At 66.3% G+C, this 55235-nt stretch carries 52 protein-coding genes (1 of these 52 only partly in view); 23 read left to right on the top strand and 29 right to left on the bottom strand.

The features are described from left to right. From ACFFJ6_RS16270 to mutL, 3 genes are all read left to right on the top strand, one after another. Positions 1-1374: a M16 family metallopeptidase gene (locus tag ACFFJ6_RS16270; RefSeq protein WP_378389728.1), complete on the top strand. Its 1374-nt coding sequence runs from the start codon at positions 1-3 to the stop codon at positions 1372-1374. Positions 1375-1513: 139 nt separating this feature from the next. Further along, positions 1514-1933, top strand: coding sequence for an alternative ribosome rescue aminoacyl-tRNA hydrolase ArfB (gene arfB, locus ACFFJ6_RS16265; protein ID WP_378389521.1), 420 nt, complete (start codon positions 1514-1516; stop codon positions 1931-1933). 187 nt (positions 1934-2120) lie between these two features. Next, positions 2121-3917 carry a DNA mismatch repair endonuclease MutL gene (gene mutL / locus ACFFJ6_RS16260; RefSeq protein WP_378389519.1) on the top strand — a complete coding sequence of 599 codons (1797 nt, stop codon included), beginning with the start codon at positions 2121-2123 and terminating at the stop codon, positions 3915-3917. 315 nt (positions 3918-4232) lie between these two features. Here the strand turns inward: mutL and ACFFJ6_RS16255 are convergent, their stop codons facing one another. Then, positions 4233-5348 (bottom strand): branched-chain amino acid aminotransferase, encoded by a 1116-nt coding sequence (locus ACFFJ6_RS16255; RefSeq protein WP_378389517.1) that lies wholly within the window; start codon positions 5346-5348, stop codon positions 4233-4235. Between the two features lie 278 nt (positions 5349-5626). On the opposite strand from ACFFJ6_RS16255, the gene ACFFJ6_RS16250 reads away from it, so the two are divergent. Genes ACFFJ6_RS16250 through ACFFJ6_RS16240 form a run of 3 tightly spaced genes read left to right on the top strand, consistent with a single transcriptional unit; the run spans position 5627 to position 8315 of the window. Further along, positions 5627-6199 (top strand): MarR family winged helix-turn-helix transcriptional regulator, encoded by a 573-nt coding sequence (locus ACFFJ6_RS16250; RefSeq protein WP_378389726.1) that lies wholly within the window; start codon positions 5627-5629, stop codon positions 6197-6199. Beyond that, complete coding sequence (locus ACFFJ6_RS16245; RefSeq protein WP_378389515.1) at positions 6196-6921, top strand: response regulator; 726 nt, start codon at positions 6196-6198, stop codon at positions 6919-6921. Before ACFFJ6_RS16250 ends, ACFFJ6_RS16245 begins: the two co-directional genes overlap by 4 nt. A 5-nt stretch (positions 6922-6926) precedes the next feature. Then, the gene (locus ACFFJ6_RS16240) at positions 6927-8315 is read left to right on the top strand and encodes an ATP-binding protein (RefSeq protein ID WP_378389513.1); all 1389 of its coding nucleotides are present in this window, start codon (positions 6927-6929) and stop codon (positions 8313-8315) included. 177 nt (positions 8316-8492) lie between these two features. Here ACFFJ6_RS16240 and proC read toward each other — a convergent pair whose 3' ends face one another. From proC to ACFFJ6_RS16225, 3 genes are all read right to left on the bottom strand, one after another. Then, positions 8493-9293 (bottom strand): pyrroline-5-carboxylate reductase, encoded by an 801-nt coding sequence (gene proC / locus ACFFJ6_RS16235; RefSeq protein WP_378389724.1) that lies wholly within the window; start codon positions 9291-9293, stop codon positions 8493-8495. Between the two features lie 136 nt (positions 9294-9429). After that, positions 9430-9858: a GNAT family N-acetyltransferase gene (locus ACFFJ6_RS16230; RefSeq protein ID WP_378389511.1), complete on the bottom strand. Its 429-nt coding sequence runs from the start codon at positions 9856-9858 to the stop codon at positions 9430-9432. Continuing rightward, entirely contained in the window at positions 9855-10358 is a 504-nt protein-coding gene (locus ACFFJ6_RS16225; RefSeq protein ID WP_378389509.1) for a type III secretion system chaperone family protein, read from the bottom strand. The genes ACFFJ6_RS16230 and ACFFJ6_RS16225 overlap by 4 nt, the downstream gene beginning before the upstream one ends. Positions 10359-10735: 377 nt before the next feature. Here ACFFJ6_RS16225 and ACFFJ6_RS16220 point away from each other — a divergent pair, with 377 nt between their 5' ends. Continuing rightward, entirely contained in the window at positions 10736-11263 is a 528-nt protein-coding gene (locus tag ACFFJ6_RS16220) for a 6,7-dimethyl-8-ribityllumazine synthase (RefSeq protein WP_378389507.1), read from the top strand. Between the two features lie 209 nt (positions 11264-11472). Here the strand turns inward: ACFFJ6_RS16220 and ACFFJ6_RS16215 are convergent, their stop codons facing one another. The 5 genes from ACFFJ6_RS16215 to lgt form a co-directional block, all read right to left on the bottom strand. Next, the gene (locus tag ACFFJ6_RS16215; protein WP_378389505.1) at positions 11473-12426 is read right to left on the bottom strand and encodes a ribose-phosphate pyrophosphokinase; all 954 of its coding nucleotides are present in this window, start codon (positions 12424-12426) and stop codon (positions 11473-11475) included. Positions 12427-12581: 155 nt separating this feature from the next. Further along, positions 12582-13211 carry a hypothetical protein gene (locus ACFFJ6_RS16210; protein ID WP_378389503.1) on the bottom strand — a complete coding sequence of 210 codons (630 nt, stop codon included), beginning with the start codon at positions 13209-13211 and terminating at the stop codon, positions 12582-12584. A 240-nt stretch (positions 13212-13451) separates the two neighbouring features. Beyond that, a complete protein-coding gene (gene pgeF, locus ACFFJ6_RS16205; protein WP_378389501.1) occupies positions 13452-14219 on the bottom strand; it encodes a peptidoglycan editing factor PgeF in 768 nt (255 codons plus the stop codon). After that, on the bottom strand, positions 14216-15346 hold the full coding sequence (locus tag ACFFJ6_RS16200) for a class I SAM-dependent methyltransferase (RefSeq protein WP_378389499.1): 1131 nt from the start codon (positions 15344-15346) through the stop codon (positions 14216-14218). Before ACFFJ6_RS16200 ends, pgeF begins: the two co-directional genes overlap by 4 nt. Beyond that, positions 15343-16209 (bottom strand): prolipoprotein diacylglyceryl transferase, encoded by an 867-nt coding sequence (gene lgt, locus ACFFJ6_RS16195; RefSeq protein ID WP_378389497.1) that lies wholly within the window; start codon positions 16207-16209, stop codon positions 15343-15345. The genes ACFFJ6_RS16200 and lgt overlap by 4 nt, the downstream gene beginning before the upstream one ends. Before the next feature lie 240 nt (positions 16210-16449). On the opposite strand from lgt, the gene ACFFJ6_RS16190 reads away from it, so the two are divergent. The 4 genes from ACFFJ6_RS16190 to ychF all read left to right on the top strand — a co-directional run bounded on the left by ACFFJ6_RS16190 (position 16450) and on the right by ychF (position 19615). Continuing rightward, a complete protein-coding gene (locus tag ACFFJ6_RS16190) occupies positions 16450-16728 on the top strand; it encodes an accessory factor UbiK family protein (RefSeq protein ID WP_378389495.1) in 279 nt (92 codons plus the stop codon). A gap of 291 nt (positions 16729-17019) precedes the next feature. Further along, on the top strand, positions 17020-17730 hold the full coding sequence (locus ACFFJ6_RS16185; protein WP_378389493.1) for a 50S ribosomal protein L25/general stress protein Ctc: 711 nt from the start codon (positions 17020-17022) through the stop codon (positions 17728-17730). 21 nt (positions 17731-17751) lie between these two features. Beyond that, entirely contained in the window at positions 17752-18369 is a 618-nt protein-coding gene (gene pth / locus ACFFJ6_RS16180; RefSeq protein ID WP_378389491.1) for an aminoacyl-tRNA hydrolase, read from the top strand. A gap of 148 nt (positions 18370-18517) precedes the next feature. After that, positions 18518-19615 carry a redox-regulated ATPase YchF gene (ychF, locus tag ACFFJ6_RS16175; protein WP_378389488.1) on the top strand — a complete coding sequence of 366 codons (1098 nt, stop codon included), beginning with the start codon at positions 18518-18520 and terminating at the stop codon, positions 19613-19615. A gap of 231 nt (positions 19616-19846) precedes the next feature. On the opposite strand, the gene ACFFJ6_RS16170 is transcribed toward ychF, so the two are convergent. Next, complete coding sequence (locus tag ACFFJ6_RS16170; RefSeq protein ID WP_378389486.1) at positions 19847-20140, bottom strand: DUF4282 domain-containing protein; 294 nt, start codon at positions 20138-20140, stop codon at positions 19847-19849. An 81-nt stretch (positions 20141-20221) separates the two neighbouring features. Here ACFFJ6_RS16170 and ACFFJ6_RS16165 point away from each other — a divergent pair, with 81 nt between their 5' ends. Beyond that, positions 20222-20692, top strand: a complete 471-nt coding sequence (locus tag ACFFJ6_RS16165; RefSeq protein WP_378389484.1) for a MaoC family dehydratase — start codon at positions 20222-20224, stop codon at positions 20690-20692. 20 nt (positions 20693-20712) lie between these two features. Further along, entirely contained in the window at positions 20713-21195 is a 483-nt protein-coding gene (locus ACFFJ6_RS16160) for a MaoC family dehydratase (protein WP_378389482.1), read from the top strand. Between the two features lie 491 nt (positions 21196-21686). On the opposite strand, the gene ACFFJ6_RS16155 is transcribed toward ACFFJ6_RS16160, so the two are convergent. The 3 genes from ACFFJ6_RS16155 to ACFFJ6_RS16145 all read right to left on the bottom strand — a co-directional run bounded on the left by ACFFJ6_RS16155 (position 21687) and on the right by ACFFJ6_RS16145 (position 23589). Continuing rightward, positions 21687-22124 (bottom strand): hypothetical protein, encoded by a 438-nt coding sequence (locus ACFFJ6_RS16155; protein ID WP_378389480.1) that lies wholly within the window; start codon positions 22122-22124, stop codon positions 21687-21689. A 175-nt stretch (positions 22125-22299) separates the two neighbouring features. Next, entirely contained in the window at positions 22300-22731 is a 432-nt protein-coding gene (locus ACFFJ6_RS16150; RefSeq protein ID WP_378389478.1) for a nuclear transport factor 2 family protein, read from the bottom strand. A 447-nt stretch (positions 22732-23178) separates the two neighbouring features. Next, positions 23179-23589, bottom strand: coding sequence for a hypothetical protein (locus ACFFJ6_RS16145; protein ID WP_378389476.1), 411 nt, complete (start codon positions 23587-23589; stop codon positions 23179-23181). Between the two features lie 179 nt (positions 23590-23768). Between ACFFJ6_RS16145 and ACFFJ6_RS16140 the strand changes: the two genes are divergently transcribed. Further along, complete coding sequence (locus ACFFJ6_RS16140; RefSeq protein WP_378389474.1) at positions 23769-25022, top strand: acetyl-CoA C-acetyltransferase; 1254 nt, start codon at positions 23769-23771, stop codon at positions 25020-25022. Between the two features lie 588 nt (positions 25023-25610). Here ACFFJ6_RS16140 and ACFFJ6_RS16135 read toward each other — a convergent pair. Beyond that, positions 25611-26378, bottom strand: a complete 768-nt coding sequence (locus ACFFJ6_RS16135) for a DpnI domain-containing protein (protein ID WP_378389472.1) — start codon at positions 26376-26378, stop codon at positions 25611-25613. A 67-nt stretch (positions 26379-26445) separates the two neighbouring features. Here ACFFJ6_RS16135 and ACFFJ6_RS16130 point away from each other — a divergent pair, with 67 nt between their 5' ends. Next, positions 26446-26769: a (2Fe-2S) ferredoxin domain-containing protein gene (locus tag ACFFJ6_RS16130; protein WP_378389470.1), complete on the top strand. Its 324-nt coding sequence runs from the start codon at positions 26446-26448 to the stop codon at positions 26767-26769. A 2-nt stretch (positions 26770-26771) separates the two neighbouring features. Here ACFFJ6_RS16130 and uvrB read toward each other — a convergent pair whose 3' ends face one another. Further along, positions 26772-29783: an excinuclease ABC subunit UvrB gene (gene uvrB / locus ACFFJ6_RS16125; RefSeq protein ID WP_378389468.1), complete on the bottom strand. Its 3012-nt coding sequence runs from the start codon at positions 29781-29783 to the stop codon at positions 26772-26774. 200 nt (positions 29784-29983) lie between these two features. Between uvrB and ACFFJ6_RS16120 the strand changes: the two genes are divergently transcribed. After that, positions 29984-31963, top strand: coding sequence for an alkyl/aryl-sulfatase (locus ACFFJ6_RS16120; RefSeq protein ID WP_378389466.1), 1980 nt, complete (start codon positions 29984-29986; stop codon positions 31961-31963). 27 nt (positions 31964-31990) lie between these two features. Here the strand turns inward: ACFFJ6_RS16120 and prmB are convergent, their stop codons facing one another. The 5 genes from prmB to uvrC form a co-directional block, all read right to left on the bottom strand. Then, positions 31991-32995, bottom strand: a complete 1005-nt coding sequence (gene prmB / locus ACFFJ6_RS16115; RefSeq protein WP_378389464.1) for a 50S ribosomal protein L3 N(5)-glutamine methyltransferase — start codon at positions 32993-32995, stop codon at positions 31991-31993. Then, positions 32995-33462 carry a molybdenum cofactor biosynthesis protein MoaE gene (locus ACFFJ6_RS16110; protein ID WP_378389462.1) on the bottom strand — a complete coding sequence of 156 codons (468 nt, stop codon included), beginning with the start codon at positions 33460-33462 and terminating at the stop codon, positions 32995-32997. The genes prmB and ACFFJ6_RS16110 overlap by 1 nt, the downstream gene beginning before the upstream one ends. A 24-nt stretch (positions 33463-33486) precedes the next feature. Next, positions 33487-33738, bottom strand: a complete 252-nt coding sequence (moaD, locus tag ACFFJ6_RS16105) for a molybdopterin converting factor subunit 1 (protein ID WP_054162295.1) — start codon at positions 33736-33738, stop codon at positions 33487-33489. Beyond that, complete coding sequence (gene pgsA, locus ACFFJ6_RS16100; protein ID WP_378389459.1) at positions 33735-34358, bottom strand: CDP-diacylglycerol--glycerol-3-phosphate 3-phosphatidyltransferase; 624 nt, start codon at positions 34356-34358, stop codon at positions 33735-33737. Before pgsA ends, moaD begins: the two co-directional genes overlap by 4 nt. A 133-nt stretch (positions 34359-34491) precedes the next feature. After that, a complete protein-coding gene (uvrC, locus tag ACFFJ6_RS16095) occupies positions 34492-36576 on the bottom strand; it encodes an excinuclease ABC subunit UvrC (protein WP_378389457.1) in 2085 nt (694 codons plus the stop codon). A 302-nt stretch (positions 36577-36878) separates the two neighbouring features. Here uvrC and ACFFJ6_RS16090 point away from each other — a divergent pair, with 302 nt between their 5' ends. Next, on the top strand, positions 36879-37502 hold the full coding sequence (locus ACFFJ6_RS16090; RefSeq protein ID WP_378389455.1) for an outer membrane protein: 624 nt from the start codon (positions 36879-36881) through the stop codon (positions 37500-37502). A 262-nt stretch (positions 37503-37764) separates the two neighbouring features. On the opposite strand, the gene ACFFJ6_RS16085 is transcribed toward ACFFJ6_RS16090, so the two are convergent. Both ACFFJ6_RS16085 and ACFFJ6_RS16080 read right to left on the bottom strand, forming a co-directional pair. After that, positions 37765-37977 (bottom strand): cold-shock protein, encoded by a 213-nt coding sequence (locus ACFFJ6_RS16085; protein ID WP_054162291.1) that lies wholly within the window; start codon positions 37975-37977, stop codon positions 37765-37767. A 273-nt stretch (positions 37978-38250) separates the two neighbouring features. Further along, positions 38251-39108 (bottom strand): 23S rRNA (adenine(2030)-N(6))-methyltransferase RlmJ, encoded by an 858-nt coding sequence (locus tag ACFFJ6_RS16080; RefSeq protein ID WP_378389452.1) that lies wholly within the window; start codon positions 39106-39108, stop codon positions 38251-38253. Between the two features lie 318 nt (positions 39109-39426). On the opposite strand from ACFFJ6_RS16080, the gene ACFFJ6_RS16075 reads away from it, so the two are divergent. Continuing rightward, positions 39427-39822, top strand: coding sequence for a chemotaxis response regulator CheY (locus tag ACFFJ6_RS16075; RefSeq protein WP_054162290.1), 396 nt, complete (start codon positions 39427-39429; stop codon positions 39820-39822). 255 nt (positions 39823-40077) lie between these two features. On the opposite strand, the gene ACFFJ6_RS16070 is transcribed toward ACFFJ6_RS16075, so the two are convergent. From ACFFJ6_RS16070 to aptA, 3 genes are all read right to left on the bottom strand, one after another. Beyond that, positions 40078-40932: a TIGR01459 family HAD-type hydrolase gene (locus ACFFJ6_RS16070; RefSeq protein ID WP_378389449.1), complete on the bottom strand. Its 855-nt coding sequence runs from the start codon at positions 40930-40932 to the stop codon at positions 40078-40080. 12 nt (positions 40933-40944) lie between these two features. After that, complete coding sequence (locus ACFFJ6_RS16065; RefSeq protein WP_378389447.1) at positions 40945-42423, bottom strand: EAL domain-containing protein; 1479 nt, start codon at positions 42421-42423, stop codon at positions 40945-40947. 105 nt (positions 42424-42528) lie between these two features. Next, positions 42529-43875: an omega-aminotransferase AptA gene (gene aptA / locus ACFFJ6_RS16060; protein WP_378389445.1), complete on the bottom strand. Its 1347-nt coding sequence runs from the start codon at positions 43873-43875 to the stop codon at positions 42529-42531. Positions 43876-44109: 234 nt separating this feature from the next. Here aptA and ACFFJ6_RS16055 point away from each other — a divergent pair, with 234 nt between their 5' ends. From ACFFJ6_RS16055 to ACFFJ6_RS16045, 3 genes are all read left to right on the top strand, one after another. Then, positions 44110-45729, top strand: a complete 1620-nt coding sequence (locus ACFFJ6_RS16055; protein ID WP_378389443.1) for a histidine--tRNA ligase — start codon at positions 44110-44112, stop codon at positions 45727-45729. 198 nt (positions 45730-45927) lie between these two features. After that, positions 45928-46131, top strand: a complete 204-nt coding sequence (locus ACFFJ6_RS16050; RefSeq protein ID WP_378389441.1) for a tautomerase family protein — start codon at positions 45928-45930, stop codon at positions 46129-46131. A 236-nt stretch (positions 46132-46367) separates the two neighbouring features. Beyond that, positions 46368-46763, top strand: a complete 396-nt coding sequence (locus ACFFJ6_RS16045) for a thioesterase family protein (protein ID WP_378389439.1) — start codon at positions 46368-46370, stop codon at positions 46761-46763. 210 nt (positions 46764-46973) lie between these two features. Here the strand turns inward: ACFFJ6_RS16045 and ACFFJ6_RS16040 are convergent, their stop codons facing one another. The 4 genes from ACFFJ6_RS16040 to ACFFJ6_RS16025 all read right to left on the bottom strand — a co-directional run bounded on the left by ACFFJ6_RS16040 (position 46974) and on the right by ACFFJ6_RS16025 (position 53940). Next, positions 46974-49037: a hypothetical protein gene (locus ACFFJ6_RS16040; protein WP_378389436.1), complete on the bottom strand. Its 2064-nt coding sequence runs from the start codon at positions 49035-49037 to the stop codon at positions 46974-46976. Positions 49038-49187: 150 nt separating this feature from the next. Further along, positions 49188-52010, bottom strand: coding sequence for a DUF4159 domain-containing protein (locus ACFFJ6_RS16035; protein WP_378389434.1), 2823 nt, complete (start codon positions 52008-52010; stop codon positions 49188-49190). Further along, a complete protein-coding gene (locus ACFFJ6_RS16030; RefSeq protein WP_378389432.1) occupies positions 52007-52942 on the bottom strand; it encodes a DUF58 domain-containing protein in 936 nt (311 codons plus the stop codon). The genes ACFFJ6_RS16035 and ACFFJ6_RS16030 overlap by 4 nt, the downstream gene beginning before the upstream one ends. After that, the gene (locus ACFFJ6_RS16025) at positions 52942-53940 is read right to left on the bottom strand and encodes an AAA family ATPase (RefSeq protein WP_378389430.1); all 999 of its coding nucleotides are present in this window, start codon (positions 53938-53940) and stop codon (positions 52942-52944) included. The genes ACFFJ6_RS16030 and ACFFJ6_RS16025 overlap by 1 nt, the downstream gene beginning before the upstream one ends. A gap of 267 nt (positions 53941-54207) precedes the next feature. Between ACFFJ6_RS16025 and ACFFJ6_RS16020 the strand changes: the two genes are divergently transcribed. Both ACFFJ6_RS16020 and ACFFJ6_RS16015 read left to right on the top strand, forming a co-directional pair. Continuing rightward, complete coding sequence (locus ACFFJ6_RS16020; RefSeq protein ID WP_378389428.1) at positions 54208-54819, top strand: DUF1285 domain-containing protein; 612 nt, start codon at positions 54208-54210, stop codon at positions 54817-54819. Positions 54820-54847: 28 nt separating this feature from the next. Beyond that, a protein-coding gene (locus ACFFJ6_RS16015; RefSeq protein ID WP_378389426.1) for a CoA pyrophosphatase crosses the window boundary here: on the top strand, positions 54848-55235 show its 5' portion. 275 nt of this gene lie beyond the right edge of the window; only the first 388 of its 663 coding nucleotides appear in the window; it begins with the start codon at positions 54848-54850; its stop codon lies beyond the right edge, outside the window.

Here is a 55235-nt window from a genome sequence, read left to right as displayed (position 1 = left end):
ATCGCCATTCGTTTTGTAAAGCGCCTCGCGCTCGCCGCCGCGCTCACGCTCGCCGCCACGGCGCCGGGCCTCGCCGCGGCCAAGATCCAGAATCTCGTCACGCCCGGCGGCATCCATGCCTGGTTCGTCCAGGACGCCACGGTGCCGCTGATCTCGATGGAGTACTCGTTCGACGGTGGCGCCAGCCAGGACCCGGCCGACAAGCCCGGCGTCGGCCACATGGTGGCGAATTTGCTCGACGAAGGCTCGGGCGACATGGATTCGGCGACGTTCCACGAGCGGCTCGACCGCCGCGCCATCCATCTGTCCTACAGCGTCACCCGCGATTACTTCCGCGGCTCCTTGCGGATGCTGAAGGAAAATCGCGACGAGGCGTTCGGCTTGCTGCATACCTCGCTGACGTCCGCGCGGTTCGAGGCCAAGGACGTCGAGCGCATCCGCGCGCAACTGATCTCGACGCTGCGCCGCCAGTCGCTCGATCCGAACACGATGGCGAGCCGCAAATTCTTGCAGGTCGCGTTCGGCGATCATCCCTACGGCCGGCCCTCGACCGGCACGCTGGAAAGCCTGCCCAAGGTCAATGTCGAGGATATGAAAAGCTACGTCGGCAAGGTGCTGGCAAAGGACACTCTGAAGATCGCGGTGGTCGGCGATGTCGATGCCGACACGCTGGCGAAGCTGCTGGACGCCACCTTCGGCAGCTTGCCGGCGAAGGCGCGGCTCGCGCCGGTGGCGGATGTCGTCGCCACCAAGCCGCCGCAGCGCAGCTTCGTGCCGCTCGACGTGCCGCAGACGGTGGTGATGTTCGGCGGTCCCGGCTTCAAGCGCGCCGATCCGGACTTCATGGCCGGCTACGTGGTCAATCACATCCTCGGCGGCGGCTCGCTGTCGTCGCGGCTGTATCGCGAAGTGCGCGAGAAGCGCGGGCTCGCCTATTCGATCTACGAGTCGATGGTGTGGATGGAGCATTCGGCGCTGTTCACCGGCGCGACCGGCACCCGCGCCGATCGTGCCGCGCAGAGCATCGAGGCGATCGAGGCCGAGGTGAAGCGGATGGCCGAAGAGGGGCCGACCCAACAGGAGCTGGACGAGGCGAAGTCGTATCTCAACGGCTCGCAGATGCTGTCGCTGGATACGTCGGCGAAGCTCGCCCAGGCGATGCTGCAATATCAGAACGACGGCCTGCCGATCGACTACATCGACAAGCGCAGCGAAGTGATCAACGCCGTGACGCTCGACGACGCCAAGCGCGCCGCCAAGCGGCTGTGGTCGGACGGCCTGTTGACCGTCGTGGTCGGCCGCACGCCCCAGGCGGCGGCCGATCCCGCCGCCGTGAAACCCGCCGGCACCCCGCCGCCGCCGCGGGCGAATTAGGGTATCGCCATTCTGAGAGCGCGCCGATTGGCGCGCATCTCGCAGGATGTGCTACAGGGCAGTCCCCCTGAGGTTCGCGCCGCGCGGACCTCAGGATGACGAATCCCATTTGGTCGGGCGAGACCCGAGCGGGTGCCCCATGCTGCGGATCAGCCGCAATCTTTCGATCGACGAGGACGACATCGAGATCAGCTTCGTGCGCGCGTCGGGCCCCGGCGGGCAGAACGTCAACAAGCTCTCGACCGCCGCCCAGCTCCGCTTCGACACCAGCAAGATCGCGCTGCCCGAAGACGCCGCGCTGCGGCTGATCAATCTCGCCGGCCAGCGCATGACCAAGGAGGGCGTGATCGTGATCCACGCCCAGCGTTTCCGCACCCAGGAGCGCAACAAGGCGGATGCGATCGACCGCCTGCTCGAACTGCTGCGCGAAGCCATGGTCCGCCCGGTCCCGCGCCGCGCGACCCGTCCGACGCTCGGCTCTAAGAAACGCCGCCTCGAAGGCAAGAAGCGCCGTGGCGATGTCAAAGCCGGCCGCAGCGGCAAGAGCTTTGACGATTGACGTGCGCCGCCAACCGGCCGTCATTGCGAGGAGCGAAGCGACGAAGCAATCCAGCAGCGCATTGCACGGCGCTGGATTGCTTCGCTGCGCTCGCAATGACGGAGCGGGGAGAGCGTCCCGTCGATAGCTGACGCCGGCAGCCTGCTCCTCTAAGGTCGTACCTCTCTCCCGACTCGTCAGGTTCCTTATGCCCGTTCGCCAGCTTCCCGAAACCATCGTCAACCGCATCGCCGCCGGTGAGGTGGTGGAGCGGCCGGCGAGTGTGGTGAAGGAGCTGGTCGAGAACGCGATCGATGCTGGCGCCAGTCGGATCGACATCTTCAGCGATGGCGGCGGGCGGCGGAAGATCGTGATCGCCGACGACGGCTCGGGCATGACGCAGACCGACCTCGCGCTCGCCGTCGATCGCCACGCCACCTCCAAGCTCGACGACGAGGACCTTCTGCAGATCCGCACGCTCGGGTTTCGCGGCGAGGCGCTGCCGTCGATCGGCGCGGTGGCGCGGCTGTCGATCACCACGCGCCACGCCGCCGAGCCGCACGCCTGGGCGCTGCGCGTCGAGGGCGGCGACAAGACCCCGATCGCGCCGGCAGCGCTGTCACAAGGCACCCGCGTCGAGGTCGCCGATCTGTTCTTCGCGACGCCGGCGCGGCTGAAGTTTCTCAAGACCGACCGCACCGAGGCCGAGGCGATCCGCGAAGTGGTGCGGCGCCTGGCGATGGCGCGGCCCGACATTGCCTTCACGCTGGCCGGGGAGGAACGCGCGCCGGTGACCTGGGCGGCCGCGCTGCCCGGCGCGCCGGGGCAACTGATCCGGCTCGGCGACATTCTCGGCGCGGATTTCCGCGCCAACGCCATCGAGGTTCGCGCCGAGCGCGAAGGCGTGATGGTCGAAGGCTTTGCCGCGGCGCCGTCGCTGACGCGCGCCAATGCGCTCGGGCAGTATCTGTTCGTCAACGGCCGGCCGGTGCGCGACAAGCTGATCCTCGGCGCGGTGCGCGGCGCCTATGCCGATTACTTGCCGCGCGATCGCCATCCGGTGCTGGCGCTGTTCGTCACGCTGGATTCGCGCGAGGTCGACGCCAACGTGCATCCGGCCAAGACCGAAGTGCGCTTCCGCAACGCCGGGCTGGTTCGCGCGCTGATCGTGCACGCGCTGAAGGACGGTCTCGCGCGCGAAGGCCGCCGCACCGCCGCCAACAGCGCCAGCAGCGTGATCTCGACGTTCCGTCCCGGGCCGGCGCCGCCGGCGAATTGGGACTGGCGCAGTTCGCCGTCCTATCCGGTCGGCGGCGGTGCGGGCTTTGCGACGCCTTCGTTTGCGGAGCGCACCCAGGCGGCGTTCGATGTCGGTGCGCCCAGCGCGGACGTGCGCCATCATGAGGTTGCTCCCGACCTGCTCGATCGGCCGCTTGGCGCGGCACGGACGCAGATTCACGAGACCTACATCGTGTCGCAGACCCGCGGCGGGCTTATCGTGGTCGATCAACACGCCGCGCACGAGCGCATCGTCTATGAGCGGCTGAAAGCCTCGCTCGACGCCAATGGTGTGCAGCGCCAGATCCTGCTGATTCCCGACATCGTCGAGATGGACGAGGCGACGGTGGAGCGCCTGCTCGTGCGCGCCGACGAGTTGGCGAAGTTCGGCCTGGTGATCGAAAGCTTCGGCCCCGGCGCGGTCGCGGTGCGCGAGACGCCGTCGCTGCTCGGCAAGACCGACGCGGCCTCGCTGCTGCGCGATCTCGCCGAGCACATGGCCGAATGGGACGAGGCACTGCCGCTGGAGCGCCGCCTGATGCATGTCGCGGCGACAATGGCCTGCCACGGCTCTGTGCGGGCAGGGCGCGTGCTCAAGCCCGAGGAAATGAACGCGCTGCTGCGCGAAATGGAATCGACGCCCAACTCCGGCCAATGCAACCACGGCCGCCCGACCTATGTCGAACTTACGCTAACCGATATCGAGAAGCTGTTCGGGCGGAGGTAGTTGGCTTGTTTCTGACGCGATGTAGCGTGTAGCGTAATGCTTGCGCCCCAAGCACGGCGCGCTCCCTCTCCCGCTTGCGGGAGAGGGCTGGGGTGAGGGCGACGCGGGCACTGACTGAATGTTCGCGGAGAGGAGTACCCTCACGCGGATCGCTGCGCGATCTGACCTCTCCCGCAAGTGGGAGAGGTTGCGCCGTGTCCGATCTTGACGTCTTTCGAAAGGAAATTCCGGTGGCGATTACCGTGCAAGCGCCACCGGATGACTCGTTGTTAGTTGGCGCCGAGAAGCCCGTCCCCAATCAGGGCCGCTCAGTGCTCAAAACACCTTCCGGATCCAGCCGTGCGTATCCGGAGCGCGGCCGTATTGGATGTCGATGAGTTGCTTGCGCAGGCCCATCGCCACATCGCCGGCGGCACCGCCGCTGATGGTGAAGTCGCCGCTCGCCGAGCGGACCGTGCCGATCGGCGAGATCACCGCGGCGGTGCCGCAGGCGAAGGCTTCCTTCAGCTTGCCGCTGGCGGCATCGGCGCGCCACTGGTCGATGGTGTAGGCCTCCTCCCGCACGGTGCGGCCGGCCTCGCGCGCCAGCGCGATGATCGAGTCGCGGGTGATGCCGGGCAGGATGGTGCCGAGCGGCGGCGTCGAAAGTGAGCCGTCCTCGAACACGAAGAACACGTTCATGCCGCCCAGCTCTTCGATGTATTTGCGCTCGACCGCGTCGAGGAACACCACCTGATCGCAGCCGTGCTCGATCGCCTCGGCCTGCGCGCGCAGCGACGCCGCATAGTTGCCGCCGCATTTGACGCCGCCGGTGCCGCCGATCGCCGCACGGGTGTAGTTCTCCGACACCCAGATCGACACCGGGGCCGGGCCGCCCTTGAAGTACGAGCCGACCGGCGAGGCGATCACCGAGAAGATGTATTCGGCCGACGGCTTGACGCCGAGGAAGATCTCGCTGGCGATCATGAACGGCCGCAGATACAGGCTGCCTTCGCCGCCCGGGATCCAGTCGCGGTCGATCCGCACCAGCTGCTCGATCGCCTCGATGAAGATCTCTTCCGGAAGCTGCGCCATCGCCATGCGATCGGCGCTGTCGCGGAAGCGCCGCGCATTGGCGTCCGGCCGGAACAGGTTCACGCCGCCGTCGGAGCGCTTGTAGGCCTTCAGCCCCTCGAAGATCTCCTGCGCGTAGTGCAGCACGGCGGTGGCCGGATCGAGCGGGAAGTTGCCACGGGATTCGATCTTGGCGCTGTGCCAGCCCTTGCCGTGCTCATAGCGCACGATCGCCATGTGATCGGTGAACACCCGGCCGAAGCCCGGGTCCTTCAGCTTGTCGACGCGGTTTTGCAGTTCTGTCGGTTGCGCCGTGGGCTGGATGTCGAAATTCAGCCAGACCGAGCCGTCGACCTTCTTGTCGAACGAGATTCCCATGGACCTGTCTCCTGGATCGGCGCGCCTGCAGGTGGCCGTGTTGGGCGAGCCCGGCAGTCGCCGGCCGCGCTGGGTGAGTGGCCCCCGGCCGCGCCGGGAGACATGCTTTGGCGGAATCTTCGAACTCCGCTATGTTTCGGCCGAGCCGTCCGACATTCGCATGCACGCCGTTCTGCCGCATCTGGTTATCGGACTGCGGGGTGAAAGGTCGCAAGCGGAATAGTCGAATATTTCGTCTTGGTCGGCGGTTTTGTAACATAAGACCCAGATATGTCAACATGACTGACATAAATTTCAAAGGTTTGGGGCGGGGGGACGATCGCGCGCCCGCTGCCCCGACGCGTCCGATGGCTGAGGATGCGCCCACGGCGCCGCCGCGCTGGGACATTATCGAGCTGTTGTTTTTCGCCTATCGGGACTTCGTCGGAGATGCCGACCACGTGCTGGAAGCGTTCGGTTTCGGCCGCGCCCATCACCGGGTGGTGCATTTCGTCTGCCGTTATCCGGGCCTGACCGTGGCCGATCTGCTCGACGTGCTGCGCATCACCAAGCAGTCGCTCGGCCGCGTGCTGAAGCAGCTGCTCGACGAGGGCTATATCGTCCAGAAAGCCGGCGACAGCGACCGCCGCCAGCGCCTTCTTTTCGCCACCCCCAAGGGCGAGGCGCTGGTGGTGAAGCTTGCCGGGCTGCAGACCGATCGCATCGCCCACGCGCTGCGGGGTTTTGGCCCGCGCGAAGCCGAGGCCGTGAGCAAATTCCTGCGCGCCATGATCGACCGCGATGATCCGGACAAGGTTCTCCAGGCCATCCTGCAGTCGAGGGACGGCGCCAGCGCAAAGGATGTGACGTGATTCAGCTCGCAGCATTGGCGAAGAAGCCGGTCCGCCCCGCCGACGACGCCCCGCATCTTCTGCTGGTCGACGACGACCGGCGGATCAGGGATCTGTTGTCGCGCTTTCTCGCCAGCGAAGGCTATCGCGTCACCACGGCGCAAAGCGTGCCGGACGCGCGCGCCAAGCTGGCCGGACTGAATTTCGACCTGCTGATCCTCGACGTGATGATGCCGGGTGAGACCGGCTTCGATCTGGCGAGGTCCATCCGAGTCGATTCCGACGTGCCGATCGTGATGCTGACGGCGCGCCACGAGGCCGAGGCGCGGATCGAAGGTCTGCAGCTCGGTGCCGACGACTACGTCGCCAAGCCGTTCGAGCCACGGGAATTGCTGCTGCGGATCTGCAATATCCTGAAGCGGACGTCCCCCGCGCCAGCCGCCAAGGCCGAGACGATCGCGTTCGGGCCCTACGTGTTTCACATCGATCGCGGCGAACTGCGCCAGGGCGATGAAATCGTCCATCTCACCGACCGAGAGCGCGACATGCTGCGCGTGCTGGCGGCCGCGCCGGGCGAGACGGTGCCGCGCGGCGACCTGACCGGCGGCGGCGGCAATGCCAACGAGCGCGCCGTCGACGTGCAGATCAACCGCCTGCGCCGCAAGATCGAACGCGACCCCGCCAACCCGCTATTCCTGCAAGCCGTCCGCGGCATCGGCTATCGCCTGGTGGCGGCGCCGTAACACTCATGAGCACACTCGACACCGGTCTTACGCTGATCCGCTCCGCGTCGCGGCGGGTGTCGGCGGCCAATGGCTGGATGGGGCAGCGCTTCAACGACTTCATGCCCAAGGGGCTGTACGCCCGCGCGCTGCTGATCATCATCGTGCCGATGGTGCTGCTGCAATCGGTGATCGCCTTCGTGTTCATGGAGCGGCACTGGAACACGGTGACGCAGCGGCTGTCGGCGGCGGTGGTGCAGGACATCGCGGCGCTGATCGATGTCTACAAGAGCTATCCGCAGGACAAGGACAGCGCGGCACTGCGCCGCATCGCGCAGACCCGTCTCGGCCTCGTGGTCGATTTCCTGGGACCGGGCGAGATGCCGCCGCCGGGGCCGAAGCCGTTCTTCTCGCTGCTCGATCAGTCGATCAGTAAGCAGATCAGTCGGCAGATCGCGCGGCCGTTCTGGATCGACACCGTTGGCCGTTCCAACCTGGTCGAGATCCGCATTCAGCTCGACGATGCGGTGATGCGGGTGTTCGCGCTGCGCAGCGCCGCCTATGCGTCGAATTCGGAGATCTTCCTGCTATGGATGGTCGGCACCTCGACGGTACTGCTGATCGTCGCGGTGCTGTTCCTGCGCAACCAGATCCGGCCGATCCTGCGACTCGCCGATGCCGCCGAGAGCTTCGGCAAGGGCCGCGACGCGCCGAACTTCAAGCCGCGCGGCGCGCGCGAGGTGCGGCGCGCGGCTTATGCGTTCATCGAAATGAAGAGCCGTGTCGAACGCTCGATCGAGCAGCGCACCGCGATGCTTGCAGGCGTCAGCCACGATCTGCGCACCATTCTGACGCGCTTCAAGCTCGAACTCGAACTGATCGGCGACGCGCCCGAGACCGAGGGCATGCGCAAGGACGTCGACGAGATGTCGGCGATGCTCGAGGCGTATCTGGCGTTCGCGCGCGGCGACAGCGGCGAGCAGGCGCAGCCGACCGATATGACGGCCGCGCTCGAAGAACTGCGCAGCGATGCCGAGCGTCATGGCCACACCGCGACGGTCTCGTTCAGCGGCCAGCCGGTTGTCACGGTGAAGCCGGCTTCGTTCAAGCGCTGCCTCGCCAATCTGGTGTCGAACGCCGCGCGCCATGCCGACACCATCGCCATCACCGGGCAACGCGATCATCGTTATCTCACGGTGATGATCGACGACGACGGCCCGGGCATTCCAATGGCGATGCGCGAGGAGGTCTTCAAGCCGTTCCTTCGGCTCGACGACGCCCGCAATCAGGACGAAGGCGGCACCGGCCTCGGCCTCGCCATCGCCCGCGACATCGCCCGCTCGCACGGCGGCGACATCACGCTCGGCGACAGCCCGATGGGCGGATTGCGGGCGACGGTGCGAGTGCCGGTGTAACCGCGCACGCGGTTTCGACCGTCCGTGTAGCTCGAAGCGCTGCCACATCTCCAGTCGTCATCACCCGCGCATGCGGGTGATCCAGTATCCCAGAGCGTGCGTTGTAACTAACGAAAGCTCTGGGATACTGGGTCGCCCGGTCGAGCCGGGCGATAACGGTGGCGTGTGGCGCGGCGCTTACTTCGCCAGTTCCCGCGAGCGCTTCGCCGCTGCCGCGACGGCCTTGGTCAGCAGCGGGCGGAAGCCGTCGTTGGCCATCAGCACTTCGAGCGCAGCTGCCGTCGTGCCGCCGGGCGAGGTGACGTTTTTGCGTAGCGTCGCGGCATCCAGATCCGAGCGATGCAGCAATTCGCCGGAGCCCGCCACCGTGGCGCGGGCAAGCGTCATCGCCAGCGTTTCGGGCAGGCCGGCCTCGACACCGGCGCGGGCGAGTTCTTCGGCGAGCAGGAACACGTAAGCGGGGCCGGAGCCCGATACGGCAGTCACCGCATCTATCAGGCCTTCGTCTTCGACCCACTCGACGCCGCCGGTCGCGCGCAGTAGCGCATCGGCGATGGCGCGCTGCTCGGGCGTGACGTCATCCGCCGCCACCGCGACGGTGATGCCGCGGCCGATCGCGGCCGGCGTATTCGGCATCGCGCGAACGACATGACCGCCGACGCCGGCCGCCAGTGTCGCGATCGGCTTGCCGGCCATCACCGACACGACCAGCGTGGACGGCCCGACATAGGCGCGCAGCGCGTCGGCCGCGGCCGCGAAGGTCTGCGGCTTCACCGCCACCACCAGCGTCGATACCGCGCCGACATTGCCGGCGGCGGCATTGATGCGGACGCCGCGCGCTGTCAGCGCCTTGATATCGTCGGAGGGCTGCGGATCGACCACCACCACATTGCCGGCGTCGAGGCCCTGCGCCAGCCAGCCGAGCAGCATCGCGCCACCCATTTTGCCGGCCCCGGCGAGAACGAGTGAGCCAGTCATCAGGTCGAAGGGTTTGGACGGCACGGCGGAGCTTCCTCGGCTGGACAGAGACACGCTGGCGTAGGCCGGACGGGCAACCATTTCAACCGCACAGATCTCACGAGCGCGGCGGCGTCCCATGCATGGCGGCCGAAGCTCAGAGCGGCTTCTTGTAGAACAGCCGCTGCGAGCCGCGGGGATGATCCGCGAGGGTGCCGAACACCTCGTAGCCGCGCTTCTCGTAGAAGCCCGGCGCCTGGAAGGCGTAGGTGTCGAGCCAAACTCCGACGCAGCCGCGGTCGCGTGCGATCGTCTCGGCCCGGGTCAGGACCTCGGTGCCCAGGCCGGCGTGTCGCGTCGAGTCGGGCAGGGCCAGCAGTTCGACGAAAAGCCAGTCATAGGTGATGCGGCCCCACAGCCCGCCGATGGCGGCGCCGGTCTCGGGATCTTCGACGAGCACGCAGATCTGCTGAAAGCCGGACGGGCCGGCGGCTTTCTCGTTATGGGCGATCAACGCGTTCAGGACGGCGGCGCGATCCTGATCGCCGGGCGTATCGGGAACGACGATGCGCGGCCGCGCGCTCACGCCTCGCCTTCGGTATCGAACATCGCGGCGCTCATCGCTTCGGACGCCGTCTTGCCGGCCCACACCGTGAACTGGATCGCCGGGTAGTAACGCTCGCAGGCCGTGATCGAACTGATCAGCATCGTCTCGCATTGCGCGCTCGTCGCCGACAGCCCACCGGGAAGTATCAGCGCCTGCCGATACATGATCGTGCCGGTATGCGTCCAGATATCGAAGTGACCGACCCAGAGCTGCTCGTTGATCGCCGCGATCAGCCGCTGCGTCTCGCCGCGCCGTGCGGTGGGAACCTTCATGTCGAAGGCGCAAGCCAGATGCAGCGCTTCGATCTCGCCCATCCAGGTGAAGGACAGCGTGTAGTCGGTCCACTGGCCCTTGGCCGCGATGGTGATTTCGTCTTCGCCCGACCGCTCGAATACCAGATCGTTCGAGGCTGCGATGTCCTCGACCGCTGCGAGCGGGTTGGTGTTGCGGGAATCGAAGATGCCTTCGAGCATGGCCATGCCGTCTCGACCTTTAGTTAGGATGTGCCTGATACGTGGCAGGTCTGTACGCGCCTGTGCCCGGTGGATCGTGCATCGCGCGTGATCCGGACGAACCGAGGTTGCAGTGATGAAATGATGTGATTTGCCGAATCCGTGCAATCCCGAGGCGAGTCCATCCACAGCCAAAGGGCGGCCCGTCCACAGTTCGATCATCTCGCCATAGAACAAAACGGAATCGGATTCGCGTGTGACGAGTCGGGTGGTTCGATTTCACCTATCGCGAGTCTGGCGAGCGCGTTGCAGCTTGTCGGACACGTCGTCCCTCGGGCCGGACTTTGATTCGAGCGCAGGCGCTGGTAGCCTGAGCTTCGTTCCAGAGCCGAGGTGAGTGCCCGATGACCGAGACCACGACAGATCCCACCGTAGCGCCGCCTGCGTCCGCCGCGTATCCGCGGTTTGCGCGGCCGCAGCGCGTGGCTTTCGTGCAGTCGTCCTGGCATCACGACGTGGTGGCCGAATGCTGGCAGGCGTTCGCGCGCGAGATCGTGCTGCGCGGCGTCGCGGAGGCGCAGGTCGATCTGTTCGAGGTGCCGGGCTCGTTCGAAATTCCGCTCCACGTCCAAACGCTCGCAAAGACGCGGCGCTATACGGCGATCGTCGCCGCCGGTCTGGTGGTCGATGGCGGCCTCACCGGCTTCGTCGCCGAGACCGTCATCCGCGCGCTGATGGACGTGCAACTTAGGACCGAGGTGCCCGTGTTCTCGGCGATCGCGACGCCGCAATCCGTCGACAGCGGTGATGAGCAGACCGCGTTCTTCAAGCAGCACTTCGCCACCAAGGGCGCCGAAGTCGCGCACGCCTGCGCCGACACGCTGCTCAGCCTCGAACGCCTGCGCGGCCAGGTCGCGGCGGGGATCGTTTAGTTAGCTGCACACGGTCAAGCGAAGATCAGCTGCCGGGCTCTCTCCGTCATTCCGTGGCGCCGCGCAGCGGAGAACCCGGAATCCATATCCCCTGGACCCGCCTGGAGGCACGAAGCGGCAGTCTCGGTGCATCAACATCGTGCGCCGGGGTTATGGATTCCGGGTTCGCGCGTTGCGCGCCCCGGAATGACAACCGAGAGGGTGATGGATCAGTCGAACAGGCTCGACACCGACTCTTCCGACGCTGTGCGGCCGATCGCTTCGGCGATCAGCGAGGCGATCGAGAGCGTGCGGATGTTGTGGGCGCCGCGGACCGCCTCGGTCGGCTGGATCGAGTCGGTAATCACCAGTTCCTTCAGCTTGGAGCCGGTGATGCGGGCGCAGGCGCCGCCCGACAGCACGCCGTGGGTGATGTAGGCGTAGACGTCGGTAGCGCCGTTGGCGAGCAGCGCCTCGGCGGCGTTCACAAGCGTGCCGCCGGAGTCGACAATGTCGTCGAGCAGGATGCAGGTGTAGCCCTCGACCTCGCCGATCACGTTCATCACTTCGGACTCGCCAGCGCGTTCGCGGCGCTTGTCGATGATCGCCAGCGGCGTGTTGAGGCGCTTGGCGAGACCGCGGGCGCGGACCACGCCGCCGACGTCGGGCGACACCACCATCGCCTTCGACAGGTCGAAGCGCTCCTTGATGTCGCGCACCATCACCGGCGAGGCGTAGAGATTGTCGGTCGGGATGTCGAAGAAGCCCTGGATCTGGCCGGCGTGCAGATCGAGCGTCATGACGCGATCGACGCCGGCGTGGGTGATCAGGTTGGCGACCAGTTTGGCCGAGATCGGCGAGCGCGAGCCGACCTTGCGGTCCTGCCGGGCGTAGCCGAAATACGGGATCACCGCGGTGATGCGGCGCGCCGAGGCGCGGCGCAGCGCGTCGGTGATGATCAGGAGTTCCATCAGGTGATCGTTCGCCGGGAACGAGGTCGACTGGATGATGAAGACGTCCGAGCCGCGGACGTTCTCCTGGATCTCGACGAAGATCTCGTTGTCGGCGAAGCGGCGGACGCTGGCCTTGGTCAGCGGCATCTTCAGCCAGTCGGCGATGTCGCGCGCCAGAGCGGGGTTGGAATTGCCCGCCACCAGTTTGACGGAGCCGTTCTTGCCCGACATCGACGCGTCTCCCCGCGTGGTGGATACTACGTTCAGCATATCGGTTGACTCACGAAAAACGGACGTCTTTGCGAGCGCAGGTGATATCAGCCGCTGGCGTGCGATGGCAACCCGTCGCAGGCGGTTTTCCGATGCGGATTCGACATAGGTAGCGTTCAGCGAGCGGCGAAGCTCATTGAGCTTGCGGGCGCTTCCGCGCTCGCCGCGGCGGGTTCTGCGCTCGCGATCGCGGGGCCGGACGATGCCGGTGCGGCCGGCTCCGATGGCGCGGAGGGGGCGGACTCGGCCGGTAAGGTCCCGTTCACCAATCCGCCGACGCCGGTCAGCCCGGCTTGCGCGATCCTTCGCAGCACCGTGTCGTCGGCGAGGCCCCAGGCATCGGCACGGCCGCCGGAGCGACCAGCCGGCTCCTCGCCGGACAGCCGCAGCGCGCGTTGCTGATTGCGGTCGTACACGTCCCAGACCCAGGCGATGTTGGTGCGATTGCCGCGAACCTGCGCCGACAGATAGCTGCGCACCCGATAGGCGGCGGCGCCGTCACGCGACACAACGGCGACCCGGCGGAGCTTGGCCTCGCTGTCAAGCACCGAGACCATGCGGTCGAACACCTGCGGCGGCGGGCCGTCGATCGAGTCGAACGCGATGGTCGATCCGCCGGCCGAAGCCATCGGCCCTGCGCCGGGGCCGCCTTCGGTGACGCAGCCCGCCAAACCACCCATCAGGCCCAGCAGCAGGGCGGCGCGCGCAAATCGCGAGGCGGGCTGAGGAAGGCGGCGAGTCGTCATGCAGGGTCCCGTCGGAAGGCGCGGCCGCGAAGCCGCCGGACGGACCAAGCGATATCGTTAAAATGCGTTAAGGTCTAGGGTGGGGCGGTCCCCAGGTTAACCATTGAGGTTCGCGGTCTAATCAGATTTAGCTAAAATTTTCAGAAGTTTACGTCGATTTGTCCGGGCGCGCGAAGCCCACAGCTGTAAACGACCTTGGTTAATGGCCGTTCACCTTTGCGCGGACGACGCGCGAGCAGGCTATGGCTCCAGCGCGATCGCGTGGACGGCGCGGCCGTAGTCCGGCTCGGCGCGGTGGACGGAGCGGCGATAGCTGAAGAAATTCTCGTCCGGATAGGTGTCGATGCCGGTGTCGTCGATCGCGATCACGCCCGCGGTTTCCAGCCGCATCCGGATGAAGCCGCCGAGGTCGAACATCGCATGGCCAGGGCGGGCCGCCGGGATGAAGAACCGCGCATAATCCGGGCTGGCTGCGGCGAACCGCGCGACGAATTCGTCGCCGACTTCGTAGCTCGGCTGGCGGATCAGCGGGCCGATCGCCGCAACGACGCGGCTGCGATCGGCTCCAAGCTTGTCCATGGCGTCGAGCGTGGCTTCCAAAATGCCGGTCAGCGCGCCCTTCCAGCCGGCATGGGCCGCACCGATCACCCGCGCGTCGGGATCGGCAAACAAGATCGGTCCACAATCCGCGGTGGTGACGCCGAGCGCCAGTCCCGGGACCTTGGTCACCAGCGCATCGGCCTTCGGCCGCGCCGCGTTGTCCCACGGCGCCTCGACCACCGCGACGTCCGGCGAATGCACCTGATACAACGTCAGGAAGTGCTCCGGCGGCACGCCCATCGTCTGCGCCATCCGCCGCCTGTTCTCGGCGACGGCGGCGGGATCGTCGTTCGAGCCGATGCCGCCATTGAGGCCGGCATAGATGCCCTGCGATACGCCGCCCTCGCGGTTGAAGAAGGCGTGGCGCACCCCGGGCAGGGCGGCAAGCTGCGAGGAGCTGATCGTCATGCCGGCTGCCCTTCTGCGGCGTGTCGGGCGTCGTCGCTCAGTGCGACCAGCGAGGTGATCGCCGGATCGGACACGCCCAGCACCTTGAACATCGAGCCCATCGCGCCGCGGCCTTCCCCCGTGAGACGCTTCAGCGCGCCGGAGATGTCTTCGGACACCTGCGGCGTGGCCTTGGCCATCAGCGACACCGCGCGCGTTTCGATGCCGAGCCGCTTCAGGAACTCGCCCTGCGTCACCGGGCCGTGCGTGCGGGCGCCGACGTCCTCGGCGGCGCGGGCGAGCGCCTGGAAGTCGACATGGGCGGTGAGGTCGGCGCGGCCGGGGCTCTGCAACGGATCGGCGAAGCTGTGCCTGGCGATCGCCTGGAAGGTGTCGCCGACGTCGCTGCGGACATGGCCGTAATCGATGATCAGCGCCGCACCGCCCTGGTCACGCACCCGCGCGGCGATCCGCATCATCTCGGCATCTGGGCGCCACTCGAACACCGCGCCGACCGGCGCCATCCGGACCAGCGGCGGCAGCAGCACATCGAAACGCGGGATCGGGTCGGGCGCGACGCCGAACACCAGCGCGCCGCTGCCGCTGATCTCGACCACGCGCTCGTGCCAGCCGGTTTCGCGCTTGACCGCCTGATGGATCGGCAGCACGTCGAAATATTCGTTGGCGAGGATCACCGCCGGGCCGTCCGGCACTTCGGCGAAGTCAGTGTGCCAATGCACGTTGCGGATGCCCGCCAGCGTCGCCTTCTGCTTTTCGCGCAAGACCGGGTTGATCTCGACCAGGTGGACGCTGAGCGCCTGATACAGCGGCGGCAGCACGCGCAGGGCGCGCAACGCATCCGCCATCATGGTGCCGCGGCCGGGACCGATTTCGACCAGCCGCAACGTGCTCGGCTCGCCGGCGGCGGTCCACACCGACGCCGACCACAGCCCGAGCAGTTCGCCGAACATCTGGCTGATCTCGGGAGACGTGGTGAAGTCGCCCTCGCGGCCGAGTGGATCGCGCGACACGTAGTAGCCGTAGTCCGGGTGGTTGAGGCACAGCTCCATGTAGCGCCAGACCGGCATCGGGCCGGCCGATTTGATCAGCCGCTTGATCTCTTCGGAGAGCGCCGAGAAGTCGGTCACTTGGTCGCCTCGCTGGAGCCGGCGGGCAGGGACGTGGACTGCGGCGCGCGCTTGGCGCGGCGTGCCAGCAGCATCACCACGATGCCGGCGATCACCATCGGCACCGACAGCAGCATTCCCATCGTCAGCCCGCCCCACAGGAAGCCGAGCTGCGGATCTGGCTCGCGGAAGAACTCGCCGGTGATGCGGGCCAGTCCATAGAAGGTGAGGAAGGCGCCGATGATCAGGCCCGGCCGCTTCAGGGCGCCGGCGCGGATCATCAGTGCCAGGATCAGAAACAGCACGATGCCTTCCAGGCCCGCTTCATAGAGCTGGCTCGGATGCCGCGGCAGTGGGCCGGCATGCGGAAACACCATCGCCCACGGTACGGTGTCGTCGGCCGGGCGGCCCCACAATTCGCCGTTGATGAAATTGGCGATGCGGCCGAGAAACAGGCCGATCGGCCCGACCGCGCAGGTGATGTCGCCCAGCGACGCGATCGAGACGTTGCGCTTCCAGCCGAACAGCGCCACCGCCACGACGCAGCCCATAAAGCCGCCGTGGAACGACATGCCGCCCTTCCACAATTCGAAGATCTCGGCCGGATGCGTGATGAAGAAGTCGAGATTGTAGAACAGCACGTAGCCGGTGCGGCCGCCCAGGATGATGCCGATCGTCACCCACAGGATGAAGTCGTCGAACTGGACAGGAGTGATCGGCGCCGGGCCGCCCCACAGCCGCTCCCGCTGCAGCAGCATCCGGGCATACAGCCAGCCGAGCAGGATGCCGGCGATATAGGCGAGCGCGTACCAGCGGATCGCGAACGGGCCGATCGCGACGGCCACCGGGTCGAAAACGGGGAAGGCGATGGCAAAGAAGGGCATTGTTCGATTGCCTTAACCGCAAAGCCTGCGCCGGTACAGCGCCAATTGCCGGGCACCGCGGTCTGATCCTTAAATCGGCCTTGCGACGCGGGTGCGAACGTCGCAAGGAGTGCCCCATCGGGCGGGCCAGCCCGGCGCGCGCGTTGCGCGGCCTTGAAGTGGGCCCGATCGATCGCCATTGTCACCGCCGAGGCCCGCTCGGCCTGTAACCGCGCACGACGCCTGACGGAGATCTCGACCATGACCCAGACCAGCAACCGGATTTTCGACGAGATCGGACGCCTGATGAACGACGCCGCCGGCGCCGCCCAGGGCGTCAAGCGCGAGGTCGATGCGGTGGTCCGCAGCCAGGCCGAAAAGATCCTGCGCGACCTCGACCTGGTGAAGCGCGAGGAGTTCGAGGCGTTCAAGGAGATGGTCCGCCTCGTCCGCGAGGAAAACGAAGCCCTCAAGGCCCGTATCGCCGCTCTCGAAGCCCGCCAGGGTGGCGGCTCCGAACCCCCGACCGCGATGGCGTAGTAGGCGCCGGTTGGCCCCCTCCCCCTCGCGGGGAGGGTTGGCCGAGCGAAGCGGAGGCCGGGGTGGGGGGCCCCGAGCGCTAAGCCTGCGGCTACCCCCACCCGACCGTCCTTACGGCCGGCCACCCTCCCCGCAAGGGGGAGGGAGACGAGCGATTTCCTTGTCATTTGCGGCCTTTGCCGCTAGAAACCCGGCACGTCCGTGGCCCCCGCACCCCTGGAGGCTTGCCGCGGCGTCTGCACGAGGCCGCGTTGCGGCCTTTAATTTTTGACAAATCAAGGACTTACAACGATGGCGAACGTCTTGGAATTGAAGGCGACCGCGCGTCCGAAGAGCGGCAAGGGGGCCGCCCGGGCAGAGCGTCGCGCCGGCCGCGTGCCGGGAGTGATCTATGGTGACAACCAGCCCCCGCTGCCGATCTCGGTCGAAGACAAGGAACTGCGCCTGCGCATCCAGGCCGGCCGCTTCCTGACCACGATTTTCGACGTCGTTCTCGACGGCAAGAAGCATCGCGTGATTCCGCGCGACTATCACCTCGACCCGGTGAAGGACTTCCCGCTGCACGTCGACTTCCTGCGGCTCGGCGCCGGCGCGACCATCCGCGTCTCGGTGCCGCTGCATCTGAAGGGTCTTGAAGTCGCTCCGGGCGTGAAGCGCGGCGGCACCTTCAACATCGTCACCCACACCGTCGACCTCGAAGCTCCGGCCGACAACATTCCGCAGTTCATCGAAGCCGACGTGTCGACCCTCGACATCGGCGTGTCGCTGCATCTGTCGGACATCGCGCTGCCGACCGGCGTCAAGTCGGTGTCGCGCGAGGACGTCACGCTGGTCACCATCGTGCCGCCGTCGGGCTTCAACGAAGAGAACAAGGCGGCTGCGGCCGGCGCTGCGGCGCCTGCGGCTGCTGCTGCGGCGCCTGCCGCCAAGGCTGGTGCGGCCAAGGCTCCGGCTGCTGCCGCCAAGGCTCCGGCTGCTGCTCCGGCAGCGAAGAAGAAGTAATCCGGCGCGAGACGCCGTCCCATGCGCTTGTTTGTCGGGCTGGGCAATCCTGGAGCGAAGTACCAGGACAACCGGCACAACATCGGGTTCATGGTCATCGACCAGATCGCACGGCGTCATGGCTTCTCGCCATGGCGCCGTCGCTTTCAGGGCGAGACCGCGGACGGCACGCTGGACGGCGAGCGCGTCACGCTGCTCAAGCCGCTGACCTACATGAACGAGTCCGGTCGCGCCGTGCAGGATGCGGCGAGCTTCTACAAGATCGGGCAGAGCGAGGTCGCGGTGTTTCACGACGAGATCGAACTGCCGCCCGCCAAGGTTCGCGTCAAGGTCGGGGGCGGCATCGCCGGCCACAACGGCCTGCGCTCGATTTCGGCCCATATCGGAAACGATTACTTGCGGGTCCGGCTCGGCGTCGGTCATCCGGGCGCGAAAGAGCTGGTGCACAATCACGTGCTCGGCGATTTTGCCAAGAGCGAGCGGCCGTGGGTCGAAGCGCTGTGCGAGATCGCCGCCGACAACGCCGGCCTGATCGCCAAAGGCAAGGACGCCACCTTCGCCAACAAGGTGCATCTGGCGATGCAGGCCAAGGGATTTTTGGACAACGACAAAGGCGAGCCGAAGGGCAGCAACAAGTAGGAGCGTCATTGTCGGTGAAGCGCGAAGCCGTATCGCTTCCAGTTTCCCGGCGATCCATCATCTGGCGAAGAAGATGGATGTGCGGGTCAGGCCCGCGTATGACGCATCACCTTAGTAGCGGCGCCAAGCTCGAACAGCGGGACATACCATGGGCTTCAAATGCGGGATCGTCGGGCTGCCGAATGTCGGCAAGTCGACGCTGTTCAATGCACTCACCGAGACCGCGGCGGCGCAGGCGGCAAACTATCCGTTCTGCACCATCGAGCCGAATGTCGGTGAAGTGGCGGTGCCGGACCCGCGGCTCGACAAGCTCGCCGAGGTCGGCAAGTCGCAGCAGATCATTCCGACGCGACTGACCTTCGTGGATATCGCCGGCCTGGTGAAGGGCGCCTCCAAGGGAGAAGGCCTCGGCAACCAGTTTCTCGCGACCATTCGCGAGGTCGACGCCATCGCCCATGTCGTGCGCTGCTTTGAAGACAGCGACATCACCCACGTCGAAGGCAAGGTCGCGCCGCTCGCCGATATCGAGACGATCGAAACCGAGCTGATGCTCGCCGATCTCGAGAGCCTCGAGAAGCGCGTCGACAACCTGACCAAGAAGGCCAAGGGTGGCGACAAGGACTCCAAGGAGCAGCTCGAGCTGGTCACGCGTGCGCTGACGCTGCTGCGCGACGGCAGGCCGGCGCGTTTCCTCGAGCGCAAGCCGGAGGAAGAGCGGGCGTTCCGGATGCTCGGCCTGCTGACGTCGAAGCCCGTTCTTTACGTCTGCAACGTCGAGGAGAGCTCTGCGGCGGACGGCAACAAGTTCTCCGAGCAAGTGATGGCGCGCGCCAAGGAAGAAGGCGCGGTCGCCGTGGTGATCTCGGCGAAGATCGAGTCCGAGATCGCCACGCTGTCACGTGAAGAGCGTGTGGACTTCCTCGATACGCTCGGCCTGCATGAGGCCGGCCTCGACCGCCTGATCCGTGCCGGCTACGAGCTGCTGCACCTGATCACCTACTTCACGGTCGGCCCCAAGGAAGCCCGCGCCTGGACCATCACCAAGGGCACCAAGGCGCCGCAGGCGGCTGCCGTGATCCACACCGATTTCGAAAAGGGCTTCATCCGAGCCGAAACGATCGCCTACAACGATTATGTGACGCTCGGCGGCGAAGCCGGTGCCCGCGACGGCGGCAAGCTGCGGCTCGAAGGCAAGGAATACGTCGTCGCCGACGGCGACGTGATGCATTTCCGCTTCAATACCTGATCGGATGAGGGGGCGCTGAGCGAAGCGGAGCCCATCCGATTTTTGCGCACCCATCCAAGAGTCATTCCGGGCGCGCGAAGCGCGAACCCGGAATCCATACACCGCAGCGGTGCCGTAACGTACCGCAGGCGACACGAACGTCCGTTGCACAGCCGAGAGTCGAGGGGATATGGATTCCGGGTTCGCCGCTGTGCGGCGCCCCGGAATGACGATCGATAGGTCGGGCAGGAGCTACCTGAATCCCTGCTGATCCCGGATGGCGCCCAGATGTTCGTTGATGCGGAACACGATCAGGATGAATTCCGCGATGATGCGCGTGAACACGATGCCGACCAGGATCGAAGCCAGGCTCGACAGCACGATGATGAAGCCGCCGAACGGGCTCACCGCCATCGCGGCAAGGCCGGAAAACACCCCCGAAATGCCGAACAGCACCGTCACCGCGATCACCAGCCAATAGAACGGCTTGATAATGGCCGGCGTAATGAAGCGGTCCCATTGAAACAGGTCGCGAAAGTTGAACATAGTGATCTCCCCAGCAATCGGATCGCGGCTTGTGATTGCCGCCAATAACGGCCACAATCGGGCCTCCCGCCAGCAAATGCCATGAACCTCCTGACCTTCGAAGACTTTCCCCCCGGTCACTTCGGCCGCTTCGGTCCTCGCCGCGTGACGCGCGAAGAGATCGTCGCTTTCGCTGCCGAATTCGATCCGCAGCCGATGCATCTGGACGAGCGCGCCGCCGCCGCCTCCATGCTGCAGGGCCTGTCCGGCTCGGGCTGGCATCTGTCGTCGCTGATGATGCGAATGATGTTCGACGGCTTCATCAAGGACACCGCCTCGCTCGGCTCGCCCGGCGTCAACGAGATGCGCTGGATGGCGCCGCTGCGGCCGGGCGACGATCTCACCATCGAGGTCGACGTGGTCGAGGCGCGGGTGTCGAACAGCCGCCCCGAGACCGGCATCGTCACCTTCAAGTGCCACGTTCGCAACGCCAAGGGTCAGATCCTGTGCGAGATGGTCTCGCCGATCATCATCCGGCGCCGCGACGCGGCACTCGCGAACGAATCGAATTAGCAGACACAGCGAGTCATCCGATGCGTTTCTTCGAAGACCTGCAAGTCGGGATGCGCCGCGAGCTCGGCTCCTATCAGTTCACGGCGGAGAACATCGTCGCCTTCGCCAAGCAATTCGATCCTCAGCCGTTTCATCTCGATGAAGAGGCCGGCCGCCGCTCGCTGTTCGGCGGCCTTGCCGCGTCAGGTTGGCACGTCGCGTCGGCCTGCATGCGGCTGCTGGTGCTCGAGCGCCAGAACGAGGCGGCCGCCGAGGCCGCGCGCGGCGAGCCGGTCGCCGTGTGGGGCCCGTCGCCGGGCTTCCGCGATCTGCGCTGGGTGAAGCCGGTGCTTGCCGGTGACACGATCTCTTATGCTAACGAGATCGCGTCGGTGCGTGCCTCTGATTCGCGGCCCGAATGGGGGATCATTCAGGGCCGGAACACCGGCACCAATCAGCGCGGCGAACTGGTGTTCTCATTCCTTGCCACGGCCTTCGTACCGAAGCGTCCGGCGGGGGACTGAGGCCAGGGGGCAACAACCGTTCTGATTTTAACCAAATGCGGCTGTTTTGTGCGAGACGGCCGCGGAACGGCCATTCTATTAAGACGTTGTGAACCCTGCACGGGCATTGCTCGACATAGTTGCAGGACGAGGGGACTAGAAGACGATGGCGGACCAGGCTGGACTGAAATGGGTGGGTTTTATTTTCGCCACCATCACTTTGGCCGTCATGATCACCACCGGCATGGTGGTGAAGGGCTACGCGGATGGCGCGTACTCCTTCGACGTCCCAGCCGTGACCTCCAGCCACTGAGCTGTCGAGGCTTCGAGCGCCGCGCGGCGCTCGCGTTAATCCTTTCTTAACCAGCTCGGATCGGGACGCACCACGCAGCCGGCGATGTCGACGGCTGCGCGTTCGCGCGCGATCGGGCCGGCGGCTTGCAAAACAAAAGTGCAGCCACCTCGCGATGGCTGCACTTTGTAGTTGTCGTGCGGTGATGGGAGGACGGCGCTCAGCCGTTGCGCAGGTTCTCGGCGCTGCGCTTCCACTGCGAGACGTTGTCCGCAATCATGCGGGTCGATTTCATCGCCTGCTGGCTGAGCTGGGCGTAGCCGGAGATCTCGCGCTGAACGCGCTGGCCTTCGGCGTGCAGCAGGTCGCGCAGCGCTTCCAGCTCACCAATCAGGTTTTCGATCTCGGCCAGCGAGGTGCCGGCGACGCGCTGGATCAGCGAATTGACATTGGACACGGTGGCCTCGGCGCTGGCGTCGAACGACGGGGTGGCAGCGGCCGGAGTCTCGGTGCTGGTCGACGCGCCCGTCGAGGGCCGGCGCAGATAGGCGATGTCGTTGCGGACGAAGTCACGGATACCCGCTTCGACTTCCGAGACCGCGGCGAGGTTCTCGTCGATCTCAGGAGTCTCGATCTTCTCGGATGGAATGGCATTCATCGGCTGTTCCTTTGCATGAGCGTCGAGCAGCGCGGTGTGTCCCCCGCACGCCAAGTTGCGAAACCATCACTACAGCGCATTTTGACAGTATCGCGGCCAATCTGCGGCAACGGGCCGGTGTTTCGACGAAATCACTAACGGTTTGCTAACGATGGCGGCGGGTTGCCCCCGCCCGTCAGGCAATCCGCGGCAGCGCGATCGGCTGGCCGAGCGCTTGTTCGACCAGATCGAAGGTGTCGATCAGGATCCGCATGTTGACGAGTTTGCCGTGCCGGAATTGGGCGAACTGCGCCATCCGCAGGCTGATCGGCTTGTTGGTATCGAGCGCCGTGAGTGAGTAGCGGATCATCGACGCCGACGTATCAACGCCGAGCATGATCGCCTCGCGGTCGAAGCGATGGATACGGATGTTGTCGGCGATCTGCCGGCAGACGTCCAGCACCGCCGCCTTGCCGTGGCGGGCGCCGAAGAACGGAAACATCTCGATCGGGCCGTACATGGCCCAGTCGATGTCTTCGTCGATCATGTCCGCGAGCTCTTGATCGCGGCCTTCGTTCAGGGCGCGATGCAACGCACGCGAGAAACGCCAGAGATTATGCTCTGTCATCTGAAATTCCGGATTGTGGAACGGAATGGGCGTCGGCAATGGAGCCGAAGGCGACATCCTCGTCGCCACGCCTGTCGCCATTGCTGCTAATGAGAAGGCGAATTAGATGCGTTAAAACTAAAAATCAACTCACATTGTGCAATGCACAAATGTCGTGCCGTCACAGAGGCGCCTGCCCCCGAGGCAAAGCTTCGCCAGCGCTGCTTTTATCGCTCGATAAGCGTCCCGATCGCCAGAATAAAGGAAGCCCGGCCAGGAACTCCCAGCCGGCTATGCACTGAGCAGAGGTGTGCGTTGCGAGCAAAGAACCGACCGCGAGGGCTGCGCGGCAACCAATGGCGCTCGGATCAGCAGGTGATTCGCCTTAAGGCCACACCGATCGGGTGGGGCACCGCGTACTCCGGCGTACGGTTCTCCGCGCACGATGTCGCGTGCGCAGAGCCTTGATCAGGATTTGGCTTTCCGCGCCTTTGCCTTTGTCTTCGCCTTGGGCTGCTTGGCTTTGCCGCCCGCAGCCTTGGCTGCGCTCTTCGCGGGAGCGGCCGTGGCCGGCTTGTCCGCTGCCTTGGCGATCGCCTTGCTCTGTTCGCTCGCGGCGATCTCGACCGCGCGTCGCATCGCGCGCGCATAGGAGTCGGCGGCATTGTCGGCGGCGACCTGCAGCCGCTTGGCGGCCGCCTGTCCTTGCTCCATCGCCGCCTGCGCCAGCGCCTTCGCGCGGGCCTTGCCGGCCGCGTCCTTGGCCTTGGCGGCGAGGCCGAGATAGTGATCGCGCCGCGCCTTCACCGCGCCGGTGAGCGTCTTGTTCTGCTGCTTCGCGAGCTGCCGGATGATGCCATCCAGATCGGCGTCGGCCATTCCTGTCGTCCCCCAAAGTCGCCTGACATTCGTCGCGGCGGAATATGCGTGCGCCCGCGCGGAATGGCAATTCGCCACAGCGCGCGCAAGGCTTGACTTCACGGCCGGCTCGGACAATCTCGCCGCCAAGCCCCGATAAACAACCCCGATAAATCAGACAACAACAGGGAGAACAAGAAATGGCAGACGCCTACATCATCGACGCCGTCCGCACCCCCCGCGGCATCGGCAAGGTCGGCAAGGGCAAACTGGCGGATATGCATCCGCAACATCTCGCCGCCGCCGTGCTCAAGGCGATCGCCGAGCGCAACAAGCTCAACACCGCGGAAGTCGATGATATCATCTGGTCGACCTCGACCCAGCGCGGCAAGCAGGGTGGCGACCTCGGCCGCATGGCGGCGCTCGACGCCGGTTACGACATCAAGGCCTCCGGCACTACGCTCGATCGTTTCTGCGGCGGCGGCATTACCGCGGTGAACTTCGCCGCGGCGCAGATCATGTCCGGCATGGAAGACGTGGTGATCGCCGGCGGCACCGAGATGATGTCGCTGACCGGCGCGATGGCCGCCGAGGACATGGCCGCCGGCAAGCCGCCGCTCGGCATGGGCTCGGGCAACGCGCGTCTCGCCAAGGTGCATCCGCAATCGCATCAGGGCATTTGCGGCGACGCCATCGCCTCGATGGAAGGCATCAGTCGCGAGGCGCTCGACGCGCTCGGGTTGGAGAGCCAGCGCCGCGCTGCGATCGCCATCAAGGAAGGCCGCTTCGACAAGAGCATCATCCCGGTCAAGGACGACGACGGCAATGTCGTGCTGGCCAAGGACGAATATCCGCGTCCGGAGACCACCGCCGAAGGCCTCGCCGCGCTGAAGCCGGCCTTCACCGCGATGGCCGACTATCCGCTCGACGACAAGGGCACCACCTATCGCAAGCTGATCAACCAGAAGTATCCGGACCTCGAGATCAAGCACGTCCACCACGCCGGCAACTCGTCGGGCGTGGTCGACGGCGCCGCCGCGGTGCTGCTGACGTCGAAGACGTACGCCGACGCCCACGGCCTCAAGCCGCGTGCCAAGATCGTGGCGATGGCCAATATCGGCGACGATCCGACGCTGATGCTGAACGCCCCGGTGCCGGCGGCGAAGAAGGTGCTGGAGAAGGCGGGTCTCAAGAAGGAGGACATCGACCTCTGGGAGATCAACGAGGCCTTCGCCGTGGTCGCCGAGAAGTTCATCCGCGACCTCGACCTCGACCGCGAGAAGGTCAACGTCAACGGCGGCTCGATCGCCCTCGGCCACCCGATCGGCGCCACCGGCGCGATCCTGATCGGCACCGTGCTCGACGAACTCGAGCGCCGCGGCCTGAAGCGCGGCCTCGTCACGATGTGCGCCGCCGGCGGCATGGCCCCGGCGATCATCATCGAGCGGGTGTGAGGCGAGGAGCAGTTTCGCACGCCTATGGCGACATCGGGTAGTCCGTGCGGCGTTGAGGAACTGAACTAACTGAAAAGGGCGGCGTCCTGCGCCGCCCTTTTTTGTTTCGTCGTCCGACCACGGTCCCTCATGGTGAGGAGGCGCGCAGCGCCGTCTCGAACCATGAGGCGGCACAGACTCGTCGCCATCCTTCGAGACGCCCGGCTTCGCCCTGCGGGCTTCGCCGGGCTCCTCAGGATGAGGTCGGTGCGTGTCGGGGCTGGAGCGGGGATGTCACTGCGTCCACACATCGAAGAGACGTCGAGCTAATTCCTCGCCAAGAAGGCCGCGGCCTTCTTCCTGGTCGGGAAGCGTCCTAATTCTCGATAGTCCGGATGATGTTCCGCAGTTTTGGGCGAGCGCATAGCGACGAATTTCTTGCCCTCTTGGACGATCAAGTCAGTCAGATCATTGCTGTCGAGCGGTGACATGTGGCGAGCCCCGCAATGCGGGCAATCGTCGTCGCACATGCAGGACCACTCGTCGCTCCAAAAGCGACCGCAACGGTCACATCGGTAGATATTGAGAAACCAAGCCAAGCTCGCTTCCTCATTTGATCAAGCGATAATTTCCTCGCCCCACGAATTCGAGGAGCCCACGGTCCCGCAGATACTGAAGCTGCTGTCGAATCTTCGGTCGAACGTTCTGGTTTCCCGGGTAGAGCTTGCTCAGGTGTCGATCGAAAGCGTAGACCTCATCCAGCGAGAACTCCGGTCTGCCGATCGACTCGACACAGTTCATAACATCGAGCAGCCAGCCCTTTGTCTCGAGAGATTCCTGCCGGAGAAAAAGCGTCTTCTGCCATTCTTCCAGCACAAGGTCTTTCGGGCGGATGCTCCGGTTCTGGACGATGTGTATCTTACCTGACTCTGGAATACGGCCGAGCAAAATGTTCGATCCGATCCAGCCGGCGCGGCGGGCCGTCGGTGACAGGGGTTTTCGCGCCTCGATGATCTCCCGGACGAAGAAGTGCTTCGGTACGATAAAGAGATTGATGACTTCGAGCGATTTGCGATCGTAATTCATCAACAGCAAGTTCGGATTGTTACTCTCAGCCAGACGTTCGCATTTCGTTTTGTACGCGCCGTCGGCTACCGTCGAGCCAAATCTAGTCTTCTGGCTCTTCAGCTCGAACTCTTCCTGACAGGAGGAGCAGTAGAAGTCGGCCAGTGGCTTGTTGTTGGGGAATTGCGAAATCTGCGGATGACCGCAATGCGGACAGTATGCCCAGGTCTTCACCCAGGTCTCTGTCCAGACCCGGGCATTCTGTGAGCCGCTGGTGTAGGCCGTCTGCGTTTCTTCAAAGCCGAGCTTCATGGCTCAACCTAACAAATAACTGCGATGAATAAAGAGCGGCGTTTGGAGTAGAGGGGATCGTCCCTATATGACGATCATGCCCACCAAATCCTCCCCCATCATCGCCCGTCCCAAACGCCCGCCGCCGGTGCTGATCTGCGGCAAGTGCCTGTCGCGGATCGACGGCGGCAAGAAGCTCAAGCAGGCGCTGAAAACGGAACTGAAGCAGGCAGCTGCCGCGCACGGCGGCAAGCGCGCCAAGCTCGTCACCGCCGGCTGCCTCGGCATTTGCCCGAAGCGCGCGGTGGTTACAGCGAGTGCTGCGACGCTGACGAAAGGGGAGTACGTGCTGGTGGAGCATTCCAACCAGGCGGAGGATGCGGCTGCCGTGCTAACCACTCCGCCTGTTTAGAGTTACCTCTTCTTCCACCCGCCCCGATGCCCCGGCGCGCCGCCGGTTGAGCGCGGGGCGGGGCCGAATTCGGGACCAGAGTCGCGGCTGGTCTTGGGCTGATAGATCTTGCTCTCCGTCCCCGGTCCCATCTCGTCGAGCGTCGGCTTGCGCGGTCGGGGGCGTTGGACTTTCTTGACTTCGTGGTAGCCGGCGATCCCCATCTCGTCGAGGTCGGGCTTGTGCACCTTGCTGCGCGGGGTGTTGTTGCCGCCGCGCTCGGTCGAGAGTTTCGGCAGATTGGCGGCCGCGCCGTATTTCTTGTCGCCCTTGTAGCTGCCCGCCTTGTCGGCGACCTTGCGCTGTTTCACCGTCGGGTCGTCGATCACCGCCAGCTCGGTGGCGCGCAGGCGTTTCACCTCGTCGCGCAGCCGCGCGGCTTCCTCGAAGTTCAGATCGGCGGCGGCTTCGCGCATCCGTGTTTCGAGATCGGCCAGCACCGCCTCGAAATTGTGGCCGATCACCGCGGCGTCGTCGGTGAAGCCGGAGCCCTGGCCGTCGCCGATCTCGACCAGCACGTGGTCGCGCTCGTACACGCTATTCAAAATGTCGCCGATCGACTTCTTGACGCTCTCCGGCGTGATGCCGTGGGCGGTGTTGTACTCGACCTGCTTCTCGCGACGCCGCGACGTCTCGTCCATCGCGCGCTGCATCGAGCCTGTCACGTGGTCGGCGTAGAGGATCACCTTGCCGTCGACATTTCGCGCGGCTCGGCCGATGGTCTGGATGAGCGACGTTTCGCTGCGCAAAAAGCCTTCCTTGTCCGCGTCGAGGATGGCGACCAGCGCGCATTCGGGAATGTCGAGGCCTTCGCGCAGCAGGTTGATGCCGACCAGCGCGTCGAACGCGCCGAGCCGCAGGTCGCGGATGATCTCGATACGCTCGATGGTGTCGATGTCGCTGTGCATGTAGCGCACGCGGATGCCCTGCTCGTGCAGGAACTCGGTGAGGTCCTCGGCCATCCGCTTGGTCAGCACGGTGATCAGCGTGCGATAGCCGCGCGCCGCGGTGGCGCGGACTTCGCCGACGAGATCGTCGACCTGCGTGCGCGCCGGGCGGATATCGACCGGCGGGTCGATCAGCCCGGTGGGGCGAATGACCTGCTCGACGAACACGCCGCCGCTCTCGTTGAGCTCCCACGCCGCAGGCGTCGCCGACACCGCGACCGTCTGCGGCCGCATCATGTCCCACTCTTCGAAGCGCAGCGGCCGGTTGTCCATGCAGGACGGCAGTCGGAAGCCGTATTCGGCCAGCGTCGCCTTGCGGCGGAAGTCGCCCTTGAACATCGCGCCGATCTGCGGGATCGAGACGTGACTTTCGTCGGCGAACACCAGTGCGTTGTCGGGAACGTATTCGAACAGCGTCGGCGGCGGTTCGCCGGGCCGGCGGCCGGTCAGATAGCGTGAGTAGTTCTCGATGCCGGCGCAGCTGCCGGTCGCTTCCATCATCTCGATGTCAAACGTTGTACGCTGCTCCAGCCGCTGCGCTTCGAGCAGGCGGCCTTGCGCGTGCAGCTGATCGAGCCGCCATTTCAGCTCGGTCTTGATCGAGGAGATCGCCTGGATCAGCGTCGGCCGCGGCGTCACGTAGTGCGAATTGGCGTAGATCTTGACGAATTCGAGCTCGTCCTGCTTGTGGCCGGTGAGCGGGTCGAATTCCTCGATCGCCTCGATCTCGTCGCCGAACGTCTTGATCCGCCAGGCGCGATCCTCGTAGTGCGCCGGGAAGATGTCTATGACGTCGCCGCGCACCCGGAAGGTGCCGCGCGAGAAGTCGGCCTGGGTGCGCTTGTATTGCAGCGCTACCAGGTCGGCGATGAGTTGCCGCTGGTCGATGCGCTCGCCGCGCTTCACCGCAAAGGTCATCGCCGTATAGGTCTCGACCGAGCCGATACCGTAGATGCACGACACCGAGGCGACGATGATGACGTCGTCGCGCTCCAAGAGCGCACGGGTCGCGGCGTGGCGCATCCGGTCGATCTGCTCGTTGATCGACGAATCCTTCTCGATATAGGTGTCGGTGCGCGGGACGTAGGCCTCGGGCTGGTAGTAGTCGTAATAGGAGACGAAGTATTCGACGGCGTTGTCGGGGAAGAAGTTCTTGAACTCGCCGTAGAGCTGCGCCGCCAGCGTCTTGTTCGGCGCCAGAATGATCGCCGGGCGCTGCGTCGCCTCGATCACCTTGGCCATGGTGTAGGTTTTGCCCGAGCCGGTGACGCCGAGCAGCACCTGGGTGCGATCGTTGCGGTCGATGCCTTCGACCAGATCCTTGATGGCGGTCGGCTGATCGCCCTTGGGCTCGTAGTCCGACTTGATGACGAAGCGCACGCCGCCTTCGGATTTCTCCGGCCGCGGCGGCCGGTGCGGCACCCACAGCTTGACGCCGCCGTCCTCGCCCTTGAACTCGGGGCGGCCGTCGCGGATCAGGTTCTCAAGCGCGTCGGCGGTGGCCTTGACGCCGAGCGCTTCCATCTTGCTGCGCGGCGGTCGCGCCAGCGCCTCGGCGTCGTCCTCTTCGGTCGGCAGCCCGAGCTGTCGCGCCAGTTCCGGATCGAGCGTCGGAATGGTGGCGGCGGTGCCGTAGTTGGCCTGCGGGGCTTCAGCAAAGCCCTGCCCGTGGCCCTCGACCCCCGACGACCCGCCCCCGCGAGGGGGAGGGGAGCCTTGCGGCTGCGGATATGGCTGCAGCGGGGTCGGCCTTGGCGCGCCGCCATCACCCGGAAAGCTCTTCGGCGTCGACGCGCGGCCGCGATGCACCGCGGCCTCGCCGCCGGTGCGGCGGTCGCGGGAATTGTCCGGCGGCGGCTGCAGGCCGGTGCCCGAGCCGAGGCCGGCCTCGCCGCGGTTCAGCGCCGGATTGAGCAACTCGGCCAGCGCCGGCCCGATCGGCTTCACGTCGGGACGATGCGCCTTGGATTTCGGCGCGCGGGTGGATTTCGCGGCCGGCTTTTTCGGAGTGTCGGGAGATTTCGCCATCGCGGTGAATATGGGCAGAGTCGGGGGACGATGAAAGACCGGCGGCGCGGAAGTAACCACCGGAGTCCCGCAGTCCGGGGAAAATTCTGCTGCATCGCAGCGCCCGTCACGAATGGCGTTGCGAATGCATTCGCGGGTCTTTCCTTCGCACGTCGGAACCGTAAGCTGCGGTTCCCGCCCGCTTCCGATCCGAGCCCCCGATGATCCGTCGATCCGTCTGTCTCACCGTGCTGGCGCTGCTCGCACAACCTCTCTCATTCGCCGCGGCCCAGCCGAACGACGCCGAGCCGGCGACGCGCGCCGCCAATGAGGCCGTCGCCAAGGCGCTGCCGCTGGCCGACCGTGCCGATTTCGAGGATGCGCAGCGCGGCCTGATCGCGCCGCTGCCGGACGGCATCGTCGCTGGCGGTGCCGGCGCGCCGCCGGTCTGGAACTTGAAGCCTTATGATTTCCTCAACGGCGATCAGTCCGCCGCCACCGTCAATCCGAGTTTGTGGCGGCAGGCCCGGCTCAATCTCGCCAACGGCCTGTTTCAGGTCTCTGACCGGGTTTATCAGGTGCGCGGCCTCGATATCGCCAACGTCACCATCGTCGAGGGCGACACCGGCCTGATCGTCACGGACACCACGCTGACGGTGCCGACCGCCAAGGCGGCGCTCGACCTGTACTATCAGCACCGGCCGAAAAAGCCGGTAGTGGCGCTGATCTACACCCACAGCCATGTCGATCATTTCGGCGGCGCGCGCGGGCTGATCACGCCGGAGGACGCCGCCTCCGGCAAGGTCAAGGTGATCGCGCCCGAAGGCTTCATGGAGCACGCCGTCGCCGAGAACGTCATCGCCGGCAACGCGATGAGCCGCCGCGCGCAGTTCCAGTTCGGCGCGCCGCTGCCGGTCGGTGACAAGGGGCAGGTCGATGCCGGTCTCGGCAAGGCACTGGCAATGGGGCCGATCTCGCTGATCCCGCCCAACGACACCATCAAGCAGCCGACCGAGACGCGTCGGATCGACGGCGTCGACATCGAATTCAATCTGGTGCCGGAGTCGGAGGCGCCGTCGGAGATGATCTCCTACTATCCGCAGTTCAAGGTGCTGAACATGGCGGAGGACACCACGCACACGCTGCACAATCTCTACACGATCCGCGGCGCCGCGATCCGGGACGGCCGGCTGTGGTCCAAATATATCGGCGAGGCGATCGACCGCTACGGCGATCGGACCGACGTGGTGATCGCGCAGCACCACTGGCCGGTGTGGGGCCGCGAACGTGTCGTCTCCTATCTGAAGAAGCAGCGCGATCTCTACAAGTTCATCCACGATCAGACCGTGCGGCTGCTGAATTACGGCCTGACGCCGACCGAAATCGCCGAGCGTCTGACGCTGCCGCCGTCGCTCGCCAGCGACTTCGCGGCCCGCGGCTATTACGGCTCGGTCAGCCACAACGCCAAGGCGGTGTATCAGTTCTATCTCGGTTGGTACGACGGCAATCCCGCCGATCTCAATCCGCTGCCGCGTGCGGAGGAAGCCAAAAAAGAAATCGACTACATGGGCGGCGCCACTGCGGTGCTGGCGCGTGCCCGCGACGACTACAAGGCCGGGCAGTATCGCTGGGTCGCCACCATCGCCAGCAAGCTGGTGTTCGCCGATCCATCCAACAAGGAGGCGAGGGCGCTCGGCGCCGACGCACTGGAGCAGCTCGGCTACCAGGCCGAGGCGGCGACCTGGCGCAACGCCTATCTGCTCGGCGCGCAGGAACTGCGCAACGGGCTGATCAAGACCGACGCCGTCACCGTCAGCCCCGAACTGCTCAAGGGCGTGTCGATCGATCTGGCGTTCGATTTCCTCGCGGTGCGGCTCAACGCCGCCAAGGCCGAGGGCAAGCATATCGTGGTCAACTGGACCTTCACCGAGCCGAAGCAGACCTACACGATGAATCTGGAAAACTCGGCACTGACCCATGTGGCGGGCCGGCTGTCCGACAATGCGGACGTCTCGGTCACCCTCAACCGGGCGACGTTCGACGCGATCTCGCTGAAGCAGCGCAGCTTCTTCGGCGCGATCGCCACCGGCGACCTGTGGGTCACAGGCAATCCGCTGAAGCTCCGCGAGCTGTTCGGCATGTTCGACGAATTCTCGCCGAATTTCGAAGTGATCGAGCCGGTGAAGGCGAAGATCGAGTAGCCCCGCCGCGTCGCTCAGGATCGTCGGTTAAAGATCCGCCGCGGCGATCCAGAACACTTCGCCTTCGGAATCTTCGCTATCGAGCCAGAGCAGCGGCAGATCCGGAAACTCTGCGTCGATCAGGCCGCGGCCGCGGCCGATTTCGCAGAGCAGGCCGCCGGTCTCGGTGAGGTGATCCTTGGCTTCAGCGAGAATGCGGCGAACGATGTCGAGGCCGTCGTCGCCACCGTCGAACGCCATCGCGGGTTCGGCGCGGCATTCGGCCGGCAGGTTCGCCATGCCTTCGGCGTCGACGTAGGGCGGGTTGGTGATGATCAAATCGTAGCGCGCATCGCCGAGCGGCGCGAACAGATCGCCGTTGTGCAACGTGATGCGGTCGCCGAGCTGATGATCGGCGACATTGCGGGCCGCGACCGCGAGCGCGTCCTTCGACAGATCAACCGCATCGATGGCCGCAAACGGGAAGGCGCGCGCGGCGAGGATCGCCAGACAGCCGGAGCCGGTGCAGAGATCGAGCACCCGTTCGACCTCGGCCGGATCGCCGATCAGCGAGGTTTCGCCGCCGTCGAAATGGCTGTCGAGCAGTTCGCCGATGAACGAGCGCGGCACGATCACGCGCTCGTCGACGTAGAACGGCACGCCGCGCATGTAGATCTTGTTGATGAGGTAGGCCGCCGGCAGCCGCGTCGCGACGCGGCGCTCGATCAGGTCGAGAATCTTGGCGCCTTCAGGGGCGGTGACCCGCGCCGAGGCGAACATTTCGAACTGGTCGGGATGCAGATGCAGCGCCTCGCCGATCAGGAAGGCGGCCTCGGCGATCGGATCGGTGGTGCCGTGCGCGAACACCACGCCGGCTTCGGCGAAGCGGCTGACGGCGTAGCGCAGAAAGTCGAGCAGCGTGACCAGTTCGCCCGGCGCGACCTTCGGCAGACGCGCGCGCGGGGCCAGCTTCGCAGCGCTGCGTTTCGCCGGCGGCTTCGCGGCTGCCGCGCCACGCTTTGCGGCCCTTTTCGCCTTGGTTGTCTTCGCCATCAATCCTTGCCCCATCGCGCGGCGGCCGCGTCGTCGCGGTCGTGCGCCTCGACCCAGCGCGTCTCGCCGTCGCGCTCCTCGCGCTTCCAGAACGGCGCGTTGGCCTTCAGATAATCCATCAGGAATTCGGCCGCCGAAAACGCTGCCTGGCGATGCGCCGAGGCGGCCAGCACCAGCACGATGTTGTCGCCCGGCAGCAGCCGGCCGACGCGGTGGACGATCGTCAGCCCGGTGACCGGCCAGCGCTTGACCGCTTCGGCGGCGTGGCGACCGATCTCGTCCTCGGCCATGCCGGGATAATGTTCGAGCGTCAGCGCAGCCACCTTGTCGCCATCGTCAGCGCCGCGGCAGATGCCGCTGAAGCTCACCACCGCGCCGATATCGACGCGGCCCGCCGTCATCGCGGCGATCTCGGCGGCAATATCGAAATCGGCTTCCTGAATGCGGATGGTCACCGGAACGGTCATCGGATCATCCTGCGCGCGAGGCACTCAGCCGCCGGTCATCGGCGGGAAGAAGGCCACTTCGCGGGCGCCGGCGATGGGCGTGTCCGGGCGCACATGGGTGCGGTCGATCGCGGTGCGGATCACGGCCGGCTTCTCGAACGCATAGGCGTAGCCTTCGCCCCGCGCCGTCAACCAGCCGATCAGGTCGGCAACGGTGGCGACGTCCGCCGGCGGCTCGATCGTCTCTTCCTCGAGGCCGATGCGCTCGCGGACCCAGGCGAAGTACTTCACCTTCATCGCGAGTCCTCCTCGATGAGGTGGTGGATGCCGGCGCGGAAATAATCGTAGCCGGTGTACATCGTCACCAGCGCCGAGATCCACAGCAGCGCGAGGCCGATCTGCGTGGTGTAAGGCAGCACTTCGTCGCCGGCGTCACCGGCGAGCAGGAAGCCGATCGCGACGAGCTGCACCGTGGTCTTCCATTTCGCCAGCTTGGTCACCGGTACGCTGACGCGCAGCGCGGCGAGATATTCGCGCAGGCCCGAGACCAGGATTTCACGGCACAGGATCACGATCGCGGCCCACAGCGTCCAGCCGTGGATGATGCCGTCCGCCGCCAGCATCAGCAGGCAGGACGCGACCAGCAGCTTGTCGGCGATCGGGTCGAGCATCCGGCCGAACGCCGAATGCTGGTCCCAGATCCGGGCGTAATAGCCGTCCAGGAAATCCGTGATGGCTGCAGCAATAAATACCGCCAGCGCGACCCAGCGCAGCGCCAGCGGACCGCCAAGGATCGACTGCGCATAGATGCAGCCGACCACGACCGGGATCGCCGCGATGCGCGCGTAAGTCAGAATATTGGGCAGCGTCAGAGACTTCGTCCCACGCACCGGCGCCCTGGTAGAAACATTGTTCATCGAGCTTTACCAATACTGCCCGCACCGGAACGTCAACTCCCCCGAAGGGCCGCCTGATCCCTATCAGGAAAAGGTGAAATCCGCATGGATCCGGATCAGGGGCAGGGCTGCCGACTTTGGTCGGGCGCGGGGGTCAGGCCGGCCCCGGATGGAAGAATTCGAAGATCCGCCGCGCGCTTTCGGCGCTGATTCCCGGAACCTTGCCGAGGTCGCCGAGCGAGGCGCGCTCGATCTCCTTCAGCGTGCCGAAATGGTGGAGAAGCGCGCGCTTGCGGGTCGGGCCGATGCCGGGGATTTCCTGCAGACCGGCCTCGCGGATGTCCTTCTTGCGCAGCTTGCGGTGCGAGCCGATCACGAAGCGGTGCGCCTCGTCGCGCAGCCGCTGGATGAAATACAGCACCGGGTCGCGCGGCTCGAGCTTGATCGCCTCGCGCTCCGGCATGAACAGCGTTTCCCGGCCGGCGTCGCGGTCCGGTCCCTTGGCGACGCCGAGCAGCGTCACCTCGGTCTCCAGCCCGAGTTCGGCCAGTACGCCGCGCGCGGCGTTGAGCTGGCCGCGGCCGCCGTCGATGATCACGAGGTCGGGCCACCGCGGCGTCTCGTCGTCCTTCGCAGGCGCCTCGCCTTCGGCGCGGCTGGCGACCAGCCGCTTGAACCGGCGCTGCAGCACCTCGCGCATCATCGCGTAATCGTCGCCCGGCGTGAGCCCCTCGGACTTGATGTTGAACTTGCGGTACTGGTTCTTGATGAAGCCGTCCGGTCCGGCGACGATCATCGCGCCGACCGCGTTGGTGCCCTGGATGTGGCTGTTGTCGTAGACCTCGATCCGCTGCGGCGGTTTCGGCAGGCCGAGCGTGGACGCCAGTCCTTCCAGCAGTCGGGTCTGGGTCGCGGTGTCGGCGAGCTTGCGGCCGAGCGCCTCGCGGGCGTTGGTCAGGGCGTGAGCGACCAGCTCCTTCTTCTCGCCGCGCTTGGGGACCGCGATTTCGACCTTGTGGCCGGCCTTGATGCACAGCGCGTTGGCCAAAAGCTCGCATTCCTCGATGTCGTGCGACAGCAGGATCTGCTTGGGCGGGGGCTTGTCGTCGTAGAACTGCGCCAGGAACGAGGCCAGCACTTCCTCCGGGGTGAACGACTTCTCGGCGCGCGGGAAGTAGGCGCGGTTGCCCCAGTTCTGCCCGGTGCGGAAGAAGAACACTTCGACGCACGAATAGCCGCCTTCCTGATAGATGGCGAAGACGTCGGCTTCCTCGACGGTGCGCGGGTTGATGCCCTGCTGGGACTGGATCGCCGACAGCGCCGCGAGGCGGTCGCGATACAGCGCCGCGGTCTCGAATTCGAGCTCGTTCGAGGCCTTCTCCATCTCGGCCGCGAGCAGGCCCTTCACGGCCCGGCTGCGGCCGGACAGGAAGTCGGTCGCCTCGCGGACCAGCTCGGTATAGCCGGGGAAGTCGATCTCGCTGGTGCAGGGCCCGGCGCAGCGCCGGATTTGATACAGCAGGCAGGGCCGGGTGCGGCTTTCGAAAAACGAGTCGGTGCAGGACCGCACCAGAAACGCCCGCTGCAGCGCCGTGATGGTGCGGTTGACCGCGCCGACCGAGGCGAATGGCCCGAAATAGCGGCCGGGCCGGGTCTGCGCGCCGCGATGCTTCAGGATTTGCGGCGCCCAATGGTCGCCGGTGATCAGGATATAGGGAAACGACTTGTCGTCGCGCAGCAGCACGTTGAAGCGCGGCCGCAGCTGCTTGATCAGATTGGCTTCGAGCAGCAGCGCCTCGGTTTCGGTCGCGGTCGAGATGATCTCCACAGTGACGGTCGCGGCGATCATCCGGGCGATGCGCATCACGTGCCCGGTCGGCCGCGCATAGGACGACAGCCGCTTCTTCACGTTCTTGGCCTTGCCGACATAGAGCACGTCGTTGGCCGCGTTCAGCATGCGGTAGACGCCCGGAGAAGTGGGGGCCAGCCGCACCGCCTGCTCGATCGCCGCGCGGCCGACCGCGAGCGGGCCGTCCGCGACCTCGCCGCTGTCGTCCTCGACGTCGGGCAGGCGAGACTCCTCGTCCTCCTCGACCGTAAGCGAGGCGGTGGCGGCATCGATGTCCTGAGCGCCGGAGGCGGAGCGGGGCTTCACGTCGGGGACGGCCGGCGACGGCGCTGCCGTTTCGGCAGGCGGTGCGGCCGCCGTGTCGCGGGTCTCGGCAGGGTCTTGAGTCATGGCCCTAAATTAGGCGCTTGCGCCGGGCGGTGCCAGCGCGGCGGGCCCGGAACCCACATGCGGCATTCGGTGCGCGTCTCGCCTTGCTGTCGCCCCGAAGCTTGGGAAGTAAGCTTTCGTTAAGAACGACATCTGGAACCGCGGGCGGCTTAACAACCGCTTAACTTAAAACTCTCGATAAATCTTACCGGAAAAAAGTGGAAATCCGTAACCATCCCGGATGCTTTTTCCCTCGGCCCAAGGTGCCGATGGCTGGGCGGACGGCGCGCAAAAGCCGCGCTCCTGCCGTCGAGGAGAGTAAGATGCGTAAAGTTGCGATGGCGGCGGCGACCATTCTCGCCGCAGGAGTTTCGACGGCCCAAGCGGCGGACATGGGCTATTACGGCTCGCGGACGCCCTACACCGTCAATCAACCGCTGAACGCGTTCAGCTGGGCAGGCCCCTATCTGGGCGGCAACCTCGGCTATTCGTTCGGCAACGTCACCAACAACATCACCAAGCCGTCCGGATTCTCGGGCGGCGTGCAGGGCGGCTACAACTGGCAGAGTGGCAACATCGTCTTCGGTCTCGAGGGCGATATCCAGTTCTCGACCGCCGACGACACCTTTGCGCCCTACAAGTTCTCGAACCCATGGTTCGGGACCGCGCGCGGCCGCGTCGGCTACGCCATGAACGACGTGCTGCTCTACGCCACCGGCGGTCTCGCTTTCGGCCAGCTCAAGGGACAGAACCTGCTGGCGTCGGAGAGCCACAATTCGGCGGGCTGGACCGTCGGCGCCGGCGCCGAATTCGCCTTCGCGCCGAAGCTCAGCGCCAAGGTCGAGTATCTGTACGGCAGCCTCTCGACCAACAACTTCTTCATCACCGGCACGCCGAACGGCTACAATTTCGGACTCGTGCGCGCGGGCATCAACTATCACTTCTAAGCATCGCGATTATCGCGACCAAGAAACTCGACGATCACCATTCCCGGCCCTCGTGGCCGGGATTTTTTTGTGCAGATTTGACCGCAGACACCGCGGCGGCGAACGATCGGCGCACTACGCCATCGTGGCGACGCCAACTTGGGTCGCGACGGCACGGCGGACGCGCGCGTGCTCCGGCAGTGAGCCGTCACCTGCACCTTCGAGAGTCGGCCGGATGGTCGCAGTCGCAGCGTCGCCGTACTTGGCGACGCGAACACGACGGTTATGAAATTACCAGATTGACCGCCTTGGGGCCTTTGCCCTTTTTGTCCGGCTCGACTTCGAACGAAATACGCTGACCTTCGGTCAGGTCCTTCAAGCCGGCCCGCTCGACCGCAGTGATATGAACAAATACGTCGCGGCCACCGTCATCGGGTTTGATGAAGCCGTAGCCGCGTTCTCCATTGAAGAACTTTACCGTTCCCGTCATAGGCATTCCGGAAACTCCTCCCGCCTGCTTTCCGTCGCGCCAACAAATAAAAAGAAGGCGCTTCAGTGCGACCTGGCGTTGCGCTGCCGGAAGGTTCGGCCGAGAGGTGGACCGCTGCTAATCCCGGTCCGAGTAGTACGGCCTTGTCACTCCGCCGCCCCCATTCGCGGAAGCGGAACGTAAAGCCAGTCCAATCAGCTCAGCATAATACGGATTTGCGCGGATTGACTACGGTTCAAATGCGACTTTTCCGGACTCTGATGGTCACTGCGTGAGTGATCAGGGCTTGGGTAGCTCGAGGCGGTAGCGGCTGACACCGCCCTGTCCCAGCGGACGTTCGAGCTCGGGAAGAATGACTTTCAACTCCGAGGCCAGCGTCCAGGGCGGATTCACCATCAGCAGGCCGGTCGATGTCAGCGGGCCGTCCGGTTGCTGCGGGGCGACACTGAACTCCAGGCGGAGGCACTTGCCTTCGCCCCCGGCGGCGGCCGTGGTCGCGACGTGGTGCGCCAGCGCCTCGGTGGCGCGGCGGTTCTTGGCCGGATACCACAGCAGATAGCCCCCGGTCGGCCATTTCGCGTAGGCGGTGGAGAAGCCCTCGGCCAGCCGCTCGAACTCGTCCTTCTGCTCGAAGGACGGGTCGATCACCACCAGCCCGCGCCGCTCCTTCGGCGGCACGAACGCCGCCAGCGCCTTCCAGCCGTCGAGATCCACCACGCGGGCCTGGGTGTCGCGGCGCAGCGCGTCGATCAGTTGCTTGCGCGCCACCGGCTCCAGTTCGCTGGCCACCATGCTGTCCTGCGGGCGCAGCAGCGCCCGGGCGATCAGCGGCGACCCCGGATAGGCGGACAGCTCGCGCTGCGGGTTGAAGGCGCGGACGATGTCGAGATACGGCTTGATCAGATCGCCGGCCTTGTCGGTGAACCGCGCCTGCATCACCCGGCCGATCCCGCTGGCCCATTCGCCGCCGCGGCGCGCCTCGTCGCTGGTGAGGTCGTACAGCCCGGCGCCGGCATGGCTGTCGATCACCCGGAACGGCGCCGGCTTCTCCTGCAGATAGGTCAGGATCCGGACCAGGACGATGTGCTTGATGACGTCGGCAAAGTTGCCGGCATGGAAGGCATGGCGATAGTTCATCCGCACTCCCTAGCAGGTGGTCCGCCCGGCCGCCATGGTCGGGCCACGGCAGCTGTTCGGCGGCGCCGGCCGCGGGCTCGTATCATTACGGGGAGGCGAGCAGCGCCGAGGCTCCCAAGAAGTGTTCATTTGCAGCAACTTGTAGCAGCGGGGCGGCAACGTCCCGGACGGCCGATTAACGGGCTGTTTAATCAGCGGTGCTAGTTCTGAATTCCGGACGGGACCGGACATTTCGCAAGTCGGGTCCTCCACAGAACACAATGAGCCCACCGTTGGGGCGTTTCGGCGCACCGTTGCGGTGCCCCTTGGGAGTTGAAGATGGCGGTTGATTTGTCAATGTCGGTCTTGGTGGTGGACGATTACAGCACCATGATCCGGATCATTCGTAATCTTCTGAAGCAGCTCGGCTTCGAGCACATCGACGACGCCAGCGACGGCTCGGCCGCGCTCGAGAAGATGCGCTCGAAGAAGTACGGGCTGGTGATCTCGGACTGGAATATGGAGCCGATGACCGGCTACGACCTGCTCAAGGAAGTCCGCGCCGACCCCAACCTGTCGCAGACCCCCTTCATCATGATCACGGCGGAATCCAAGACCGAGAACGTGATCGCCGCCAAGAAGGCGGGCGTGAACAACTACATCGTCAAGCCGTTCAACGCCGCGACGCTGAAGACCAAGATCGACGCGGTGTTCCCGGATCACGTCGCGGCGTAAGCCGGGCTTGCATCCATAGAGCTAATTGAACGCGCTCCGCGAGGAGCGCGTTTTTTGTTGCGCACATCTTCTCCCCGTCATTCCGGGGCGCGCGTAGCGCGAGCCCGGAATCCATAACCCCAAGCCTATCCTTTTGGACGAAGCGTCCGCCGCTCTGCCATCCCAACCGAAGCTGCGGCGTATGGATTCCGGGCTCGCGAGCTGCGCTCGCGCCCCGGAATGACGAACGCGAGGGAGTCGGAGTTGCGCGCGGAGCTACCAGCGCAGTTCGCGCGTCAGGGCGGCCGGGGGATGGCCGAACAGTTCGGTGACGGCGGCGGGGTCGAGGCGGTCGATGCCTTCGAAGGCGTCCGCATGGATGCCGCGGGTCACGAACAGCAGGTCGATGCCGTAGGCCTGCGCGCCGGTGAGATCGGTGCGGACCGAGTCGCCGATCGCCAGCACGCGGGCGAGCGGCGTGTCGGCGCCGCGGATCTCCCGGGCCAGCGCCATGGCGCGATCGTAGATCGGCCGGTGCGGCTTGCCGTAGAAGATCACGTCGCCGCCGAGTTCGCGATACAGCTCGGCGATCGCGCCGGCGCAATAGATCAGCCGGTCGCCACGCTCGACCACGATGTCCGGGTTGGCGCAGACCAGCGTCAGCTTGCGGGCCAGCGCTTGGCCCATCATGTCGCGATAGTCTTCGGCCGACTCGGTCTCGTCGTCGAACGGGCCGGTGCAGATGATGTAGTCGGCCTTGTCGAGCGGCGTCAGCACCGCGTCGAGGCCGCGATAGATCGAATTGTCGCGATCCGGTCCGAGCCAATAGATCGACTGCCCGGGGTGCTCGGCCACGTAGATGCGGGTGAGGTCGCCGGACGAGACGATGGCGTCGTAGCAATCGTCCGGCACGTGCAGCTTGCGGAGCTGGCGCTGCACCGAATCCGCCGGACGCGGCGCGTTGGTGATCAGCACCACGGTGCGGCCTTCGGCCCGCGCGGTGCGCAGCGCCTCGCAGGCTTCGGGGAACGACTCCAGGCCGTTATGGACCACGCCCCAGATGTCGCTGAGCACGACATCGACGGACGGCACCAGCTCGCGCAGGTGCTCGACGAAACGCAACGTGGTCATCGGCAGAGACGGTCAGAACGGGCCGACGGCGCGGCGGGCCAGAGCGGCGACGCCGGTGACGACGCGCGCCGGTTCGATCCGGGCGAGTTCGCCCTTCGAGGTGGGGCCTGGATCATGGGACGGAGGGGTATCCTGCTTGGCCTTGTCGCCGGAGGCGGCGGTCGGCGCTGGCGTGGGAGCGGTCTCGGGCCGCAGCGGACGCGGCGCCGCGAACAAGAATCCCTGCCCAAAGCGGACATCGTAGTCAAGCAGGTCCACCACGGCGCGTTCGCCCTCGATCCGCTCGGCGATCAGGTCGATGCCGAAGCGGCCGAGCAGATCGGACAGATCGGCCGGATGGATGTCGGCGGCGGGGCGTTCGCGCTCCTCCAGCAGCAGCGCGGCCGGCACCTTGATGAAGCGCACGCCGCGGTCGGCGAGTTCGCGCGGCTCAAACCGCAGGTCGGTGACGTGGTCGATCGAGAACCGGTAGCCGCGCTGCGCCAGCGCCGCGAGATGCTCGGCTTCCAGCGGGCCGAGCTTGCGCAGCGTCGCCTGCTTGAATTCGAGCACGAAGGACGGCGCCAGCGCGCGGTTGGCCTCGAGGAAGTCGAGGCACTGCGCGAAGGCGGCGGCGTCGGACAGCGTTGCGCCGGCGATGTTGACGAACACGCCGACGTCCTTGTTGCGGACCATCAGCCGGCGCAGCACCTGGACGGCGCGCAGCATCACGGCGTGATCGATCCGCCCCATCAGGCCGGCGGTCTCGGCGGCGGTGAGGAATTCCTGCGCGGTCAGGATCTGGTCGTTGCCGTCGCGCAGCCGGGTGACGATCTCGTAGAACCGGACCTTGCGCTGCGGCAGCGTCACCAGCGGCTGCAGATAGATGTCGAGGCGGCCGTGCTCGACGGCGCCGCGCACGGCTTCGAGCAGTTGCGGCGCGGTCCGGGCCGGCTTGGGCGCCGCCGGAGCCGGGGCGGGCGCGGCCGGGAGTTCGGTCAGGGCCATCGGTTCGGCGGACGGCGGCGGCTGGATGCCCTGCTGATCGGGCAGCCGGGCGCCGGGATCGAGCAGCGGCTGGGGCTGCGGCGCCGCGCCAGAGGCGGCCGCCATCAGCATGTCCTCGTGAGTGGCGACCGAGGCGGCGAGCTGCTTCACCAGCACGCCGAGTTCGCCGATCTCGTTGAGCGCGACCTGCGTGCGGTCCTGGCTGGCGGTATTCGCGGCGATGACCTTGGCCTCGACGGCGGCGAGGCGCCGGCCGAACTCGGCGATCTGGCGGGCGAGGTCGGCGGTTCCGTTCGACAGGTCGGCGATCTGGTGGCTGGCGTCGGAGCGGTCACCCAGCCGGATCGAGACCGCTTGATACAAAATGAACAGCCCGAGCGCCGCCAGCGCCACGATGGCGGATTGCAGCGCGCTGAAGCCGGCAAGCGCGTACACCACCGTGCCCAGCGACACGGAGATCAGCACCATGCAGATCGCGATGAAAAGGGTCGAAACTCGGATCATTCAGCGCCGGATTCCCTGCCGATCCCGCATCATTGGTGATTCGGCGGACGAGTCCACTGGATTCGTCCGCCGCATCCGGGATCGGGACAGGGGCGCCGGGCGTCGTCAGGCGACGGCGCGGATCACCTTGGCGACCTTGTCGACGATTTCGCCGATCTGGTCGTCGCTCATGATCAGCGGCGGGGTCAGCGCCAGCGTGTCGCCGGCGATGCGCAGCATCAGGTCGTGGTCGTGGAAGGCGGAGTTCATCGCCTCGAAGCCGCGCTTGCCGGGGCCTTCGCCGACCGGCGCGAGGTCGATGCCGGCGGTCAGGCCGACGGTGCGGATGTCGAGGACGTTCGGCTCCGACTTCAGCGACAGCACCGCGTCGGCGAATTTCGGCTCCAGCGCGTTGGCGCGCTCGAACAGCTTCTCGTCGCGATAGATGTCGAGCGTGGCGAGGCCGGCCGCGCAGGCCAGCGGATGCGCCGAGTAGGTGTAGCCGTGGAACAGCTCGACGGCGTAATCCGGCCCGGTCATGAAGGCATCGTGGATCTCGCTCGACGCGATCACGCCGCCCATCGGCACCGCGCCGTTGGTGACGCCCTTGGCGAAAGTGATCATGTCCGGGGTGACGCCGTAGCGCTCAGCCGCGAACGGGAAGCCAAGGCGGCCATAGCCGGTGATCACTTCGTCGAAGATCAGCAGGATGCCGTGCTTCTTGGTGATCTCGCGCAGGCGCTTGAGATAGCCCTTCGGCGCCGGCAGCACGCCGGTGGAGCCGGCCATCGGCTCGACGATCACCGCCGCGATGGTGTTGGCGCCGTGCAGATTGACGAGGCCCTCGAGCGCGTCGGCGAAGTGCGCGCCGTACTCCGGCTCGCCTTTGCTGAACGCCTGCTTGTCGCGATCATAGGTCGCAGGCAGGTGGTCGACGCCGTTGAGCAGCGTGCCGAACATCTTGCGGTTGTTGCCGATGCCGCCGACCGCGGTGCCGCCGAAGCCGACGCCGTGATAGCCGCGCTCGCGGCCGATGAAGCGGGTGCGCGAGCCCTGGCCGCGGATCTGCTGCCAGGCCATCGCGATCTTCAGCGCGGTGTCGGCGGCTTCCGAGCCGGAGTTGCAGAAGAACACGTGGTCGAGCCCGGCCGGCGCCAGATCGGCGATCCGGCTGGCGAGCTCGAACGCCTTCGGCTGGCCGAACTGGAACGGCGGCGAGAAGTCGAGCTCCTCGGCCTGCGCGGCGATCGCCGCGGAGATCTGATCGCGGCCGTGGCCGGCGTTGCTGCACCACATGCCCGACGCGGCATCGATGATCTTGCGGCCGTCCGTGGTGAAATAATGCATGTCCTTGGCGCCCGCGATCATCTTCGGCGCGCGCTTGAAGGCCCGGTTCGCAGTGAACGGCATCCAGAACGCCTCGAGGTCGTTCGGCACGTTGACGGCGGACGTGGGCTTGCTCTTGTCTAACATAGCGCTCCTCATATGCGCGGGGCTGGTTTGCGGACGGCGCGGCAGGCTAGCAGCTTCGGGCTGGCACGGAAATGCCGCGAGCCCGCACATTTGCGTGGGGCTTCCATCCGATAGGGGCTGCCGACGCTCATAAACCACGCAATCGGCCTGCGATTTGCGCTGGATCACACAGCCCAGCCTTGCTGCACGGCGGGACGGCTGGTACCAACCCGGCCCTGAGCTGAAAAGGCGACCATGGCTGACAAACCGAAGAAACCGCAGAAACTCCGCGCCCGTTTGCCGCGCGGCCTCGCCGATCGCGGCCCCGCCGAGATCGCGGCGACGCGCGCGATGGTGGAGAAGATCCGCGAGGTCTACGAACGCTACGGCTTCGAGCCGGTCGAAACCCCGGCGTTCGAATACACCGACGCGCTCGGCAAATTCCTGCCCGATCAGGACCGCCCCAACGAGGGCGTGTTCTCGCTGCAGGACGACGACGAGCAGTGGATCAGCCTGCGCTACGACCTGACTGCGCCGCTCGCCCGCTACGTGGCCGAGAATTTTGATGCACTGCCGAAGCCGTATCGCAGCTATCGGTTCGGCTGGGTGTTCCGCAACGAAAAGCCCGGCCCCGGCCGCTTCCGCCAGTTCATGCAGTTCGACGCCGACACGGTGGGCGCGCCGACCGCCGCCGCCGACGCCGAGATGTGCATGATGGCGGCCGACACCATGGAAGCGCTGGGCATCCCGCGCGGCAGCTACGTGGTGAAGGTGAATAATCGGAAGGTGCTGGACGGGGTGCTGGAGAGCATCGGGCTCGGCGGTGATGAGAATGCCGGGCGCCGGCTGACGGTGCTGCGGGCGATCGATAAGCTCGACAAGTTTTCAAAAGAAGAAGTAGCCAAGCTGCTCGGCCCTGGCCGTTGGGACGGTGGCGAAGAAGGAAAAGGCGACTTCACAAAAGGCGCTGGCCTCGGCGACGCCGAAGCAAAACTCGTGATTGAATACGCTGAGTCACAGCAGTTGATGCCGCTAGAGTATGTAGGCAACGAGCAGCCGGGTGACCGCGGCAAGCCAATGCCGTTCGTACACGCCGATGGAACGAGCGCTGGAAGTTATCGTTTCAACAACGAGAAGACGATCGAGAGTTTGCTCGAGAAATTTGGAAGTAACTCCGTAGCTCGACAAGGGCTCAATGAACTCTCCAACATTGCAGAGCTAGCTCGATCCGCCGGCTACACCGAGGATCAGATCCGCATCGATCCCTCCGTCGTCCGCGGCCTCGAGTACTACACCGGCCCGGTCTACGAGGTCGAACTGCTGCTCGACACCAAGGACGAGAAGGGCCGTTCGGTGCGGTTCGGCTCGGTCGGCGGCGGCGGGCGCTACGACGGCCTGGTGTCGCGCTTCCGCGGCGAGCCGGTGCCGGCGACCGGGTTCTCGATCGGCGTGTCGCGGCTGCAGGCGGCGCTGACGCTGATTGGACAGCTGGGTAAGAAGCCGCAGCCGGGGCCGGTGGTGGTCACCGTGTTCGGCGGCGACATCGCCGGCTATCAGAAGATGGTCGCGACGCTGCGCAGCGCCGGCATCCGCGCCGAATTGTACCTGGGCAATCCCAAGCACTCGCTCGGCCAGCAGATGAAATACGCCGACAAGCGCAACTCGCCCTGCGCCATCATCCAGGGCTCGGACGAGAAGGCGCAGGGCATCGTCCAGATCAAGGACCTGATCCTCGGCGCCGAACTGGCGTCGCTCGAAAAGGACCGCGACGAATATCTGAAGAAGCAGGCCGAGGCGCAGTTCTCCTGCAGTGAGGATGAGCTCGTCGCCAAGGTGCAGGATCTGCTGCAGCGCCGCGGGGTGAATTGGAGTTAAGGTCGAGGCGCGAACTTAACCCTCTCCCCTTGTGGGAGAGGGTCGCTTCGCGCAGCGAAGCGGGGTGAGGGGGCGAGGGCCGTCGCCGAGCTTACAGGTCTCCCTCATCCGTCGCGGACTGCGTCCGCGCCACCTTCTCCCACAAGGGGAGAAGGACACAACAACAGCGCTTAGCGCGCGACACCAGGGAGAACCACGATGCCCGAGATCACCATCAACCTCGCCGTCGGCCGCACCGACGAGCAGAAGACCGCGGTGATGCGCGACATTTCCGACGCGATGGTCAAGCATCTCGGCGTCAAGGCCGAAGACGTCGTCATCCAGATCAACGAAGCCCCGCTCGCCAACAAGATGAAGGGCGGCAAGACCTTCGTCGAGCGCAAGGCCGAGCAGGCGAAGTAAGCGCCTTCACGTTTCTCTCGTTCGTCATTCCGGGGCGCCGCGCAGCGGCGAGCCCGGAATCCATAACCCCTGTGTTTGATGCTTGGCCGCCAGGTTGCCAGGCTCGTACTCATCGTTGAAACTGGGGGTATGGATTCCGGGTTCGCGCCAAGAGGCGCGCCCCGGAATGACGAATTTGAAGTGATCGCCGGATGGCAAACACGCCAAAAATCATTCGCCAAGACTGCGAGGCCCTCATGGACGCGCGCGATATTCTCTCCGTCGGCATGAGCGCCGAGCGGCAGATCACGGTGGCGCTGGAGCAGACGGTGCAGCATTTCGTGCCTTATATGCCGCCGGTGTTCGCGACGCCGCTGATGATTCTGGAAATGGAAATGGCGTCGGGCGAGGCGATCCATCCGGCGCTGCCGCAGGGCTGGGTCACCGTCGGCACCGGCGTCGACATCCGCCACCTGACGCCGGCGCTGGTCGGGCAGGTGGTGCGGACGACGTCGAAAGTGATTTCGGTCGAGCAGCGCACCATCGGCTTCGAAGTCGCCTGCTGGGTCGGCGCGCGCAAGATCGGCGACGGCAAGCACCTGCGCGGCCTGATCGACGTCGAGGCGTTCACCAAGCGATTCAAGGATTGGTAGCAGTACCTCCTGAACCTCTCCCCGAGTCATTCCGGGGCGCGCGTAGCGCGAACCCGGAATCCATAGCCCCTGTACTTGTTGCTATTGCACGGGGGCGACGCCAGTGCCGACCACGAACACCGTGGGTATGGATTCCGGGTTCGCGAACTGCGTTCGCGTCCCGGAATGACGGCGTTGGTGGCCTGATGCAGGCTGCAACGCGATGGCGGTTTAGCGCCCCTCCCGCAGCCACGTCGCCGCAAACGCGCCGAGGAGCAGCAACAATCCAATCAAACCCGTGAACATCGGCAGCACGCCGACGCCGCGGACCACGCTGGCGTCGCGCATGCGGACGCCGAGCCAGTTGTCGCCGCGGAACGACGTCGCCGAATGCACCGGGATGATCCGTGGCAGCTCGACGCTGCCGCTGTCGGCGATGCGGCGGGCGTCGCCGCCGGTCGTCTGCGCCAGCGGCCGCAGCGTGTCGGGCGTCGAAGTGACTTCGGAGAATTCCTTCGGATTGACCGGGCCGACATTGATCAGCGCCTTCAGCGTGCCGTCGGTCGCCTGCCACAGGCCGAGTTCGTCGGCCGGCAGGCTCGCGCGCCAGGTGCCGGGATCGTTCGAGGTCAGCGTGAGCTGTTTCGTCTGGCCGGACGGCGAGGTGACGGTGACCGGCGGCACGTTGTCCGCCATGGTTTGCCGGATCACCTGCAGGTCCTTGCCCTCGACCTTCAGCCGCAGCGCTTCTTCGTCCAAATCAGGCTGCTTCATCAGCCAGTGCGACATCCGTCGCAAGAGATCGAGATGCGGCCCGCCGCCCTCATAGCCGCGCGCCCACAGCCAGATGTGATCGCTCAGCAGCAGCGCGACGCGGCCCTCGCCGTAGTGCGACAGCAGCAGCAGCGGCGCGTTGTCGGCCGCCGTCATCAGCGGCGGCGTGGTGGCGTTGCGGGTGTCGACGGTGCGGAAGAAGCGGCTCCATTTCGGCGGCTCGGAGTTCGAGCCTTCCAGCCCGCGCGTCACCGGGTGGCGTTTGCCGGCGTCGCTCAGATGCGCATAGAACGGCTTCTCGGTGACGCCGACCGGCTCGGCCGGCAGCAGGCTGTCGAGCGGCGTGCGCCAGATCGAGGTGGTCGAGGCGTAGTCCGGCCCGGCCGACACCAGCACGGCGCCGCCGTTACGGACGTAGCGGGCGATGTTGTCGAAATAGGCGATCGGCAGCACGCCCTGGCGGGCGTAGCGATCGAAGATGATCAGCTGAAACTCGTTGATCTTCTGCTGGAACAGCTCGCGGGTCGGAAACGCGATCAGCGACAGCTCGTTGATCGGCGTGCCGTCCTGCTTCTCCGGCGGCCGCAGGATGGTGAAGTGGACGAGGTCGACGCTGGCGTCGGACTTCAGCAAATTGCGCCAGGTGCGCTCGCCGGAATGCGGCTCGCCCGATACCAGCAGCACGCGCAGCTTGTCGCGCACGCCGTCGATCGACACCACGGCGCGGTTGTTGACGGTGGTGAGTTCGTTCTCGACCGGCGAGGCTTCGATCTCGACGATGTTGGCGCCGGCGTGCTTGATCTCGACGTCGACCTTGACGGTCTGGCCGGACGTCACGGTGCGCTCGTTCAGCACTTCGCCGTCGCGCCGGACGACGACGCGGGCGCGCTCGCCGGTGATGCCCTGGTCGTCGAGCCGGTAGGTGATGGTCTGGACCTGGCCGACGATGCCGAAACGCGGGGCTGCCACGATCGCGATGCGGCGATCGCGCTCGTTGCTGCGGCCGGTGATCAGCGCGTGTACCGGCGCCTGGAAGCCGAGCGCGGCGGCACTCGCCGGAATGTCATGGACCCGGCCGTCGGTGATCAGGAAGGCGCCGGCGACGCGGTCGGTCGGCACGTCCGACAGCGCCGAGGTCAGCGCGCCGAACAGCTTGGTGCCGTCGGTCTCGCCATCGGCCTGGCCGGCCTCGACGACGCGGACCTCGACGCCCTTGAGCTGCTTCAGCCGTTCGACCAGCTGCTCCTTGGCCTGCTCGGCCTCGGCCGCGCGGGTGCCGAAATTCTGGCTCGGGCTCTTGTCGACGACGACGGCGGCGACGCTCGACAGCGGCTCGCGCTCCTCGCGCGTGAACGACGGATTCGACAGCGCCAGCAGGATCAGCCCCAGCGCCGCAATCCGCACCCACGCCCCGCGCGACCGCCCGAGCAGCAGCACGAGCGCGATCACCGCAATGGCGGCAAGCGCGACCCACAGCACGGCCGCAGGGACTAATGGTGCGAAGGCGATGCCGTATTGCAATCCGTTCTCCTCGTCTCTCATGGTTCGAGACGCATCGCTGCGCGATGCTCCTCACCATGAGGTCTTCGTTTCGTCGATCAGCCCCTCGCGAGACCTCTCCCTCATCCTGAGGAGCCCGGCGAAGCCGGGCGTCTCGAAGGATGAGACGCGCTACTGCCCCAGCCGCTCGATCAGCGCTGGCGCATGCACCTGGTCGGCCTTGTAGTTGCCGGTCAGGGTGTACATCACGATGTTGACGCCGGCGCGGAAGGCGAATTCGCGCTGGCGCGGTTCGCCGGGCGTCAGCGGCAGCATCGGCTGGCCGTCGGGCCGCATCGCCCAGGCGCCGGCGAAATCGTTCGAGGTGATGATGATCGGCGACACGCCGTCGCCGCCGCGCGCCGGGCGGGCGTTGTCCTCGTCGTCGTTCTCGCGCGGCAGCGCCTCGACCCAGGTCTCGCCGCTGGTGAAGCGGCCCGGGAAGTCGCGCAGCAGATAGAACGTCTTGGTCAGCACGTGCTCGCGCGGCACCGGCTCGAGTTCGGGGATGTCGAGCGACGACAGCACGCCGCGCAGCGTCAGCATGCCGGGCGTCTGCGAGCCGCCGTTCGGGCCGGCCGGCGCCTCGATGGCGTCGCGGGTATCGAAGATCACCGTGCCGCCCTGCTTCATGTAGGCGTCGATCTTGTTGAGCGCGTCCTGCGACGGCTTCGGCGCGCCCGCGATGATCGGCCAGTAGATCATCGGAAAGAACGACAGCTCGTCGCGTGCCGGATCGATGCCCATCGGTTCGCCGGCCTCCAGCGCGGTGCGCTGCGCCAGGAACAGCGTCAGCCCGTTCATGCCCGCCTTGACGATCTGGTCGACGTCCGCATTGCCGGTGACGACGTAGGCCAGATGCGTCTGCGCCGTCGCCTTGATGGCGAACTCGTCCTTGGCGGCGTCCGCGAAGCTCGGCCGCGGCAGGCTGGCGAGCGGCAGCGAGACGATCAGCGCCAGCGCCGTGGTGACGGCGCGGCGGCGGCGCGACAGCAGCGCGGCGAGGCCGCCGCCGAGCAGAGCGACGATCAGCGCGTCGAGCCCGAACAGGCCGAGCGAGGAGGCGAGCAGCATGCCGCGCAGGTCGCGCGGCTCCGCGGTGGTGTAGTTGGCGCGGCGCGCCGCGATCGCCGAGGTGTCGAGCGGCGCCAGCCGGTCCGCAGCCGCGAGCGTATTCACCGCGATCGGACCGTCGGCGGGACCGTAGAAGCCGGGCGGATGATCGGCGCTGCCGCGGTCGCGCCAGTCGGTCGGGATCGGCTTGGCCGAGGCCGGCGGCGGGCCGAACGCGCCGAAGCCGTCCAGCGTGCGCAGCGGCGCGACGGTTTCGGCCGCATTGGGTTCGGCGGCGACACCGGCGCCCGGCGTCGCGGTGTAGCCCGACATATCGACCAGCCGGCGCAGCATCTCGACGAAGGTGCCGGACATCGGCAGGTCCGACCAGCGCATGTCGGCGCTGACGTGGAATAGCGTGACGACGCCCTTGCCGCGATGCTCGCCGGTGACCAGCGGCGTGCCGTCGGCGAGCGACGCCCAGCTCTTGGTCGCCAGCACCGCATCGGGCTCGGCCAGCACCTGGCGGTTGATCGTGACGTCGTTCGGCACCGCGATGCCGGCGAACGGTCCGTCGGCCGCAAACGCAGCGAGCTTCTGCGGCTTCTCCCAGGTCAGGCTGCCGCCGAGGCTGCGATTGCCCTGACGCAGCTTGACCGGGACCAGGTCATCGTCGTCCTGCCGGGCCAGCCGCGGACCGGCGAAGCGCACCAGCACGCCGCCCTGTTCGATCCAGGCATCGAGCCGCTGCCGGATCTCCGGCGACAGCGCGCCGACATCGGCCATCACGATCATCGGCAGCTTCTGGTCGAGGAATTGCGTGATCACCTGCTGCGGGGCGGCGCGGTCGCCGAGCCGGACGTCGGCGAACGGCGCCAGCGCACGGGTCAGGTAGAAAGTCGGCGCCAGCAGCGGCTGCGCGGTGTCGCTGCTCGCGCCCGAGACGATGCCGATCGCGCGGCGGCGCCAGCGCTTGTCGAGCAGTTGCACGGCGCCGGCCGAGCGCTCGCCGGCGATCTCCAGCCGCGAAATGTCGTTGCGCAGTTCGACCGGCAGTTCGAATGCCGCATCGGTTTCGCGATCCTGCGGCGGGAAGTTGAACGCCGCTTCGCCGATCGGCGCGCCCTTGGCGTCGAGCGCCCGCACCGTGCCGGTGTCGATGCCGCCGGCCTGGGCGCGCAGCACCTTCACGGTCATCTTGGCGGCGGCGTTCTCGGCTGCAGCCAGCGCGTGCGGCTGCGGCGTGCCGCCTTCGACGATGGTGACGTTGCGGCCCTGCAGCAGCTTCGCCGCCGCCGCGACGAACTCACCGCCGCGGCCGGTATCGACGCCGTCGGTCAGCCAGACGATCTCGGCATCGCCGCTGCTCTTGAGGAAACGCTCGATCGGGGCCAGCGCCTCGACGCGCTCGACCGCGTACGGCTTCGGCGCCAACTGACGCAGCGACACCCGCGCGGTGCCGGCCGGCATCAGCGTCGGATCGCGCGTCTCCGACAGCGGCGCCAGCGCCACCGCGCGCCGCGAACTATCCGCCTCGGCGATTAGTTCGTCGGCGGCCTTGATGCGCAGCTCCCAGTTCGACGCCGAACTCCAGCCGTCGTCGAGCATGATCAGCAGCGGCCCATTGCCGGAGCCGGCGGCGGTCTGCGGATTCCAGATCGGGCCGGCGAGCGCGAGGATCACCAGCGCGGCCGCGAGCATCCGCAGCGCCGTCAGCCACCACGGCGTGCGCGACGGGGTCTCTTCCTTCGGCGCGATCTCGAATAGCAGCCGTGTCGGCGGGAAGTCGATGCGGCGCGGCTTCGGCGGGGTGACGCGCAGCAGCCACCACAGCGCCGGCAGCGCCAGCAGGCCGAACAGCAGCAGAGGTTGAGCGAAGGACAGAGGCAAACCGCCGATCATGCGCCGAGCCCCGCTTTGGTGCCCGGTGCCCCCTTGGCCGTGGTCATGCCGGCGTGCAGGAACAGCAGCAGCTCGGCAGCCGAACGACTGGTGGTGTGTGTCGAGAACAGCCAGTCGAGCTTGCCGGTCTCGATCCGGATCGCGTCGCGATGCGCGGCGACCAGCGCCACGTAGTCGGTCGCCCAGGTCTCGGCCCGGCCGGCGGTGATCGCGCCGCCGCCTTCGGGCTCGACGAACTCGACGCGGCCGGCGAACGGAAAGCTCTCTTCGGACGGATCGACCACCTGCACCAGCGAGCCGTGCGCGCCGGAAGCGGACAGGCCCGCCAGCATCTTGTGAATATCGCCGACCGGCGACCAGAAGTCGGACAGCACCACGATCTCGGCCCGCGACGACGGCACGAAGGACGGCGGCAGGCTGTCCCGCGTGGTGGTGTCGTGCAGGATCGCCTGCGCCATCTTGTCGATCACATTGCTACTCGAGGTCGGATTCATCAGGCCGGGAACGCCGACGCGTTCACCGCCGGCGACCAGCAGTTCGGCCAGCGCGAAGGTGACGATCAGCGCGCGCTCGAGCTTGCTGTCGCGCACGCCCTTCGACGCATAGGCCATCGAGGCGGAGCGGTCGGGCCACAGCCACACGGTGTGCGCGGCCTCCCATTCCAGTTCGCGGACGTAGAGATGATCGTCCCGCGCCGAGCGGCGCCAATCGACGTTCTGCGCCGGCTCGCCGGAGACGAAGCGGCGATACTGCCAGAAGTTCTCGCCGGCGCCGGCGCGGCGGCGGCCGTGCAGGCCGTGGGTGACGTTATTGGCGATGCGGCGGGCTTCGAGCATCAGGCGCGGCAACGACGCGGCGAGCGTGCGGCTTTCGCCATCCGCGCGTCTGACTGCCAGCGTCTCCTTATTCGGCTGCTCGGTCGCCTGCGCCATCAACCGATCCGGCTCTTGAGCTGCCGGATCACGTCCGGAATGGTGCGGCCTTCGGCGCGCGCCGAGAAGGTCAGCGCCATGCGGTGCTTCAGCACGGGCTCGGCAAGGTCGAGCACGTCGTCGATCGACGGCGCCAGCCGGCCGTCGAGCAGCGCGCGGGCGCGCACCGCCAGCATAAGTGACTGGCTGGCGCGCGGGCCGGGGCCCCATGCGATCAGCTTGCCGAGATCGCCAGCCTCGGGACCAGGACGCGCCGAGCGCACCAGCGACAGGATCGCCTCGACCACGGAGTCGCCGACCGGCAAGCGGCGCACCAGCCGCTGCGCCGACACCAGCAGCTCGGCATTCATCGAGACTTTGGGCGCGCTTTGCTCGGCGCCGGTGGTGTCGAACAGGATGCGGCGCTCGGCGTCGCGGTCCGGATAGTCGACGTCGATTTCCATCAGGAAGCGGTCGAGCTGCGCTTCGGGCAGCGGGTAGGTGCCTTCCTGCTCCAGCGGGTTCTGGGTCGCGAGCACGTGGAACGGCTTCGGCAGATCGTGCCGCGCGCCGGCCACTGTGATGTGCTGCTCCTGCATCGCCTGCAACAGCGCAGACTGCGTGCGCGGGCTGGCGCGGTTGATTTCGTCGGCCATCAGCAATTGCGCGAACACCGGGCCGGCGATGAAGCGGAACGAACGCTTGCCGGCGGCGGTCTCGTCCAGCACTTCGGCGCCGAGAATGTCCGACGGCATCAGGTCGGGCGTGAACTGCACGCGCTTGGCGTCGAGGCCGAGCGTCACGCCGAGGGTTTCCACCAGCTTGGTCTTGGCGAGGCCGGGGACGCCGATCAGCAGCGCATGGCCGCCGGCGAGAATCGTGACGAGCGTGTTGTCGACGACGCGCTCCTGGCCGAAGATGACGGTGGCGATCGCTTCCTTGGCGGCGCGCACGTCGCTGGCGATCTGCTCGGCCGACCGGATGATGACGTCTTCAAGCTTCTCGACACTGTCCGCCATCCGGTCTCTCCTGTTCACGCTCGTCCCTGCCGCGCTGGCCGGCCGTTCAGCCCGATCGGGCGCAGCGGCATCGTACCGCTTCCGCCCGCATGCTAGGCTGCCCGCTGCGGCGAAGCGAAGGCTATGGTTTTATTGGCCAAATCTATCCCCACATTATGAGCATCACGGAGTTGCGCCCATCACGATGTGGAGAGTTAACCCGTGCTGCACGTTGCCAAGGATGTGCAGCTATCGTGCCAATCAGAAACTTCAGGGTCAGGGTAAACCATGGCGAAGCAAGGGCAGACCACCAACCGCAATCTCGACGGATTGACCGCTGCCGCGCGTGACGCGGCCGGTGAAGCCGCCAAGGGCAAGGGGCTGCCGCCGGTGCATCTGTGGAATCCGCCGTTCTGCGGCGACCTCGACATGCGCATCGCCAGCGATGGAACCTGGTTCTATCTCGGCACGCCGATCGGCCGTCCCGCTTTGGTGCGGCTGTTTTCCACCATCCTGAAGCGCGAGGACGGCAAGCACTTCCTGGTGACGCCGGTCGAGAAGGTCGGGATTCGCGTCGATGATGCGCCGTTCACCGCCGTCGAGATGCGGAAGGAGGCGGATTCGCGCGGCCCGCTGCTGCGCTTCCGCACCAATGTCGACGACTGGGTGACGTGCGATGCCGAGCACAGCCTGCGCTTCGAGGTCGCGGACGACGGCGGGCTGATGCCGTATCTGCACGTCCGCGCGGATCTCTGGGCGAAGGTGACGCGGGCATTGTATTACGATCTGGTTGACATCGGCGAGGAGCGGATGGTCGATGGGGTGCCGAAGTTCGGCATTGCTTCAGGCGGCGCATTCTTCGCGATGGCCGACGCGGAGCAGATGAGGGAAGCACTTTGAACTGGGAAGCACTTTGAACGAGCCGGCGATGACGATCGAATCTGCCCCCGGCAGCATCAGTTCGGCGGACTTCTTCGATCGCGCGCACAGGCGATTGCGGTTCGACGTCCCACCGGCGCTGACCGACGCCAGCATCATCCCCTCGACCGGCGACGCCGGCACCGATCGCATGTTGAAGCTGATCGCCGAGGAGCGGCCGATCCGCCCGGCCGCGGTGCTGATCCCGGTGATCGAACATGCCGAGCCGACGGTGCTGCTGACGATGCGGGCCGCGCATCTCAACGACCACGCCGGCCAGATCTCGTTTCCCGGCGGCAAGATCGATCCTGGCGACAACTCGCCGCTCGACGCCGCGCTGCGCGAGGCCGAGGAGGAGATCGGGCTCGATCGCTCCTATGTCGAACCGATCGGCTACC

It is taken from the genome of Rhodopseudomonas telluris, assembly GCF_042432815.1.
GTDB classification, from domain to species: Bacteria; Pseudomonadota; Alphaproteobacteria; order Rhizobiales; family Xanthobacteraceae; genus Rhodopseudomonas; species Rhodopseudomonas telluris.
The sequence above is the reverse complement of the archived record's forward strand: the minus strand, read 5'-3'. Positions and strand labels throughout refer to the sequence as shown.

Coding starts and splice junctions, on each gene's coding strand:
- pth (WP_378389491.1), top strand. CDS start 17,752: ATGCGCTTGTTTGTCGGGCTGGGCAATCCTGGAGCGAAGTACCAGGAC.
- ACFFJ6_RS16255 (WP_378389517.1), bottom strand. CDS start 5,348: ATGGGAATCTCGTTCGACAAGAAGGTCGACGGCTCGGTCTGGCTGAAT.
- ACFFJ6_RS16065 (WP_378389447.1), bottom strand. CDS start 42,423: ATGATCCGAGTTTCGACCCTTTTCATCGCGATCTGCATGGTGCTGATC.
- ACFFJ6_RS16130 (WP_378389470.1), top strand. CDS start 26,446: ATGACGATCATGCCCACCAAATCCTCCCCCATCATCGCCCGTCCCAAA.
- ACFFJ6_RS16055 (WP_378389443.1), top strand. CDS start 44,110: ATGGCTGACAAACCGAAGAAACCGCAGAAACTCCGCGCCCGTTTGCCG.
- ACFFJ6_RS16075 (WP_054162290.1), top strand. CDS start 39,427: ATGGCGGTTGATTTGTCAATGTCGGTCTTGGTGGTGGACGATTACAGC.
- ACFFJ6_RS16035 (WP_378389434.1), bottom strand. CDS start 52,010: ATGATCGGCGGTTTGCCTCTGTCCTTCGCTCAACCTCTGCTGCTGTTC.
- arfB (WP_378389521.1), top strand. CDS start 1,514: ATGCTGCGGATCAGCCGCAATCTTTCGATCGACGAGGACGACATCGAG.
- ACFFJ6_RS16080 (WP_378389452.1), bottom strand. CDS start 39,108: ATGAACTATCGCCATGCCTTCCATGCCGGCAACTTTGCCGACGTCATC.
- ACFFJ6_RS16090 (WP_378389455.1), top strand. CDS start 36,879: ATGCGTAAAGTTGCGATGGCGGCGGCGACCATTCTCGCCGCAGGAGTT.
- ACFFJ6_RS16225 (WP_378389509.1), bottom strand. CDS start 10,358: ATGGCCATGCTCGAAGGCATCTTCGATTCCCGCAACACCAACCCGCTC.
- ACFFJ6_RS16020 (WP_378389428.1), top strand. CDS start 54,208: ATGGCGAAGCAAGGGCAGACCACCAACCGCAATCTCGACGGATTGACC.
- pgsA (WP_378389459.1), bottom strand. CDS start 34,358: ATGAACAATGTTTCTACCAGGGCGCCGGTGCGTGGGACGAAGTCTCTG.
- ACFFJ6_RS16150 (WP_378389478.1), bottom strand. CDS start 22,731: ATGACAGAGCATAATCTCTGGCGTTTCTCGCGTGCGTTGCATCGCGCC.
- aptA (WP_378389445.1), bottom strand. CDS start 43,875: ATGTTAGACAAGAGCAAGCCCACGTCCGCCGTCAACGTGCCGAACGAC.
- moaD (WP_054162295.1), bottom strand. CDS start 33,738: ATGAAGGTGAAGTACTTCGCCTGGGTCCGCGAGCGCATCGGCCTCGAG.
- ACFFJ6_RS16185 (WP_378389493.1), top strand. CDS start 17,020: ATGGCGAACGTCTTGGAATTGAAGGCGACCGCGCGTCCGAAGAGCGGC.
- ACFFJ6_RS16210 (WP_378389503.1), bottom strand. CDS start 13,211: ATGACGACTCGCCGCCTTCCTCAGCCCGCCTCGCGATTTGCGCGCGCC.
- pgeF (WP_378389501.1), bottom strand. CDS start 14,219: ATGACGATCAGCTCCTCGCAGCTTGCCGCCCTGCCCGGGGTGCGCCAC.
- ACFFJ6_RS16250 (WP_378389726.1), top strand. CDS start 5,627: ATGACTGACATAAATTTCAAAGGTTTGGGGCGGGGGGACGATCGCGCG.
- ACFFJ6_RS16120 (WP_378389466.1), top strand. CDS start 29,984: ATGATCCGTCGATCCGTCTGTCTCACCGTGCTGGCGCTGCTCGCACAA.
- ACFFJ6_RS16160 (WP_378389482.1), top strand. CDS start 20,713: ATGCGTTTCTTCGAAGACCTGCAAGTCGGGATGCGCCGCGAGCTCGGC.
- uvrB (WP_378389468.1), bottom strand. CDS start 29,783: ATGGCGAAATCTCCCGACACTCCGAAAAAGCCGGCCGCGAAATCCACC.
- ACFFJ6_RS16085 (WP_054162291.1), bottom strand. CDS start 37,977: ATGCCTATGACGGGAACGGTAAAGTTCTTCAATGGAGAACGCGGCTAC.
- ACFFJ6_RS16220 (WP_378389507.1), top strand. CDS start 10,736: ATGACCGAGACCACGACAGATCCCACCGTAGCGCCGCCTGCGTCCGCC.
- ACFFJ6_RS16025 (WP_378389430.1), bottom strand. CDS start 53,940: ATGGCGGACAGTGTCGAGAAGCTTGAAGACGTCATCATCCGGTCGGCC.
- mutL (WP_378389519.1), top strand. CDS start 2,121: ATGCCCGTTCGCCAGCTTCCCGAAACCATCGTCAACCGCATCGCCGCC.
- ACFFJ6_RS16155 (WP_378389480.1), bottom strand. CDS start 22,124: ATGAATGCCATTCCATCCGAGAAGATCGAGACTCCTGAGATCGACGAG.
- lgt (WP_378389497.1), bottom strand. CDS start 16,209: ATGCCCTTCTTTGCCATCGCCTTCCCCGTTTTCGACCCGGTGGCCGTC.
- ACFFJ6_RS16165 (WP_378389484.1), top strand. CDS start 20,222: ATGAACCTCCTGACCTTCGAAGACTTTCCCCCCGGTCACTTCGGCCGC.
- ACFFJ6_RS16190 (WP_378389495.1), top strand. CDS start 16,450: ATGACCCAGACCAGCAACCGGATTTTCGACGAGATCGGACGCCTGATG.
- ACFFJ6_RS16030 (WP_378389432.1), bottom strand. CDS start 52,942: ATGGCGCAGGCGACCGAGCAGCCGAATAAGGAGACGCTGGCAGTCAGA.
- ychF (WP_378389488.1), top strand. CDS start 18,518: ATGGGCTTCAAATGCGGGATCGTCGGGCTGCCGAATGTCGGCAAGTCG.
- ACFFJ6_RS16240 (WP_378389513.1), top strand. CDS start 6,927: ATGAGCACACTCGACACCGGTCTTACGCTGATCCGCTCCGCGTCGCGG.
- ACFFJ6_RS16170 (WP_378389486.1), bottom strand. CDS start 20,140: ATGTTCAACTTTCGCGACCTGTTTCAATGGGACCGCTTCATTACGCCG.
- ACFFJ6_RS16145 (WP_378389476.1), bottom strand. CDS start 23,589: ATGGCCGACGCCGATCTGGATGGCATCATCCGGCAGCTCGCGAAGCAG.
- prmB (WP_378389464.1), bottom strand. CDS start 32,995: ATGGCGAAGACAACCAAGGCGAAAAGGGCCGCAAAGCGTGGCGCGGCA.
- ACFFJ6_RS16045 (WP_378389439.1), top strand. CDS start 46,368: ATGGACGCGCGCGATATTCTCTCCGTCGGCATGAGCGCCGAGCGGCAG.
- ACFFJ6_RS16140 (WP_378389474.1), top strand. CDS start 23,769: ATGGCAGACGCCTACATCATCGACGCCGTCCGCACCCCCCGCGGCATC.
- ACFFJ6_RS16215 (WP_378389505.1), bottom strand. CDS start 12,426: ATGTCGGGCAAGAACGGCTCCGTCAAACTGGTGGCGGGCAATTCCAAC.
- ACFFJ6_RS16050 (WP_378389441.1), top strand. CDS start 45,928: ATGCCCGAGATCACCATCAACCTCGCCGTCGGCCGCACCGACGAGCAG.
- ACFFJ6_RS16135 (WP_378389472.1), bottom strand. CDS start 26,378: ATGAAGCTCGGCTTTGAAGAAACGCAGACGGCCTACACCAGCGGCTCA.
- proC (WP_378389724.1), bottom strand. CDS start 9,293: ATGACTGGCTCACTCGTTCTCGCCGGGGCCGGCAAAATGGGTGGCGCG.
- ACFFJ6_RS16070 (WP_378389449.1), bottom strand. CDS start 40,932: ATGACCACGTTGCGTTTCGTCGAGCACCTGCGCGAGCTGGTGCCGTCC.
- ACFFJ6_RS16110 (WP_378389462.1), bottom strand. CDS start 33,462: ATGACCGTTCCGGTGACCATCCGCATTCAGGAAGCCGATTTCGATATT.
- uvrC (WP_378389457.1), bottom strand. CDS start 36,576: ATGACTCAAGACCCTGCCGAGACCCGCGACACGGCGGCCGCACCGCCT.